Here is a 54215-nt window from a genome sequence, read left to right on the forward strand (position 1 = left end):
CCAACCGCCCCACGGTCCCGGTCGACGTCGTACGGGGTGGGGCGCGGGCGGTGGTCGAGGGGGCGGCACAGCTGGTGCTCGCGCCGCTCTTCGCATTGGGCTGATCGAGGGTTTGTTGACGGCCAGTCGGGGTCAATCGGCCGCCCCGGCGGTGTGTCGGCGTGCGCACGCGGAATGTGGCGGAGTGCTCGGGGATACGCCGCTGCCAGCAGAGGTCACCCATGCGCCTGCCCACCGCCCTGTCCTTCCGCGCCGCCTTGTCCCTCCGTATCGCCCTCCCCGCGGCCGCGCTCGCGCTCGCCCCGGCCCTGTACGGGGTCGGAGCGCCCGCGCACGCCGCCGCGCCCGCGCCCGAACCCGCCCCGACCTGCGGCGACGAGACCGCCGACGACTTTCCGATAGAGACCCGGCTGCGCGGTGGGCCGGACCACTTCGCGCGGGGTGCCGGGTGGCAGCAGTGGCACCTCGAACTGCGCAACACCACGGACACCGGATGCCGGGCGATCCACCCCGTCACGGTCCTGGTCGACCAGGGGCATGCGCTGCGGCCGCGTCAGATCCAGCTGGAGTTCCTGGACCCGTACGCGGACGGGGGCACCTGGCGGGACGTTTCGTTCCAGACGACCGATGAGGACGAGAACATCGGGGTGTTCGAGAAGGACTTCAAGGGGTTCACGGTCGCGGCGGGGAAGACCGTCGACGTAGACATACGTTCCCGCTTCACCTCCGACGCCCCCCTGGGCCCGGTCACCGCCAACGCCATCGCCGTACAGCGGCGTGCGGACGACGGGGGCTGGGTCGGGCAGTCGAACGACTACGCGTTCCGGATCGACGCGGGGGTGGGGGCGGGCGCGGACGACGCTACGTCGGGGGCGGACAGCGCGCCCGTACCGCCCGTACCGCCCGTACCGCAGACGAAGCCGAGCGCCGAGCCGGAACCCGAGCCGAGCGCCGAGTCCGCCGAGCCGAGCGTCGCGCCGAGCCCGACCCGCCGCCTGGAGCGGAGCCCGGTCGCGCCGCCGCCGAGCGCCGACAGCGAGACGGAGCAGGACACCGAGGACCTGGCGGATTCCGGTACCGATGAGGATCTGGACGTCGAGACGGATCTTGGCACCGGCACCGGCACGGATGAGACGGCGGACACGGAGACGGACCCCGGCGTCGAGCCTGAGTCCTCCGACACCGACGTAGACGCCGAGACCGGCACCGAGACCGGCACTGAGACGGGCACAGAAACCGAAACCGACCCGGGAACCGACCTCGGCACCGAGACCGAAACCGACCCCGGCACCGAAACGGGTAGCGAAACCGGCACCGACCCCGGCTACGACACCGGAACCGAACCCGGCACCGAAACCCCGCCCGCGACCGACCCCGGATCCGACACGACCGCCCCCGACGAGGACGACGCCGCCGACAAGGGCGACGACGCCCGGCATGACGACGACGAGGACGAGGACGACGCCCGCCGCCCCGGGCACTGGAAGCCCGAGCTGGCCGCGACCGGGCAGAACGTCCGGCTCGCAGGGCTGGGCGTCGTCAGTGTCGGGCTCGTCGCAGGGGGCGTCGCCCTCGTCGTGAAGTCCCGGCGCGCTAGGCGCTGAGGACGCTACCGCTACCGCTCACCGCCCCGGGGCCCCTCGCCCCGGCGGCGGAGTTCGTCGTCGACCTTGTCCGAGCCCCGCTTGATCTGGTCCGAGTGCTTGCCGCCGGTCTTCTTGTCTGCGGCGTCCGCCCCCTTGCGTGCGGCCTGGCGGCTCTTGTCCGGGTTCTTGGCGATCGCGTCCTTCAGCTTGTCCATGATGCCCATGGCGGTCTCCTAACCGTCGGCTCGCGTTCCCCCTCCCCTCAGGATCGGACACCTGTGCGGGTCTGTCGCGCCGAGCCTCCGGAGCCCCCGGTTAGGCTGTTGACGTCGCCCAGACGGTCGAACGGACAAAGGGTCAAACGGTCAAGCCGAGCGGAGAGCAACCAGTGGCAGAGCGCAAGCCGATCGAGTCATGGCTCACCGACATGGACGGGGTGCTGATGCACGAGGGCATACCGGTGCCCGGGGCCGACGCCTTCATCAAGCGGCTGCGCGAGTCCGGCAGGCCGTTCCTCGTGCTCACGAACAATTCCATCTACACCCCGCGTGATCTGCACGCCCGGCTGTCCCGTATCGGCCTCGACGTCCCCGTGGAGAACATCTGGACGTCTGCGCTGGCCACCGCCCAGTTCCTGGACGAGCAGCGCCCCGGCGGCACCGCGTACGTCATCGGGGAGGCGGGGCTGACGACCGCCCTGCACGACATCGGCTACGTACTGACCGATGTCGAGCCGGACTACGTCGTGCTCGGCGAGACGCGTACGTACAGCTTCGAGGCGCTGACCAAGGCCATCCGCCTGATCAACGACGGGGCCCGGTTCATCGCGACCAACCCGGACGAGACCGGCCCCTCGGCCGAGGGCGCGCTGCCCGCCACGGGCTCGGTCGCGGCGCTGATCACCAAGGCGACGGGCCAGGAGCCGTACTTCGTCGGCAAGCCGAACCCGCTGATGATGCGGGCCGGGCTGAACGCGATCGGGGCGCACTCCGAGAGCAGCGCGATGATCGGCGACCGGATGGACACGGACGTACGGGCCGGTCTGGAGGCGGGCATGGAGACGTTCCTCGTGCTCACCGGGGTGACCCAGGCCGACCAGGTCGACCGCTTCCCGTACCGGCCGTCCACCGTGGTCGACTCGATCGCGGACCTCGTGGACCGCGTCGTCTGAGCAGTCGTCCGAGCAGTCGTCCGAGCAGTCGTCCGAGCAGTCGTCTGACGCACCCAGATGGAGCAGGGCCGGGTCCGCAGCGGATGCGGGGCCCGGCCCGGCGCGTGAGCCTCAAGGTGGGAGGTTCACGATGCGCATCGGCACCCTCACACTCTGTACGGCGACTCTCTGCCTCATCGCCTCGGGCCCCGCACTCGCCGACCACCGCCACGACGGCACCGCCACGATCCGGGTCAGCCCGCTCGCCATCGCGCCCGGCACCGAGGTGGAGGTGCGGGCGTTCGGCTGCCAGGGCCGGGTGGCGACGGCCACCTCGCCGGTCTTCGTCAACGACGCGGAGCTGACCCCCGACGGCGACGGGCTGTTCAGCGAGGCGACGATCCGCTCGACGGCGACCAAGGGCGCGCACCGGGTCGCCGTGGACTGCGGCGGCGCGGATCCGGGCACCGGCACCGGGAAGGTGTCCGTGGCCGTGGAGCGCCCGCCCTCGCCTGTCGCGCCCGTGCACGCGGGCGGCGGCGGTGCCCCACGACCCACCGATACCGGCGGCCGGGTGCGGGGCGGCCTCGGCGGCGCGGAGACGTACGGCCTGGTCCTGTCCGGCGGTACGGCGGTGGCCGTCGCCGGGCTCGCGGTACGGCGGCGACGGCAGCGGCAGCGGGTGGGCGGCGATGTCTGAGTCACGCTTTCCCGGAACCGGCGCCGGAGCCGGACGGCTGGCCATGGGCCTGGCCTGGGTGGCGCTGCTGCTCGGGCTGTGGATGTGGGGCCGGGACATCACCGACGGTACGGGCGCTCCGGCGCCCATGACGGGCGACGCGGCCGCGGTCGGCCGCCCCCCGGCCCATCCGCTGCCCGCCGCGCACGCCCCGCTTCCGGCCGCCCGGCCGGAACGCGTCGACATCGCGGCGGCCGGGGTGCACGCCCCGGTCATCGGCGCGGGCCTGGACCGCAAGGGCGCGGTGAAGCCGCCGTCCTTCCGCCGCGCGGACTCCGTCGCCTGGTACCGGGGCGGCCCCGAACCGGGCAGCCCGGGGGCGGCGCTGCTGGTCGGCCACGTCGACACCCGCTCCAAGCCCGCCGTCTTCTACCGGCTGCGCGACCTCAGGCGCGGCGAGCCGGTCCGGGTCGCGCGGTCGGACGGCTCGACGGCGGAGTTCACGGTGGAGGACGTGGCGATGGTGACCGCCAAGCGCTTCGACGCCCGCCGCGTATACGGCCCCCGAACCGGCGGCCGGGCGGAGCTGCGCCTGATCACCTGCGGCGGCCGCTTCGACCGCGAGACCCGGACGTACTCGGCGAACGTGGTGGTGTCCGCGTACCTGACGAAGACGAGCACGAGCACCCGCGATACGGCCTCGACGCCCCCGACGCCCCGCACCACCCCCGGGAACGCGGGCTGACGCCCGCCCGTTCTCAGGTCATGGTGACCACCGTGCTGCTGGTTGTGGGGGGAGCCGCCGCGCTCGGGGTCGCCGCGTTCGTCGCGGACCGCGTCCTGTTATGGATGGAGCGCCGGGGCTGGATCTACTGGCGCAAGCGCAAGACCCTGTCGTCGATCGGCGTCGACTTCCTCCAGGAGGGTGACCCTGCGGCGCGGGCCCTGCGGCGCGGCATGGAACAGGAGCGGGTGCGCAAGAACGTGAGACCGGCGGAAGGGCCGCCCGTCCAGGTGGATCTGGACGCGGGGGTGGTGCGTTTCCGGCGTACTGGACGCGATGGGCCCGACGAGCGGGAGCCGTAGGGTCCGGGGAGGCGTGGCTGTATGGGTGGGTTCCTGCCGTATCTGGTCTTCGTCGGCGCACTGGTCGCCGTCATGGGCTGCTTCGCCTGGCTGGCCGTTCTGGCCCGGCGGCGGGGTGTCGCGGGGTCGGCTATCCGGGCGGCGGTGGCGGCGCATGACCAGGCGTGGCAGGTGTCGGGGTATCAGTCCCACCTGGAGGTCAGGGCGCAAGCGGAACGCAAGGCACCGATCGAGTCCCCCGACCGTCCCTGGCATCCGGCCAGCCGTGGCCTCGGCGCGCCCCGCTCGGCGGCGCGCGGTCCGCGCCGCGGCCGCCTCCGCCGGGGCCTGCGGCGCCGCTTCCGCCGGTAGAACGCCGTGCGAATCGCGCCGGACGGGCGAAAACCCGCCTCCCCTTGAGGATGCGGGCCCGGGTGGCAGGGGCCCTGTGCAAGGATGGATTCGACCGGCTTGTCCCACCCGGGGGCTCACTTTCCTCCCCCGGAGCGTGCACCCAAGGGGGAGTGGATGTACGGCAGTTACACCGGCCGTCGGCACACTGTTGCCCACCACCACAACCGTAAGCGGAATCTCCGGCGCAACGGCGTGGCGGCCGCCGGAGCGCTGCTGTCGCTCGCGACGCTCACCGGCTGCTTCGGCGCCTCCGAGAGCCCCAAGAAGAACGCCGCCCCGCCGGACCGCCAGAAGCAGCGCCCCAAGGCCACCGTGCCCTACTGGGTCAACCCCGACGGCAGCGCCGCCAAGCAGGTCGCCGCGTACCGCAAGGCCAAGAAGGACGACGACGCCCGGCTGATACAGAAGATCGCCGAGCAGCCGGTCGCGGAGTGGCTGGGGGTGGACAACCCGGAGGGGCAGGCGCGCGGCTTCACCCAGGCCGCCGCGCATGAGGACCGCGACGCGTTATTGGTCTTCTACAACATCCCGCACCGCGACTGCGGCCAGTACTCCAAGGGCGGCGCGGCGGACGGCGCCGCCTACCGGGCGTGGCTCGACAAGGCCGTCCGGGGCATCGGCAACCGCCCCGCCACGGTGATCCTGGAGCCCGACGCGCTGCCCCACGTGGCGGACGGCTGCACGCCGAAGAAGTTCCACGAGGAGCGGTACGACCTGCTCACCGGCGCCGTCGACAAGCTCAAGGGCCTGCCCCGCACCAAGGTCTACCTGGACGCCGGAAACCCGCACTGGATCAGGGACCCGCGCGCGATGGCCGGGCCGCTCAAGCGTGCCGGGATCGCCAAGGCGGACGGCTTCGCGCTCAACATCTCCAACTTCCAGAGCACCGCCGAGAACAAGGCCTACGGCCGGAAGCTGTCCGCGATGGTCGGCGGCAAGCCGTTCGTGATCGACACCGGCCGCAACGGGAACGGCCCGGCCCCGGGCAAGGACGACCCGGAGGCCTGGTGCAACCCGAAGGGCCGGGCGCTCGGCGACCCGCCGACCACCGAGACCGGCGACCAGAAGGTCGACGCCTACCTGTGGATCAAGCGCCCGGGCGAGTCGGACGGCCCCTGCAAGGGCGGCCCCCAGGCGGGCCAGTGGTGGCCGCGCTACGCACTGGACCTCGCCCGGAACGCCACCTAGTTATCACTCAGCGCGCGGCGGCCTTCGTGGCCGCTGCGGGCACCTTCACCCACACCGACTTCGACGGCGTCCCCTCCTCATCGACCGCGTTCAGCATGTAGTAGCCCGGCGGCACCAGCGACGGGTCCTTCGGCAGGGTCACCGAAACGCCGTCCTTCGTCTGCTTGAAGTCGAGTGCGATCGACCGCTGCTCGACGTTGGTCACATGGGTGAAGGAGCTGGGCCGCATCAGCCGCATCTTTTTGATCGCCGAGGCGTGCGCGGTCTTGTACGCGGTCGTCCCGCCCAGCTTGACCGTCCTCGGCCCGCCCTCGGCGTCGAGCTTGGGCCGCGAGTCCCGGTACAGATACGGCGGCCGGTAGAGGTCGATCTGCTGCTGGAACTCGCCCGGCTTGGTGTTCGCCTCGTCCTGGAACAGCGAGTCGGAACCGAAGGTCATGACGCGCCCATCCGGCAGCAGCAGCGCGCCCGAGTGGTAGTTGCGGCCGACCAGCGGGTCGGCGACCCCGCGCGTGCGGTTGGTCTTCGGGTCGTACAGCTCGGCCTTCAGGATGTTGGTGTCGCTGCGGCCCCGGTAGTCGCCGGAGCCGTTGGTGGTCAGGATCTGGTCGTCCGGCAGGATGACGCTGCTCGGATAGCGCACCTTCTCGTACAGATCCGGTCCGTCCTTGAACCGCGGCTGATCGTCCTTCAGGTCGACGATCCGGGTCCCGGCCGTGGACTCGGTGGACTCGCCGACCCCGCCGCCGCCGAGCACCATGAACCGCTGGTCCTGCGCCGGGGGCAGCATGACCGACATGGACGTCTCCAGCAGCTTCGGGTCGCTGATACCCGGCACCACCTGGAACTTATTGCTCTTCAGATCCCAGATCCCGGGGGTGCGGCCCTTGTCGGCCGGTCCGTATCCGGCATTCGAGCCGGTGTAGAAGACGCGGCCCTTTTCGGTGAGGAAGAGCGCCGGGTAGGTGGGGAAGAAGCGCTGCTTCGGCAGGTACTTCCACTTCTTCGTCTTCGGGTTGTAGATCTCGTTCTTGCCCGGCACGACCTGGCCGATTTCATCGAGCCCGGACACCGACAGCACCCGGCCGTCCTGCAAGGTCGTCAGGGTCGGGTACCAGCGGGCCTCGTTCATCGGGTCGACCGGGATGTACCGCTCCGACTCCGGGTCGAATTCGTAGGCCTGCTTGATGCCCTGGAAGTCCTTCTTGTCGAATGACAGCTTCTGTGCGATGCCGTAGTAGTTCTGCTTGTCCTTGCCCTTCAGCCCGGCGATCCGGTAATTGTCCTCGGTTCCGGTCTGGTGCTTCTTGCCCTTCTGCCGCGCCTCGACATAGACCCGCGCCGTGCTGGCGGTGACGGTGACCTTTCCGGTCTTGGCGTTCGTCTTCTTCTTCGCGCGCGGGACGAGCACCGGGTCCTTGGACTCGAAGGTCTTGCCGTTCTTCTTGCCCGTGAAGCGGGTCCCGGACGGGAAGGTCTTCGGCTTGTCCGGGTCCTCGTTGTGGACGAACATCAGCCCGCCCGCCTTCTCGACGTCGCCCTTGAGCTTCTCGTACCGCTGGGTACCGCCCGCCACCAGCAGCTTGCCGTCCGGCAGCTGGGTGTGCCCGGAGCAGAAGAGGTCCTTGGGCGTGGGGATGTTCCGGTACGTGTTCTTCTCCGGGTCCCACAGGACCGTACGGAAGGACTTGGCGTCGAAGTTCTTGGCGTTGTTCCCGGAACCGGCGACCAGCAGCACCTTGCCGGTGTGCAGCAGCGCGGCGTGGATCGTATTGATCCGATATTCCTCCGGGACGTTCACCACGCCCCAATGGCCGTTCTCGGCCTTGTACTCCGGTTGGTTGATCTTGTAATCGTGATACTGCTCGGAGCTGAATCGGTAGAGCGCCGGGCCGTTCATCCCGGCCAGCACGGTCACGGCCGCCGCACCGATTCCGAAGCGGCGGGTGCGGCGACTCGGTCGGTACTTCACGTCTTATCGTCCCCCAAGAGCGGGCTGCGTTGTCCGTTTCTCCTGGCGGACGGTCCACCGCCAGGCGATGATCGGAGCGGCTGTGATAGCCAGGGCGAGTGATGCCCAAACGGTCATCGCTGGATGACTGTGGCCGAAGTAGAAGGAAGAGGCGAGCGACCCGCCGAAGACCACCAGGAAGAAAAGGTGGATCCGGAACGTCCCGAAGAGGGTGTCGGGGCTCGACGAGTCGCCCTTCGGAGTGACGACGAACCGGCTCTTACGGCGCAGTACGGCATCCATCAGGGAGCGCGCGTAAATCGGCGCGGACATCGCGGACATCACCATTCCGGCGACACCGCCCGACCCCTCCGGCTCATGCGGCGAGACGTTGTGCCGCCGGTTCCAGATGTACAGGCCGATCTGGAGCGCGGACGCGTTGCCGTAGAGCATCATCCAGATGGCGGGATCGATCTGGATGCCGGACGCCCCGAAACCGAGGAACAGCGCGCAGCTGATCCCGGCGAGGATCCAGTTCAGCGCCGACATCGGATAGAAGATCACCATCAGGGTGTAGTTGAAGAGCTTGCCCGCAGGCAGCGAGAACGGCGCCTTCCAGAACTGCCCGAGGATCGTCTCGTACGTGCCGCGCGACCAGCGCAGCTGCTGGGTGAAGAAGTCCGTCCAGGCGTTCGGCCCCTCGCCCACCGCGAGCACGTCCGGCGTATAGACCGAGCCCCACTTCCGCCCGGTGGCCGGGTTGCGGTGGCGGTGCAGCTCGAAGCCGGTCGCCATGTCCTCGGTGATCGAGTCGTACAGCCCGCCGATGCTCTTGATCGCGCTGATCCGCACCGCGTTGTTCGTGCCGACGAACATCGGCGCGCGGTACGCGTTCCCTGCCCGCTGGATCAGCGCGTGGAACAGGAACTGCTGGCTCTCGGCGGCCTTCGTCACCGCCGCGTCGTAATTCCCGTACACCTGCGGGCCGACGACGAACGCGATGTCCGGGTCGCGGAAGTAACCGAGCATCCGCTCCAGGTAGTTCGGCAGCGGCACGTGATCGGTGTCGACCGACGCGAAGAAGTCGTACGCGTCGCCGTGGGCGTCCAGCCAGGCGTTGTAGTTGCCGTGCTTGGTCTTCGCCCGGTACGGCCCCTTGGCCTGGTTCCACTTCTCGACGCCCTTGCGGCTGAAGTGGCGCACGCCCAGGCGCGCGCACACTTCCTTCACTTCAAGGTCGTCCCCCTCGTCCAGCAGCCAGACGTCCAGCTCCCCCCGGTGCCGTACCCTGACCGCCGCCTGCAGCGTCTTCGTCACCATCTCGATCGGCTCCTTGCCGGGCACGAACGTGGTGATGAAGGCGACCTTCGTCCCCTTCTGGGGCACGACCGGAACCGGATCCCGGGCCACGAGCGTCGCGTGCGCGTTGGACGCGACGTTCATCGTGCGGAACAGCTCGATCAGCCCGATCGAGACCAGCATGATGGTGTCCAGGACCGCCATGACCGGGCTCTGGCCGTCGCGCTCCGTCCAGTGCGCGGGCTGGATGAGCCATAACAGCAGCCCCAGCGACACCAGCGGCGCCGCGCCCAGCAGCAGCGCGGCGCGGATGCGGTGCGGCTCGTCCGCCAGCAGGCTGCGGTAGCGCACGCGGTAGGCGGTGGACGGGTCGGGCTGGGTCAGCGGTCCCGCGAGTCTGCTGTAGTGCTCGTAGTCGTACTTCGGCAGCGGTCGCCGCCGATGAGGCCGTTGCTGACGCGGGATACGTAAGCGAGTCGTGGTGGACGAGTCGTACGAATCCTGGTCATGCGGATGCTGCCGGGCGCCTGTCGGCGTCGACGTCATGAGTCATTCCCCCCGCACGCGGGCTGGCTGCGTGTCGTCACGTTCTCCTGGCCAACACGGCCCCCCACGGCCGTACGGGCACGATAGTGGAGCGACCGGACCCGTCGAATGGAATCGAATATGGAATGGCCGCGTTCTGCTTGTGTACGAAGTGTGCCGGACCCCTCCCGTCCGGTTTCCCCCCGGGGCATCCCAACACCCCGTGTCACAGGCCGTGTTGGTGTGCGATGCACCCAGATCAGGGTCTCGAACACGTCTGTGTGATCGCAACGCGAAACGCGCCCTTATTCGGACAAAGGTGCGCAAGGAGGGGGTGTCGCGGCCGGTCGCGAAAACGGCTTATTCGTGATGCGGCGAACGCAGTCTGTTGCGGATGTTGCAGAAGTGGTCGCGAATCGCCTCTTCGGCGCGTAGGGCGTCCCCGGACCGCACCGCTTCGAGGATCCGCCGGTGCTGGGCGAGGGTGACGTGGGGGTCGGTCGGCACGTCGACCAGATCGGTGCGTACGCGGTGGAACGCGTCCCAGAACGCCTCCAGCACCTCGCTGAGCAGCGTGTTGTCCAGGCTCCTGTACAGCGCGGCGTGAAACGCCCGATCCGTCTCGCTCCGTACGGCCCCCTCGGCGGCCTCGGCTTCCATCCGCCGCACGATGGCGTCGAGCGTGGTGAGGTCTTTCGCCGGTATCCGCCCGGCGAGCCGTGCGATCAGCCCGGTTTCGACGGCCTCGCGCAGCTCCAGCAGCTGCAGCAGGCTGTCCTCGCCGCGATAGTGACCGGCGACGGTCCGGAAGATCAGCCCCTCGATCATGGGCGCCATCGACATGGGGCCGACGTAGGTCCCGAAGCCGTGCCGGATCTCGACGATCCCCATGGCTTGGAGTGCCTTCTGTGCTTCGCGTACGGAGTTGCGGCTGACGCCGAGCAGCTCCATCAGCTCCGTCTCGGTGGGCAGGGGCGCGCCGGAGGGGAGTCGCCGGTCGATGATGAGCCGTTTGATGCGCTCCTGGATGTCGCCAGCCATCCCACCACGCGCCTGCGCCGCCGCCACCGCCACCTCCGATTCCGGTCAGCTTAGCGGCAGCGGCGCGGGGTGTTCCTCAGAGCTGCGCGGTGAATGTGGCCCAGGCGGTACGGGGGATGGCCAGCTGGCCGAGGCCGGTGTCCTTGGAGTCGCGGACGTGCACGGCGTCGGGGCGGACCGCCACCTCGACGCAGTCGCCGCCGCCTCCGCCGCTGTAGCTGCTCTTGTGCCAGTCGAGTTCGGCGGTGAAGGTCGACCATGCTCGGCGTGAGACGGTGAGCGAACCGCGACGGGTGTCCTTGGAGTCGCGGACGTGCACGGCGTCCGGGCGTACGGCCACCTCGACACAGTTGCCGCCGCCTCCGCCGCTGTAGCTGCTCTTGAACCAGTCGAGTTCGGTGGTGCTGCTCATAGCGCTCCTCGCATCTGCTCCAACAGGCTCGTGCTGGCCTGAGGGCTCAGAGCCTGTGAGCGCAGTTTGCCATAGCGCTGGAACATCGCACTTACGGCTTTTGGGTCCGTGATCAGCACGCTAGTGTCGTGCGCTTCGATGTAGCCGACCCATCGGTGGTCCGGCGTCTCGGCGAGACACATTGGCCCTTCGAAGCCGAAGTGATCCTCCTGCCGCAGCGGCATGATCTGGATCTCGACGTTGCGGCGCTGCTGCTGCTCAAGCAGGTGGTCGAGAACCGCCTTTGTGACCTCGGGTCCGCCGAACCCCCTCTCCAGTAGCGCCTGTTCGATGATGAAGCAGAACGAGGTCTTCGGGAGGTCGTCGAAGAGCCGTTGGCGCGCCAAGCGGCCCATTACTCGACGCTCGGCCTCCTCCGGAGGTGTGTGCGGGATGTAGTGGTCGGCGATCGCGCGCATGTACGCCTCGGGCTGGAGCAGTCCAGGGACGACCGTGCACTCGTAGGTGAGGAGCGTCAGCGCCTCCTCCTCGATTCCCGCCCAGTGCTGGAACCAGGCTGCCAGGCCCACCTTCTTCGTCAGGCTGCGGTACGCCGCGCCCAGAATCCGCGCGGCCAAGGCGCCCAGAACCTCCTCCGTGCGAGGGACGAGTGCCTTCGGCGGGAAGCGCCTGCCCTGCTCCATCTTGGCGATGTACGTCGCTGAGTAGCGAACCTTCGGAGCGAACTGCTCCTGTGTGAGACCCCCTTCCTCCCGTAGCGCCTTCAACACGGCGCCGAACGTCTTGAGGCTGTCCGACACTTCGGGTTCGCGGTTGTCTGCTGCCATACGTACATCGTCACGCCCGGTGACTGCCACAGTCCAGCGAGTCAACTGGTACAGACGAAACTGGGTGGGTGTCATACCTGGCTGAAGCCCCGCCCACACCGCAACGCTTCCGCCCATGACCGCACCACAGGGCCAAGTCCCCGTCACCGTACGTACGTTCGCACAGCGATTCTCCGCCACCCGACGCGGGGCCCGGCTCGCCCGTCTGCTGACCGTCAACCAGCTCACCTCCTGGGGGCTCGGCCCCAGTGACTCCGCCGTGCTCGTCGTCGCCGAGCTGGCCGCGAACGCCGTCCTCCACGGTCGCGTCCCCGGCCGGGACTTCGGCCTCCTCCTGCGGTACGACCATGAGACCGGCCGTCTGGAGATCGAGGTGTCGGACACCCACGACCGCCAGCCCACCCCCAAGACCGCCACCTCCGTGGACGAACAGGGCCGTGGCCTGCTCCTGGTCGAGACCCTGGCCGACCTCTGGGGCGTGAAGGAGCGCCAAGGCCCCGGCAAGACCGTCTGGGCGCACGTCTCCCTACGGAACCCCGTGGGGTAAACCCCCGCGCACACAGGCCCGTTGGCACGATGTCGGTATGGGACGGGGCAGGCGAAGCTCATCCGTATGACGAGCATCAAGCGAAACGCAGCCCTGTTCGCCGCTTCCGCCGCCGTCCTGAGCCTCGCCGTACCCGTCACTACAGCGTCCGCCGAGTCCCCGCGCCTCGACTGGACGACGTGCCAGGGAACCGGCCTCGACCCACGGCAGCGGTGCGCGACCATCGAGGTGCCGATGGACTACGCCGCCCCGCACGGCAAGAAGATCACCGTCGCGTTCTCCCGTATCCCAGCCGAGAAACCGGAGGCGCGCCGTGGCGCCCTGTTCATGATCCCCGGCGGACCCGGCGGCGGCAGCCTCGACGAGCCCTCGGGCAAGGGGCAGAAGCTGCCGCAGAACGTACGGGACACGTACGACCTGATCGGTTTCGATCCCCGGGGGCTCGGCCGCTCCACCCCGGTCAGCTGCGACGTGGAACGGGGTGACCTCGCTCGGACGAAGTTCTTCCCCTGGCCCGCCGCCGACGGGTCCGTCACGGAGAGCATGGCCACCGCGCGGCGGATGTCGCAGGCCTGCGCGCGCGACGGCGGCCCGTTGCTGCGGCACATCAGCTCCGCCAACGAGGCCCGCGACCTGGACCGTATCCGGGCGGCGCTCGGGGAGCGGAAGATTTCCGCCTGGGGGGTCTCGTACGGGTCGTACGTCGGCGCCGTCTACAACCAGCTGTTCCCGCACCGCACCGACCGCTTCGTACTGGACAGCAACCTCGCCCCCGACCATGTGCGCGTGGCGCGGGCCTGGTTCGCCGGGTTCGAGGAGGGCGCCGAGGACAACTTCGCCGAGTTCGCCGCGTGGGCGTCCCGGCCGGGCAACCCCGACCGGCTGGCCCGGACCCCGGCCGGGGTGCGCCGCCTCGTCCTGCGCCTCGCCGCACGCCTCGACCGCGAGCCCTTGCCGTGGCCCGGCGCCAACCCCGAGGAGCTGAACGGGAACGTGTTCCGGCAGTTGGTGCTGGACAGCTTCTACGACCCGGACTACCGCGCCCTGGCCCGGCTGATCCTGTCCGTACAGAAGGGCGACGTGCCGCCCGCGCCGGAGGAGCCGCCCGCCGCCGACCAGCAGAACGCCACCGCGGTCGGCGTCGCCACGTTCTGCAACGACGCCGCCTGGCCGAGGTCGGCGGCCGCGTACGAGAAGGGGGTCGCCGAGAGCCGCGCCACGTACCCGCTGACCGCGGGGATGCCGAGGGGTGCGGCGGTGTGCGCGGCGTGGCCATACGCGCCGGGGGAGCCCGCCGTACGGATCAACGACCGTGGCCCGTCCACGGTCCTCATGGTCCAGAACCGGCGTGACGCGGCCACCCCTCTCGGGGGCGCCCTCGAACTCCGTACGGCCCTTGGTCGGCGAGCCGTCATGGTGACCGTGAACTCCACCGGCCACGAGGCCTACCTCGCCAACGGCAACGCCTGCGGCGACCGGACCGTCTCCCGCTTCCTCGCGACGGGCGAGCGCCCGCCACGGGATGTCGTCTGCGACTAGCGCATCAGCGCTCAGGCTCCACGGGCAGCCACAGCTCGGCGTCGGCCTCGGTCTTCTCCGGCGACAGGCGGGTGCGCAGGATCTCGGGGCCGGTGCGGGTGCGGTACGGGTTCGACGGGAACCACTCGGTGAACACGTCCCGCCACAGCTCCTGGATGGCCTGGGGCACCGGTCCGGAGGTGGTGAAGACCGCCCAGGTGCCGGATGGGACGGCCAGCGTGGTCGTGCCCTCCGGACGTTCCGGACCCTCCGGGGCGGGCGCGGAGGTGATCACGCCGTGGTGGTAGTCGAGTTCGGTGCCTTCGGCGCGGCTGGGGTCCAGGCCGTCGCAGACCGCGACGATGCCGTGCGGCTCCTGATCCTGATCCGACAGCTTCTCCAGGCGCTCCAGGGTCCGCGGATCGATCCCACGGACAAAGTCCATGATCGCCTGGTTCGGCCCCGCATGCACCAGCGGTACCCGGGTCTTGAGCCCGACCACGGTGAAGTCCGCCCTGTCCACGACGCGGTATCGCATCCTGCTGCTCCCCTCGATGGTGAGGCGGAAGGCCATCCGGGACTGGGAGGTGAGTACGGCGCCGGTACGCCTGGCCTCGCTGGGCCCGATGCCGTGCATGGCGCGGAACGCCCGCGCGAACGCCTCGCCGGAGCCGTAGCCGTAACGTACCGCGATCTCCAGCAGCGACTCACGTCCCGCGAGCACTTCGGCGCCCGCGAGGGTGAGCCTGCGGCGCCGGACGTACTCCGACAGCGGCATTCCCGCGAGCGCGGAGAACATCCGGCGCAGGTGGTGCTCCGAGGTGGCCGCGATGCGGGCCAGTTCCGCCACGTCGAGGTCCTGGTCGAGTCGGCCCTCGATGTGCTCCATGGCCTGGTTCAGCCGCTCCAGCATGCCCCGCTTCCCTTCTCTTTCTCTTCCCCCAGACCCCGGCGGATCGCGATCTCCACGGGTGAGTACGCGCCGTCGGCCCGTTCGAGTTCGTACGGTGCGGCGGGCATCAGCGGCGGCTGCGCCATGAAGCGCGGCCGCGTCCCATGGTGCGGTTGAGCCGCGTGCACGAGGAAGGGGTGGCACAGGAAGACGTCGCCCGGGGACCCGGTGGCGAGGGCGAGTGGCCGGTGGTCGGACGCCGCCACCAGATCGGGGGCGAGGGTCAGCCCGCTCGCCCCGTCCTCCCCGTACTTCTCCAGCACCTTCGGCACGTCGAGGTGCGAGCCGATCCTGATGCGGGTCGGGGCGTCCTCCTCACCGACCTCGCTGAACAGGAACAGCATCAGCAGCGCCCGGCCCTGGGAGCGCAGATTCGTGAAGTACCAGCTCTCGCCTTCCGGCAGATAGCTCCCCTCGATGTGCCAGCCCGCGTCGTCGGGCTCCTCCTCGTGCGGGAAGCGCAGCGGGAACGTGCCCAGCGAGTAGCGCGGCTCCCAGCGTCCCGCGCCGACGAGCAGGTCGTACGCGCGGTGCAGCGACGGGGAGTTGGGTGCGGCGGCGAACGGCCCCTGCGCCATGCCGCCCACCCAGTGCACGGGCCGCGTCCACGTCGACGGGTCGTCCGGGGCGCAGCCCGTCTCCCGCCACAGCAGCCGCGCGCAGTCCGCGGCCACGCGCGGCGCGACGGCGCCCTCCAGCTTCACGAAGCCGTCGCGGAGGAAGCGGGATACCAAGGTCGTGTCATCCATGCCCCCACCGTGCGGCGACACCGGCCCCGATCACCCGACATTCTCCGCACCGCTTTTGTCGGGTGGCTGGTTTTTACGCGGGTGGCCAGTTCCGCAGGGCCATGTCGGCCACCCGCTGGAGGTCCTCGCGACAGGTGCCGCTGGCGGCCTGGACGGCGATGCCGTTGGCCACGGTCATGAGGTAGCGCGCGAGCAGTGCGGGGTCGGTGTCGGGCGGCAGGTCGCCCTCGTCGACGGCTCGCTGGAACCGGTCGCGGAAGTGGTCGGTGCCCTCGTTGCGCCAGGCGGTGAGGGCGTCGCGGGCGTTGCTTCCGGATTCGCCCGCGGCGAGGGAGCCTTGGATGCCGAAGCACCCGGCGGGGCAGTCGGGGCGGGTGGTGGCCCGGACCGAGCCGTTCAGAAAGGCGGTGGCCACCTGCCGGGCGGTCGGCTCGCCCAGGGACCGGGTCGTGTGCGAGGCGGGGCCTTCCTCGTAGCGCTCCAGGGCCTTGCGGAACAGGTCCTCCTTGTTACCGAAGGCCGCGTACATGCTGGTGCGGGTGATGCCCATGGCGCTGGTGAGGTCGGTGAGGCTGGCGCCGTCGTAGCCCCGCTCCCAGAAGACCCGCATGGCCGCTTCGAGGGCCGCGTCGGCGTCGAAGCCTCTGGGGCGGCCGATCGGTGCCTTCCGCTGGATCTCCATGCGGTCAACCCTACTCTTCTGTACCGCTCGGTGCAGAAGGTGTTAGGGTCTCAATCTGTATCGCTCGGTACCGAACTTTGTGGAGGTCATTCTCATGGGACAGCTCGAAGGCAAGACCGCCGTCGTCACCGGCGGCGGCACCGGGATCGGCCTGGCCAGCGCCGTACGGCTGGCTGCCGAGGGCGCGCACGTGTTCATCACCGGACGGCGCAAGACCGAGCTGGACGCGGCCGTCGAGACGATCGGCGCGGCGGCGGCCACCGCGGTGGCGGGCGACATCTCGAACCTCGCCGACCTGGACCGGCTCTACGACGCGGTCCGCGCCCGGGGCCGGGGCCTGGACATCGTCTTCGCGAACGCGGCGAGCTTTGAGTTCGCGACCCTGGAGCAGGTCACCGAGGAACACTTCGACCAGACCTTCGGCGTCAACGTGCGGGGCACGCTGTTCACGGTGCAGAAGGCGCTGCCGCTGCTCAACGAGGGCGCCTCGGTGATCCTTAACGCTTCCACCACCGCCGACAACGGTACGCATGCGTTCGGCACGTACGCGGCGTCCAAGGCCGCCGTCCGGTCCTACGCGCGGACCTGGGCCAACGAACTCAAGGACCGCGGCATCCGGGTCAACGCCATCTCACCCGGCCCGATCGACACCCCCGGAATCACGACCGTCTTCGGCGAGGAGAACGCGGCCGAGGCCAGGGCGAACCTTGCCGCGAGCATAGCGATAGGCCGGATGGGGCGCCCGGAGGAAGTCGCCTCGGTCGTGGCGTTCCTCGCCTCCGACCAGAGCACCTTCATGCTCGGAGCCAACGTGTACGTCGACGGCGGCGAGAACCAGATCTGACGCGCCTAGCCTGTGTCACCCGGTTCCGCCAACCGGCCTTCGATGCCGCTCCGTACGGTCGTCGCCCGGGGGTCGGCGTAGTCGGCGAGGAGGCTCAGCGCCTCCGCCCAGTGCCGACGCGCCGCCTCCGGGTCGTCGTCCCGCAGCGCGCGGGCGAGCTCGTCCAGCGCGAGGGCGGCGTGCCACGGCTCGCCGAGCGCGCGGTGCGCCTCCGCCGCCATCCGGTGAAACGGCGCAGCGTCCGCGCGCCGCCCCATCGCCTGGTACGTCTCACCCACCCCGTGCCACCCCATCGCCTGCCGCGACGTGTCCCCCAGCCTGCCGTGCAGCCCCGTCGACCGCTGCCCCGCTTCCAGCGCGCCCCCGAACCTTCCCAGTCCGCGCAGCGCGTCGGCCTGGGCGAGCAGCCAATACGCTTCGAGGGTGGTGTTGCGCAGTTCGAGCGCGATGTCGACGGCCTCGTCCGCCGCGCGTAGGGCCTCCTGCGGTTCGCCCCGGTCGAGGTGGACGGCGCTGAGGATGCGGAGCGCGTTGCCGATGCTGCGCTTGTTGCCCGCCTCGCGGTGGAAATCGAGCGCCCGCCGCGCGTCGTGCTCCGCTTCATCGAGGCGCCCGGCCTGGAGGCGGGACGTGGCCAGGTTCGAGCGGGCCACGATATCCATGCGGCTGTCGCTCAGCTCACGGCTGACGGCCATTGCCTGGAGAAGGTGTCCGTCGGCCGTGTCGAGACGCCGGGCGCGGAGGTCGAGCAGCCCGAGCGCGTTGAGCGCTGCCGCCTCTCCTCGCCGGTCGCTCAGTTCCCGCCGCAGGGCCAGGGCGGCGTCCAGGAACTCCCGGCTCGCCGTGGGCCGGTTCGCCATCCGGCTGCCCAGCCCGAGCGCTTCCAGCAGCCGCGCCTCCATCGCGCGGTCACCTGAGCGGCGTGCCGCGCGGAGCCCTTGCTCCATGACGGGGAGGAGGTCGGGAATCGCGGCGGACGGCGCCCGCGCTGACCAGACCAGGTCGGCCAGGTAGGTGACGTGGACGTCCAGCTTCTCCCGCTCGGCGACGCGCACCGCCGCCACGAGGTTGGCCTGCTCCCGCTCCGCCCACTCCACTGCTTGGTCGTAGTCGGCGAACTCCGTTGTGACATCTGGCTGTTCGAGTCCCAGCGGCTTGTGGTGGGGCCACAGTAACTTCAGGGCCGCATCGGCCGTGTGCGCGTACCAGTCGAGGAGGCGGCGGAGGGCGGCCAGCCGGTCGGGCGCTGGCTCCTCGTGCTTGGCCTGGTCGGCGGCGTACACGCGGAGCAGGTCGTGGAACTCGTAGCGGTCGGGCGCGGTCTGCTCCAGCAGGTGGGCGCCGACGAGGACGTCGAGTAGCTGGCGCGTACGCCGGGCCGGGAGCGTCGCCAGGGCCGTGGCCGCCGCCAGCCCGAAGTCCGGGCCGGGATGCAGCCCGAGCAGCCGGAACAGGCGTGCCGCGTCGGGGGAGAGGGCCCGGTAGGACCAGGCGAAGACGGTCCGGACCGCGTCCGCGTCCGCCTCCGCCTCGTCGCCCGTGCTCAGTGCGTCCCACAGCGCGGACTCGTCCCGGAGGTCCGCGATCAGTTCGTCGATGCCCATGTGCGGGTGATTGGCCGCCCGCTCGGCGGCGATGCGCAGTGCGAGGGGAAGGCGGGCGCAGAGCTGGGCGAGTTCGGCGAGCTTCCGGATGTCGTCCGCCGGGCGGTATCCCGTGGTCACCGCGCGCAGCAGCGCGACCGCCTCCGCCTCCGGCAGCGTGCCGAGGGTGATGCGCTCGGCCCCGTCGCGTATGGAAAGCCCGGAGAGACGGCCACGGCTGGTCACCACGACCAGACAGCGGGAGTTGCCCGGGAGCAGCGGCCGGACCTGCGCGACGGTGGCCGCGTTGTCGAGCACCACGAGCATGCGGCGGCCGTCCATCATCGAACGGTAGAGCGCCGCCGCCGCATCCGTCTCGGCCGGGATCGCGGCGGTGGGTGTGCCGAGGGCGGTCAGGAAGCGGTGCAGCGCTTCGTGCGGGGCGACCGGCTCGCCGGGATCGTAGCCGCGCAGGTTGACGTACAGCTGCCCGTCGGGGAACCGGCCCTTGGCGTGGTGCGCCCAGCGCAGCGCGAGGGATGTCTTGCCCGCCCCGGCGGTACCGGCGATGACGCAGACGGAGACGAGGAGCGGGGCGTTGGTCTCGTCGCCCGGGAGGATCGCGTCAAGGCGTTCGAGCGCGTCGGTGCGGTCGACGAAGTTCCGTATGTCCCCGGGGAGCTGACGGGGCGCGACGGGTTCTGCCGATGGGGCGGGGGCATGGAAGTGGATGCCGCCGCTGACGTCGCGGGCCTGTACGACGTCGTGTGCTGTGCCGGACAGCTCCGAGTGCGTGCCGGGATTCTCTTCCCGGTCAGCTCCGCCGTCGATGGCCTACTCCCGGCTTAGTGTTGGGCGAAGGTCCGCGTGGCGCTCTACGTACGCGCCGACGTCCTCGCCCCCGGCGTACAGGCCGGAGATGAACGACGCCCATGGGCCGACCAGTTCCGGATCGCCATGCCGTACGGCGCCGTTCGGCACCCCCTCGTCGGTGTAGACCACCTCGTACAGCACCTGCGCCCCCAGCACGACGACCTCCGGCAGGATCGCCCGCTGCTCGAACTCCCGCACGCGGTCGGCCTGCACGACACGGACCGGCTTGCCGCACTCGGCCTGGACGCGCAGGGAGAGCAGTTCCCAGCGCACGTACGGGGTGAAGGGCTGCTCCACGATCCGGACCCGGTGGAAGGCGCTACCGCGCTCGCGATCCTTCTGAGCGGTCTCCAGGAATCGGGGACGCTTCTTCTCGAACTGCCGCATCACCTCGTCCCAGTCCCCGCGCCGCAGGGCCTCCCGCCCGGGGTTGTTCTGCTCCTCGAAGTGCTGCCGACGCTCAAGCTTCCATGAGTCCTGGCCGAGCGAACGGGCCCTGACCTCCGCGAAGTCGCGGTGGTATGCGTCCAGATCGAGCCGCACGCCCCGCGTGCGGTCGAGTGCTGGTGCGGGGCTAGGCATCCGGAATGTTCTGCTTAGCGGCGGACAGCATGACGCCGGGGATCACCACGAGGCGCTCGTCCTGGCCAATCCTGACATCGTGCGGCAGCCGGTCGGCGTAGGCGGCCGTCAGGTCCCGTCCGATGATGGCGACGTCGCCATTGTCCAGCTGCCAGATGTCAGGGCAGTCTTCGTCGTCGTCCGACGTGTTCAGCTCCTGCGCGGTCTTGCCCAACCGCCGAACGAATAACGCGGACGGGTCGGCTTCCCAGGCGCGGTTCATCACTGCCTCCGCTGGAGGTGGTCACAGGGCGCGGTCGTCGTCACTCAGTGTATCCGTGTCGGTGCGATGGAGGGGGCGCCTTGGCATTCCGAGTCAGCGCGCTCGCTCGTGGGTCAGGCCCTGGGGGCCGATGACGGAGAGGAGTTCCAGTTGGGAGGCGCCTTCGGTGCCGGGTGGGGCGGTGAACCACAGCAGGCGTTGGCAGCCGTCCTCGCTGAACAGGGTGTGGCAGTCCAGTTCGATGATCCCCAGGGCGGGGTGGACGATGCGCTTGTGGTCGGTCCGCCGGAGGGCGACGTCGTGGGTGGCCCAGAGGGTGGCGAACTCCTCGCTGCGGCACCGTAGTTCGTCCACCAGCCGCTCCACCGTGCTGTCACCGCCGCGCCGGGCGGCGACGGCTTGGAGGTCGGCGACGAAGGCGCGGGAGTGGTGGGGGTGGTCCTCGGGCGGGTAGATCGCGCGGGCGGCGGGGTCGGTGAACCAGCGGTGGACGAAGCTCGCGGCGGGGCCGCGTACGGCCGGGGGCGGGCCGAGGAGCGCGGCGGCCAGTGGGTTCTGGACGAGGGTTTCGTGCAGGTCGGTGATGACGCGCGCGGGCGTGGTGGTGAGCCGGTCCAGGAGGCCGAGCAGGGCGGGCTGGACGTGCGCGGTCGGTCCGTGGGCCGAGGGGGGAACGCGGCGGTCGGCGAGGTGGAACAGGTGGTCGCGCGCGTCGCCGTTCAACCGCAGCGCCCGGGCGAGGGCGGCCAGTACCTGGGTCGAGGGCTGGGCACCGCGGCCGCGTTCCAGCTCCGTGTAGTAGTCCGCGGAGAGCCCGGCCAGTTGGGCGACCTCCTCGCGCCGCAGACCGGGCACCCGGCGCCGCGGACCGGCGATCAGCCCGACGTCGGCGGGGCGTATCCGGTCGCGCCGGGACTTCAGGAATGCGGCGAGCTGCGCGTGGTTCACGCCGCTCATCGTCGCGCGCGGCGGTGCGCGGAGCCAGGGGACGGCAACCCCAGGGTGGGGACAGCCCTGGCTGGCGCGGGGGCGGCGGGCCAGGGTGGTCACGTAAGCCGGGCGCTCACCGCGTACAGAAAACCGCGTACAGAAAACCGCGTACAGAAAACCGCGTACAGAAAGAGAAACGCCATGCCTTTCGCGAACTTCAAGGTCCCCGCCGGAACCCTCGACGAGCAGCAGAAGGAGAAGATCATCACCCGCACGACCGAGCTGTACGCCGAGATCTACGGCGAACGGGCCCGGGCCACCACCCTGGTCCTGGTCGAGGAGGTCGCCGACGGCGGCTGGGGCATCGGCGGCGACGTGCTGACCCTGGCCCAGCTTCAGCAGACCCCGGAGGGCTGATCAGCGGCGGGCCATCGCGGCCTCCATCGCCCGCTTGGCGACCGGCGTCGCCGCCCCGCCGGAACTGGACTCCCCTTCCACCACCACGGCGATGGCCACCCGCTGACCGCCCGGGCCGCGCTGGGCGTAGGCGGTGCACCAGTCGATCCGGTCGCCGCCGCTCTGCGTATCGGCGGCCGTAGCGCCTACGTCCGCGCCGCTGACGCGGGCGGCCATGCTCGTGCCGTTCATCACCGCGGCGGTCATGGCCTCGCGCAGCGCGGCGGCTGTGCGCGGGCTGACGACCCGTTCCGTATCGGGCTTGTCCTGGCTCTGCTCCATGCCGTCGGCGTCCGTCGCCTTGGATACCAGGTGTGGTGCGACGAGTTCTCCGTCGTTCTCCAGCACGGCGGACACCATCGCCATCTGGAACGGGGTCGCCGTCACCTCGAAGCCGCCGACGCCGGACAACGCGGTTTCCGCCTGGGTGGGTTCGCTCGGGAAGACGCTCGTGCCCACGCGGACGGGCATCTCCCTGCTGTTGTCGTTGAAGCCGAACTTGTCCGCCATCTTCCTCACCTTCGCCCAGCCGAGGTCGACGGCCGCCTTCGCGAAGACGTTGTCGCAGGAGAGGGCGAGGGCGTCGCGCAGGCTGGCGTTCTTGCAGGAGCCGGGAGCGGTCTTGCTGCGCACCGAGGTGGTCGTGCCGGGGAGGGTGTAGGGGTTGGGGCTGACGGTCGCCTCGTGGACCGACCCGTACAGCCCCTCTTCGAGCGCCGCCGCTGCCACCACCAGCTCGAACGTCGCCCCGGGGGGATAGGCCTCCCGGGTCGTGCGGTTGAGCATGGGGTCGTTCTTCCTGTCCCCGGTCAGCTTCTGCCACGCCTTCTGGTCGGCCACGTTCTTTCCGCTGAAGGTGGCGGGGTCGTACGAGGGGGTGCTGACCATGGCCAGGATGTCGCCGTTGGACGGGTCGATCGCCACGGCCGCGCCCTTGGCGCCGCCCAGGGCTTCGTACGCCGCCTTCTGTACCGCCGGATCGATCGTGGTGACGACCATGCCTGCCCCGCTGTCCAGGGTTTCGCTATGGACCGACTCCAGACCGGAAGCGCCGAAGGCCAGGGACCGGTACCCGGTGACCGGGGCGTAGAGCTTGCCGTCGGTGTACGTGCGCTGCGACTTCGTCGAGCCGGTGATGGGTTTTCCGGCTACGTAGATGTCGCCCAGGGTCTTGCCGCCGGGCGGCGGCACGAGGGACTCCGTCGCGCCGCCGCCCTTGGCCGCGGCACCCTTGTCGCCCTTGTCGTCGTCGCCGCCGAGCCGGGCGACGGCGAAGAACGTCCCGCCGATGACCACCAGCGCGGCCGCCGCCGCGCCGATCACCTGCCCACAGGACGGCTTCCGGCCAGGGCGCGCGGGCGGCAGGGGCGGCGGCACCGGTACCGGCATCGGGGGCCCGGCGGCGCGGTTGCGGGCGAGGGCGATCAGCCCTCCCGTGTTGCGGTTGCGCTGCTGCGGCAGGGGCCGCGACTTGGCCGCGAGCGTGCGGTGGAGATGCCGGTAGAGGGTGTTCATGTCGATCAGGTCGGGCGCCCCCGGAATGCCCCCGCCCAGCGCGGTGATCAACTCGCCCGTGAACGCGGTGTACGTCTCCCCCGGCGGGGACAGCGCCGCACGGGTCTCGGCGGAGGCGGTGAGCAGGCAGGTCCCCTCCACCGCCGCCCGGTCCGCGATCTCATCGCTCGCGCTCATCCGGCCGATCAGCGCCCGCCCGCTGTAGCAGCAGTCCAGGACCACCACGGTGCGCCGCGCACCGGCCGCCGGATCGAGCACCGCGCGGCGCAGATACTCGTAGCGCAGCGCGGTGTACTCGCGGTCGTGGACCGAGTCGGGCAGCGCGAGATACAGCTCGTCGGTGTGCGGGTCGATCAGGCCGTGGCCGCCGTAGTAGACGAACAGCGTGTCCGTGGCCCGCGCGGCGGCCTCCTTCACGGTGTCCAGCACCTGCTGGGCGCTGCCCGGCTGAGCGAGCACGGTGCACCGTTCCGGCGGGACACCCCACACCGCCGGATCGGTCAACACCCCGCGCAGCCCCTCCAGGTTGCGGGCGACGGCGGGCAGGCCGGGCAGCGTGCGGTAGTCGTACGCGCCCACCAGCACCGCTTCGGAACGGGTCGGGTCAGGAAGTGTGGCCACCGGTTACTCCGACTCCTCGCGCTCCGCGTCTACCGCGTCCACCGCGCCCAAGCTGCGGAGGATCCGCCGCAACTCCGGATCGCCGCTCAACCACGGGTACAGCGACATCGCACCGCCGCCGCCCCGCACCCCGTCGTCACACGTCAGATAGATCTCCACCGGCATGGCTCCCCCTCGCCCGCCTCAACTCCCCAGCGCACACCCATGGTAGAGCGGATGTGATCAGCCCGCCCGGTCTACGTCCTCCAACTGCCGCTCGACGCCACCGCGCACCGACCGCCCGTGGGTCGTCGTAGTCGGCGAGGAGCCTCAGTGCCTCCGTCCAGTGCCGACGCGCCGCCTCCGGATCGTCGCCGAGCACGGCCGTGGCCAGGCCGTCGAGGGCGATCGCCTCGTACCAGGCGTCCCCCAGGGCGCGGTGGGCGGTCGCCGCCTGGCGGTGGAAGTCGGCGGCCTCGGCGTGACGGCCGAGCCGTCGGTACGCCTCGCCCGCGCCGTGCCAGGCCATCGCCTGCCTGCTGCGGTCGCCGAGGCGCTGGTGGAGGGTGGCGGACCGGTGGTAGGTGGTGAGGGCGTCGGCGCTCTGGTCGTGGGCCTGCTGCGCGTCGCCCAGGGCGAGCAGCCAGTAGCCCTCCAAGCGGAGGTTGCGGAGTTCGACGGCGATGTCGACGGCGGCGTGAGCGCACTCCAAGGCCTCTTCGACGTCGCCCTGTTCACGCCGGACGTCGCTCAGCAGGCGCAGGATGTTGCCCTCGCCTCGGCGGCTGTCCAGGGCGCGGTGTGCGGTCAGGGCCTGCTCCCCGGCGGACGCGGCCTCGCGCAGACGCCCGGCGCGGTGATGGGCCGTAGCCAGGTTGGACGACGCGGTGGCGGCCCAGTACGCGGACGCCTGCTCCTGGAAGGTCGCGATGGCCTGCTCGAAGTGGTGGGCGGCGGCCTCGAATCGCCGCCGGCGGAGGTGGTTCAGGCCGATCAGGTTGAGCGAGTGCGCCTCGTTGACGCGGTCGTCGACCTCGCGCCACATCGCCAGCGCGGCGCGGTGGTGTTCGAGGCTTTCCGCGGAGCGGTTGAGCTGGGCGTATGCCATGCCGAGGCATGTGGACAGCAGGGCCTCGGCGACGCGGTCGCCGCATCGGGACGCCGCCTCCAGACCGAGGTGGCCCACGCTCGGCCAGTCGGCTCCGGGAGCGGAGGGGTACTTCGCCCACCACAGGACGGCGCACAACTGCCAGACGAGCTGGTCATGCCCGGCGGCGGCCGCCGTACGGACGGTCTGAGGAGGTTGGTGTGCTCCCGCTCGGACCAGTCGACGGCGGCGTCGTAGTCGGTGAACGCCAGGGGCCGTACGCCGTCCGAAGGCGGGGCTAGGGCCACGTGGTCCTCGGCGGGCTGGAGCCAGCTCTGTGCGGCGTCCGCGGTGTGCAGATACCACTCCAGTACGCGGCGCAGCGCGGCGTCCCGCTCCGGCGGTGGCTCCTCGTGCTGGGCCTGGTCGACGGCGTAGGCGCGCAGCAGGTCGTGGAACTGGTAGCGATCCGGGCCGGTTTGCTCCAGCAGATGCGCGCTGGTCAGAGAGTCCAGCAGCTGACGGGTCCGGCTGGTGGGCAGGAGGGCGAGCGCGGCGGCCGCGGGCAGGCTGAACTCGGCGCCGGGGTGCAGCCCCAGCAGCCGGAACAGCCGGGCGGCCTGGTCGGGCAGTGCCCGGTAGGACCACGCGAACACGGTGCGCACGGCTTCGGCTTCCTCGTCGTCCCCTGTGCTGAGGGCGTCCCAGAGGGCGCTTTCGTCCCGCAGGTCGGCGATCAGGTCGTCCAGCCGCATGTGCGGGTGGGTGGCGGCGCGTTCGGCGGCGATACGCAGGGCCAGCGGCAGCCGGGCGCACAACCGGGCCAGCTCGCTGAGCTTGTCCGCGTCGTCGTCCGGCCGGTACCCGGCGGTGACCGCGCGGAGCAGGGCGACCGCCTCCGGCTCGGGCAGAACGCCCAGCGTCAGCCGACGCGCCCCGTCACGGACGGCCAGCCCGGCGAGGCGGCTGCGGCTCGTGACGACCGCCAGACTCCCGGCGCTCCCGGGCAGCAGCGGACGCACCTGGCCCACCGTGGCCGCGTTGTCCAGGACGATCAGCACGCGGCGGTCGGCCAGCAGCGAGCGGTAGAGCGCGGCGGCGGCGTCGGGATCCCGCGGCACGGAGGAGGCGGGCACGCCGAGGGCGGTGAGGAAACGGTTCAGGGCTGTGTGCGCGGCGACCGGCTCCCCGGGGTCGTAACCGCGCAGGTTGACGTAGAGCTGCCCGTCCGGGAAGCGGTCCCGCACCTGGTGCGCCCAGCGCAGCGCGAGCGACGTCTTTCCCGCACCGGCGGTCCCGGCTATCACGTACACCGAGACGACCAGCGGATCGCCGTCTTCGCCGACCAGGACGGCGTTCAACTGGTCCAACTCGTCGGTGCGGTTGACGAATCCGGGCACGTTGGCCGGTAGCTGCCGTGGGGTGGGGCTCGCCGCGTCGTCCCTCTCGTGGAAGTGGATACCCCCGCTGATGTCCCTGGCCTGTACGACGTCGTGGGCGGAGCCTGAGAGATCGGAGTGTGTGCTGTTGTCGGCGTGCCCGTCGTCTGCGCTGGACTCGGTGATCCGTCTGGTCCTTCCTCAAGCGGGGAGTTGGGGAGGGGGAAGCGGGGCCACTTCGCGGGCGAAGTACGACGTGACGTCCTCGCCTGCCGCGTAGAGCTTCTCCAGATAGCTTGCCCAGTCGCTGACGGTGTCCTGGCCGGTGTGGCGGACCGCGCCGACGCAGAACCCGGTCTCGTCGTAGAGCACCTGGAAGAGAACGCTGCCGCCGAGCACCACGATTTCCGGCAGCGGCCCTCCGGTTTCGGCGGTGGCCACGTGCGGGGTGTCCAGGACCCGGATCCGCTCCCCGTACTCGGCGCGCTGCCGGTGGGAGTGGAGTTCCCACTGGATGTAGGGGGTCAGCGGTGTTTCGACCATCCGCACCCGGTGAAAGGTGTGCCCGTGCTCTCCGTCCTCCTTGGCGGTGGCGCGCAGGCCGTCACGCCGGACTTCGAGGAGCCTCAGCGCCTCTTTCCACTGCCCCTTGCGCAGTGCGTCCCGGCTGGGGCTGCCCTGCTCCTCGAAGTGCTGGCGGCGCTCCAGCTTCCAGGAGACGGCGTTACGGATCGCGGCCTCACGTTCCCGGAACTCGCTCTTGTAGGCGTCTCGGTCGAGCCGTTCGCCCTGCTCGGGCGGGAGCGTGGGGGCCTGCAGATCAAGCATCGGGGATGTCCGCCTTCGCCGCGCTGAGCATGTTTCCGGGGATGACGACCAGCCGCTCGTCGCGGCCGATGGTCACGCCGTCCGGCAGTTGAGCACCGTAGACGGCTGTGAGGTCCCGTCCGATCACGGCGATGTCGCCGTTGTCGAGCCGCCAGATGTCCGGGCAATCGTCACGGCCATCGGTATGGCCCAGCTCCTTGGCGGACTTTCCGAGCCGCCGCTCGAATAACGCGGACGGGTCGGCTTCCCAGGCGCGAGCCATGTCTGCCTCCGCTTGATGTGGGTCGCAGGTGCGGTCGTTACTCAGTGTATTCGCGTCGGAACGCGAGAGCTATGGGTGCCTTGCCTTTCTGACCAGTCGGGCGACGTGGAGGCAGCTGTCGATGAAGTCCCGGGCGGCGGCAGGTGTGACGATGTCGGCGCCGTGCACGGCGCGGTTGCGGAGGGTGCGCAACTGGTTGAAGACGCTGACCGCGTCGGGCGGCAGGTCGGCATGTGTCATGGTCTGCAAGATCCGCTGACCAGCGGCGTGTCCGGTGACGCGCTCCGGCAGTTGCAGTACGTCCGTCATCGCGTCGAGCAGTGCGTTCCACGCCATGACGACGGCACCAACGGGCGACGCGTCGACCATGGTGCGGGCTTCTGTGAGCTGTTCGCGCCAGGGCGGTGGCTCGGGCGCGTCCGCCTGTGTCGCGTACGGGGGAGAAGCCCACGGGGCTACGGACGGTGGGGGTGCTTGCTGCGTCGGAATCTGCGGACCCTGCGGCTGCGGCTGCGGCTGCGGCTGCGGCTGCGCGGTCGGGGGCGTGGGCGTGGGGGTCTCGCGGGGGGAGGGGCCGAGGCCTTCTTGTACGGCGTCGTACGCGGGCGGCGCCTCCCCGGTCGTGGCGGGGGTCGGTGGCCAGGGGTAGGGAGGCGGGGTGGGGGTCGCCGGCGGCGGGGGCGCGATGGTCGCCGCTTCCGCCTGGTTCAGTACGTCCCGCGCCTGCGTCTCGAACTCGATCGCGCCCGCCGGAGTCTCCAGGCGGGACATCCGCGCGAACGCGTCGCGGATGTGGCTGCGCAGGCCCCAGACCAGGCCCACGGTCACGGCGGGCCAGACGAGCGCCTCGATGTACTTCAGGACGAGTTCGGCGATCTCCACATGTGCATGATCGCCGCACCGGGGCGGATGCATGCCTTCCGTCCCGACTCCGTGACGGAGGTGAGACGTTGCGGCGACCAGCGGAATCCAGGTGCTCTGGGAAGAGCGGAGTGCCATACTCCGCGCCGGACCAGCCACACCAAGAGAAGGGCACGGAAAGTTGGACAAGTTAAGCGAAGGCCCCACCGAGTACAGACGGGCCGTGGGGTCACGACAGCTGCAGATGATGGCTATCGGGGGCACCATCGGTACGGGGCTCTTCCTCGGTGCCGGTACCGCGATTTCGCAGGCCGGGCCCAGCCTGATCATCTGGTACGCGGTGGCCGGAGTCCTGCTCTATCTCGTCATGCGGGCGCTGGGGGAGCTGCTGACGGCGCGGTCGAGCCCGGGCGGGTTCGCCGATCACGCGCGGGAGTACCTGGGGCCGTTCTGGGGGTACGCCACCGCCTGGACGTACTGGATCATGTGGGTCACCACCGGGATGGCGGAGATCACCGCGGCCGGGCAGTACATGACGTACTGGTACCCCGAGTTCGCGCAGTGGAAGACCGCCCTGATCTCGCTGGCGGTGCTGGCCTGCGTGAACCTCATCTCCGTCAAGATCTTCGCGGAGCTGGAGTTCTGGTTCGCCATCATCAAGGTCGCCGCCATCGTCGCCATGATCATGATCGGCCTCGGCGTGCTCCTCATCGGCTTCAGCGACGCCGGTCCCACGGCCTCGGTCACCCATCTGTGGGCGGACGGCGGCATCGTGCCGCGCGGCATCGGGGATTCGCTGCTGACGCTGCAGATCGTGCTCTTCGCGTACCTCGGCGTGGAGCTGGTGGGCGTCACGGCCGCCGAGACCAAGGACCCGGACAAGAACATCCCGCGCGCCATCAACAGCCTGCCGCTCCGCTTCGGCCTGTTCTACCTCGGCTCGCTGCTGGTGATCCTCTCCGTCGTCAGCTGGCAGGAGTTCCAGCCCGGGACGAGCCCCTTCGTCGCCGCCTTCGACAAGATCGGGATTCCCGGGGCGGCCAGCATCGTCAACTTCGTCGTCCTCACCTCCGCGCTGTCCTCCTGCAACGCGGGAGGCCTGTACGCGACGGCCCGCATGCTGCGCACCGCGAGCCTGAACCGGCACGGTCCGCAGGCGCTCGCGCGGCTCAACAAGCGGGGCGTGCCGGTCGCGGCGGTGCTGGCCTCCGCCGTGGTCATGGCGACCGGGGTGTGGGTCAACGCCGTAGACCCGGAGCATGCCTTCGTCTACATCACGGCGGTGTCCACCGGCGGGGCCATCATGGTGTGGAGCGTCATCCTGGTGACGCACATGTTCTACCGCCGGGCGGTACGGAACGAGACGACCCCGCGGTCGTCGTACCGGATGCCCGGGGCGCCGTACACGAACTGGCTGGTCCTGGCGTTCTTCGCCTTCATCGTCGTACTGATCGCCTGGAACTCCGACACCCGCGTGGCGCTCTACGTCATCGCGGTGTGGTTCGTCCTCCTGGCGGTGGGATACCCCGTGGTGCGCTCCCGCTGGGGAGGCGGGCGTACGGAGGCTGTTGAAGATGCCGAGGACGCCAAACCCTCGGTGTCCGTGCAGGACTGACTCCGCGTAGCCGCCGCGCCGCGCGAGCGATCGGATCGGCTGACCGCTCGCGCGGCTCGTAGGCCCGTAGGCCCGTAGGCCCGTAGGCCCGTAAGTCCGTAGGCCCCGATTCCATACCACTACTTTGCGATTGGCTATGCCGCCCGCGCCCCGCCTGTCAGAAGATTGGTGACCGCACTGCCAGCAGTGCCTGGACAGTGGCCATCCAACCTGGCCGCTGTTCATGCCACCTTCGAAGCCCCGTGCAGGCCGACGGCGAGGAGACAGCAGCCCAGATGACCGGACAGCGCGTAGTGGTGGGGGTCAGTGGCTCGCTGGCGAGCTTGGCGGCCCTGCGTGCGGCTGTGGCCGAGGCGCGCGACAGCGGACGGGAACTCACCGCCGTGATCGCCTGGGAGACCCCGGAAGGGCGCGCGCTCTCCGCTCGCAACTGCAACCAGGAGTGGATTGGGCGCTGGCGGGAGGAAGCTCGGGGGCGCCTGGATCAGGCCTTCGACGAAGCGCTGGGCGGCACCCCGGCCGATGTACCGGTGCGCAAGCTGGCGGTGCGCGGCAAACCCGGCAGGGTGCTGAGCGCCGTGGCCGCCAAAGAGGGGCATGTGCTGGTGGTGGGGGCGCGCGCGGAGGCGCGATGGGCACCGGTACGCCGCTACGTACGAGGGCACGTCCAGTGCCCGGTGCTGGCGGTGCCCGGCCTGGTGTCTCCGAAGCGGGCGGTACGGGAACTGCGCCGGGTGGCGGCCGAGGACTTCATCCGGATATGACGGTGCTTGCCGACCGTGCGGCTTCCCCGACCACCCTCGCAACCCCCTAGGCGGTCCGGCTGCCCTCGGGCGGCAGCTCGCATACCTCGTCGTCCAGCCATCCGGCCTTGGCCGCGTTCACCCCGGCCTGGAAGCGGCTGCTGGCCTGGAGGCTCGCGGTGATCTCGGCGACCTTGCGGCGCACGGTCCGCTCGTGCACACCGAGCCGCCGCGATATGGCCTGGTCGGTCATGCCACCGGCGAGCATGCGCAGCAGGGTGGCCTGCTGGACGTTGTCGGGCTGCGAGGTCTGGCGAATGCTGGTGGGGGCGTGCACGACGAAGGGTTTTCGTTCCTGATCCGCGGCGCCCTTCTCTCCGGCTCCTTTGCATATTTCCGTCATGAACGGAGACGACTGGTACCAGTAGTGGTCGAATACGGACCGCAGGACCTCATTGACCAGCGGGCTCTGCATCACGATCATGCGCCGGTGGTGGGCGCCGTCGGCGAGCGGATGAGGCGGAGCGCCGAACAGCGCGGTGGAACGGTCGATGAGGGCGAAGCTCAGGGGCAGCGTGGGGTACGTGCGGAACTCCGCCCCCTTGCCCAGCAGCTCGCGAACGATATTCACCGGCTGCGGAACGCCCGCCGTGGACGACCTGACGACGCAGCGCAGCATGATGCCGCGGTCCAGAGTGGACGCGCACACCGGTTTCAGCGAGTTGGCCAGTAACTTTCCGGATCCCAGCAGCGTCACCTCGCTGGCGGCGCCATGGATCTCCCTTTCGAGCGTGGCCGCGATGTCGGCCGGGTCCTCGACCACCGTGACGCGGCTGCGGTCCATGTGGCTCATGTAGGAGGTCTTGAACACGGTGAGCGTGTCAAAGGCGCTGTCCCAGGCGGCGGTCATGTCGGCGCAGAAGTCGGCCACCCGGGTTTTCGCCTCGCCCAGCAAATCCCCCAGCGCATTCTGTGGCGGCAGTGCTATCCAGCCACTTGGCGTGCTGCCGCTTTCGGCGAAGAGACCTAGTCGATTGAGCAATCGGATGCTGTCCTCAAGCGCCGGTTCCGGCCAGCCGAGTCGTCGCATCGCGCCATGTGGCGTCCAGCCGATGTCCTCGAGCGCCAGTTCGTAGAGTGCCTGGGCCTGCTCTCGATGCGTTCCCTGTGCGGTAGTCCCGAGTGTTGACGCAGCGTAATTCTCGCGCATGTCAAGCCCCACCTTCGTCCGAGAAGCAGTAATCGAGCAGACGGATTCTGTCGATGTCCGTCCCACACCACCGGAATCGGGTGACGCACCGACCCCGTTCGTTTCCCGACGCACCCAAGCTAGATATGTGCATGTCACCAAAGCAACGCGACCATAGCGGGACAAACGCCCCTAGGGCACCATGTCCGGCACATGCGGTTTGGGGGATCGTTTCCTGCTTGTGTCCGGCGTCGACCGTGGTCGTTGAGGCTCTTCAGGCCAACGCCCGGGGCGACATCCGGCGACTTCCGCTTCCGGGCATGCCCTGATCAGGCCGATGGGCCACGGACCCTGAGCCGTGGTCGTGCGCCATGCTGATGAGATCACGATGCTCACATATCCGAGTTCGCGATCGATACGCGATCCATTGGCGATCCATTCGGCGGTCAACAGGGACGGACATGAAGAAGCGTATTGTCATCATCGGGAATGGCATGGCCGGTACGCGGACGGTGGCGGAACTGGTCCACCGGGACCCGGAATCGCGCATCACTGTCCTTGCTGCGGAAGAGCACGCCGCCTACAACCGCACCATGCTGACCGAAGTTCTGTCGGGGATGGTGAACGAGGGCGAGATTCCTCTCTCGGAGGACCAGGGAACGGCCACCGTGGAAACGGGTGTACGGGCCGTGGCGATCAACCGGAAGCGCCGAACGGTCGCGGATAGCAACGGTATTGAGCATCCGTACGACGCGCTCGTCCTGGCGACTGGGGGAACCCCGCGTATACCGGCCGGGATCGCGGGCCTATTCGGTGACGCCGGGGAACTAATGGAAGGCGCCGCTTGCTTTCACACCCTCGACGACTGCCGCCGCATCCTGCGCGCCGCCGAACCGGGCTCCCGCGCCGTGGTCGTGGGCGGTGGCGTGCTGGGCCTGGAAACGGCCCGCGCCCTCGTCAGCCGGGGGGCCGATGTGGAGGTGATGCACGCCGACAAGGTCGTGATGAACCGCCAGCTCGACCAGACGGCATCGGATCTCGTCGTAGGGAAACTGACATCCCTCGGCGTGACCGTCCATCTCGGCTCCACGATCACCCAGGTCGCGGGCGACCGGCGGGTGCGGCGGGTGCGGATGGAGGACGGCGCGTGGGTTCCCTGTGACCTCCTCGTCCTCTCCTGCGGTTTCGAGGCGAATACGGCGCTGGCCGTGGCGGCGGAACTCCCCGTCGGCAGAGGCGTACTCGTGAACGAGGACATGCGCACCGCCGATCCCGCCATTTACGCCATCGGCGACTGCGCGGAATTACGGGGCGTCGTCAGCGGACTGGTCGGCGAGGCCTGGCAGCACGCCCGAATCGCCGCGGAGTCCATCACCGGAGTGCGTGACGAGAACGCCCCCGCGACGATTCCCCCGGCCGTCACGCGTTTGAAGGCGCCGGGCATCGAACTGACCGTGATGGGGGAGTCCAACGCTCCGGACGGCCCGAATGTGCACGCCGTCGAAGAGGTTGATCGCGGTGCCTACCGGCGGATCGTCCTGCGTGAGGGGCGTATCAGCGGTGCCCTGGTGCTCGGCGGCGAGGAGTCGGATGCCGCGCCGTTCATCGAGCACTATCACGCCGGTACCCGGCTGACGCAGGCCAAGGTCATGCGTTTGTTGCGGCGGGAGGACATAGGGGAGGAGGAATCCGCCCAGAAGGCGGCCGATATCGCCGTCTGTTACTGCAACAACGTCCCGCAGAAAAGGATTCTGGAGGCTTGGGCCCAGGGGGCGGGCAGCATCGCGGCGATCGCCCGCAGCACCAAGGCGACCACGGGGTGCGGCATTTGCCGCAGCAAGGTCGAGGCGTTGCTGGCCTCGGCCGGGTCGGCGGCCGAGTAACCACTGTCACGGGGCGGCGGGAGGCCCGCTTCGCTACCCTCAGGGCGTACCGGAGGAGAACTCTCCGCCGGGGTCGCACACGAAGGGTGTCACGATGGGGAGCGAGAAAATGGGGCGCATCATTTCAATTCCGCCCGGTGGTCGTCGGCATGACGGAAGGGAAGCCGACGCGGTGTCCCGGCCGTTGGCGACGCTCGGTCAGTCGGCCAAATTAGCCGATGTCTGCTACGACATCCGCGGCCCCCTCGCGACGGAGGCGAAGCGCCTCGAACGCGAGGGGCACCGGATTCTCAAGCTGAACACCGGAAACCCCGCTGCCTTCGGCTTCGAAGCCCCCGCCGACATCGTGCTGGACATGCAGCGCGCCCTCGCCGAATCACACGGCTACGGCGACTCGCAAGGGCTGGTCGCCGCGCGCAGAGCCGTCGTCCAGTACTACGAGACCCAGGGCGTCGAGGGCATCGATATCGACGATGTCTACCTCGGCAACGGTGCCTCCGAACTCATCCAGATGGCGATGCAGGGCCTCCTGGACGACGGGGACGAAGTCCTCATCCCGTCGCCCGACTACCCCCTGTGGACGGCGTCCGTGAGCCTCGCGGGCGGAAAGCCGGTCCATTACATCTGCGATGAGAAAGCGGACTGGTATCCCGACCTCAACGACATCGAGGCGAAGATAACCGACCGGACCAAGGCCATCGTCCTGATCAATCCGAACAATCCCACGGGTGCGGTCTACGACGAGGCCCTGTTGCGCGGCATCGCCGAGATCGCGGGACGCCACCAGCTTCTCCTGTGCGCCGACGAGATATACGACAAGATTCTCTACGATGGCGTCGAGCACATTCCGCTGGCCTCGATAGCCCCGGACCTTCTCTGTCTGACGTTCAATGGATTGTCCAAGTCCTATCGGGTATGCGGCTACCGCTCGGGATGGCTGGCCGTCAGCGGCCCCAAGGCGCACGCCAGGGAATACCTGGAAGGGCTGAACATCCTGGCCAACATGCGCCTGTGCCCCAATGTCCCCTCCCAGCACGCGGTCGCCACCGCCCTGGGCGGCCGCCAGTCCATCAACGACCTCGTGCTCCCCGGCGGCCGACTGCACGCCCAGCGCGAGACGGCCTGGCGCATGCTCAACGACATCCCCGGCGTGAGCTGCACCAAGCCCAAGGGCGCCCTCTACGCCTTTCCCAAATTGGACCCGTCGGTCTATCCGGTGGACGACGACGAACAGCTCGTCCTGGATCTGCTGCGGCAGGAGAAAATTCTCCTGGTCCACGGCAGGGGATTCAATTTGCCCACCCCCGACCACTTCCGGCTCGTCACCCTCCCCGACACCGAGCAGCTGGCGGACGCCATCACCCGTATCGGCTCATTCCTCGCGGACTACCGGAAGTCCTGAGCAGCAGCTCCCATCGGCACCAAGCCACGACCTGAAGATTGGCTAGGGATCAGGACACGGGAACGCTCTAACGTGATGGGCCGGGCCCGATAGGCCCGGCCCATCCCCCTTACCCCAGAAGAGGCAGAAAGAGCATGAAATCCCCGAAGACAACGTCGCCAACCATGAACGGCATGGGGCTCTTACTGGCCGTGCTGGGCGTGGTGACCTTCTCCCTCACCTTTCCTGCCACGCAAAAGGCGCTGCCGTCCTTCAATGCCTGGACGATCGGCATCGGCCGTGCCGTCATCGCCGCCATCCCGGCGGCCATTTGGCTGATGGTCAAGCGCGTCCCCCGGCCGAGCCGGGAACACATGATCCCCCTTCTGCTCGTCGGCGTGGGCATCGTCGCCGGATATCCCATCTTCACCGCGCTCGCCCTGGAGCACGTCAGCTCCGGGCACGCCGCTGTCGTCACCGGGCTGCTGCCGCTGGCCACCGCCGTCTTCGGCCGTCTGCGCGGGGAGCGGCCGAGCGCGCTGTTCTGGTGGGCCGCCGCCGCGGGCGCCGCCGTGATCGTGGCGTACAGCCTGCAGCACGGACTCGACGGACTCGCCCTCGCCGACCTGCTGCTCCTGGGCTCCCTCATCACCGGCGGCCTGGGCTACGCCGAGGGCGGCCGACTCTCCAAGATGATGCCGGGCTGGCAGGTCATCTCCTGGGGCCTGGTCCTCTCCCTGCCGCTCACCGTGCCGATCACGGCGGTGTCGCTCGCGGTGTCCCCGCCCCATGACATCGCGGTCGAGCCCCTCATCGGCCTCGCCTATGTCTCGATCTTCTCGATGTTCCTCGGGTTCTGCGCCTGGTACCCCGGTCTGGCCCGGGTCGGCGTCACCCGTGGCAGCCAGATCCAGCTGCTGCAGCCCCTGCTGACCGTTGGGTGGGCGGCGCTGCTGCTGGACGAGTCGATCAGCGCCTGGACGCTGGCCGCCGCGGTCCTGGTCCTCGCGTGCGTCGGCCTGGCCCAGTGGGCACGGCTGTCCCTGACGCCCCCAACCGCCAAGCCGGAGCCGGTCGTGGTGGAGAAACCGGTCACCGTAGAAACGTCATGACCACGGGCGCCCTGACCGCCGCCGATCGGCTCGAACGCAGCGGCCACCGCGTCCTGCGGCTGCACAAGGCGGACCCGGTGGCCTTCGGGTTCCAGCCACCGGGCAGCCTCGTCCTGGATGTGCACCGCGCGCTGGCGGACTCCCCCGGATACGGGCACCCCCAGGGCCTGGCCACCGCCCGCCGGGCCATCGCCCAGACTTACGTGAGCGCGGGGGTGCCCCGCGTCGACATCGACGACGTCCACGTCGGAAACGGCGCCTCGGAACTCATCCTCATGGCCACCCAGGCCGTACTGGAGGACGGCGACGAGGTCCTGGTCCCGCTGCCCGGCCACCCGCTGTGGACCGGAGCCGTCACCATGGCCGGGGCCACGCCCGTGCCCTACCGGTGCGACGAGCAAGCGGGCTGGCAGCCGGACCTGGCCGACCTGGAGCGCCAGATCACGGCGCGCACCAAGGGCCTGCTGGTCATCAACCCCAACAACCCCACCGGCGCCGTCTACGGCCGGGCGGTGCTGCGCGACCTGGCCGAGGTGGCCCGACGGCACGGCCTGATCCTGTTCACGGACGAGGTCCACGACAAGATCCTGTTCGACGGCGCCACGCACACCCCGCTCGCGACGCTCGCCGACGGCCTCGTATGCCTCACCTTCAACAGCCTCTCCAAGGCCTACCGGGTCGGCGGCTACCGGGCGGGCTGGCTCCTGGTCACCGGTCCGCCGCGCCGTACGAAGCCGTTCGCCGAGGCCCTGGGCGCCCTCGCCACCCTGCGCGGCTGCCCCAACGTACCGGCGCAGCACGCCATCGCCCCCGCGCTCGGCGGGCGCGACGCCACCGCGATGACCCTGCCGGGCGGCCGCCTGGCGGAGCAGCGCGAATTCGCCTGGCGGGTGCTCAACGACGTGGGAATGCGCTGCGTCAAACCGCGCGGCGGGCTGTACGTGTTCGCAGGCCACCGCAAGGCGATGTCCCGTATCACGGACGACCGCCGTCTGATGCTCGACCTCCTGCACCAGGAAAACATCCTCGTGGCCCCGGGCAGTGATTTCGGCTGGCCCACCCCGAACCGTCTGCGGTTCGTGACGCTGGCCGATTCCGACACGCTCACCGACGCCATCGTCCGCACCAGCCGATTTCTCGAAGAGTACCGGCAGTAGGGAGAATTCATGACTGGCATATACGCCCATATCGATGCCGCCCTGCCGCGCCTGGAGGAGCTGTACCAGGACCTCCACGCCCACCCCGAACTCGCCTTCCAGGAACAGCGCACGGCATCCGTGGTGGCCGACCGGCTCACGGGGTCCGGATGGGACGTCACCACGGGCATCGGCCGGACGGGGGTGGTCGCGGTCCTGCACAACGGCCCGGGGCCGGTGGTCATGCTGCGCGCCGACATGGACGGGCTGCCGGTACGCGAACAGACCGGACTGCCGTACGCGTCCACGGTCACCGCAGCGGGCGAGGACGGCACCCAGGTGCCCGTCATGCACGCCTGCGGGCACGACATCCATGTGACCTGCCTGCTCGGCGCCTGCGAGCTGTTCGCCGCGCACCGCGACGCGTGGCGCGGCACCGTCCTCGCCGTCTTCCAGCCCGCCGAGGAGAGCGGGCTCGGCGCGCACGCGATGGTGGACGACGGCCTCTTCGACCGCTTCCCCAAGCCGGACATCATCCTCGGCCAGCACGTCGGGCCCGGCCCGGCCGGGATGGTGGCCAAGGTCCCCGGCACCGTGATGGGAGCGGCCGACAGCCTCACCATCCGGCTCTTCGGCCGCGGCGGCCACGGCTCCAAACCGGAATCCGCGGTGGACCCGGTGGTGATGGCGGCCTCCCTGGTCGGCCGACTCCAGACCATCGTGTCCCGCACCGTGCCCGCCCAGGAGTCCGTGGTCGTCACCGTGGGGTATCTACGGGCCGGGCTCACCGCCTCCGTCATCCCGGACGAGGCACGACTCGGCGTCAACATCCGCACGTTCTCCCCGGGCGTGCGCCAGCAAGTCGTCGACACCATCAGCCGTTTCGCGAAAGCGGAGGCGCTGGCGGCCGGTGCCCCCCGGGAACCGGAGATCACCTCGCGCTACCAGCTGCCCGCCACCGTCAACGAACCCGCCGCGACCGAGCGCGTCGCGGCCGCGCACGAGGCCGTCTTCGGCGCCGACGCGGTCATCGCCATGGGCCCCAACACCGCCAGTGAGGACTTCGGGGTGCTCGGCACCGCCGCCGGGGTGCCCTCGGTGTTCTGGTTCTTCGGCGGCAACGACCCCGAGGAGTTCCACACCGCCCTCCTCAACGACCGGCTCGCGGAGGACATCCCGCAGAACCACTCCTCCACCTTCGCCCCGGTCCCCGGCCCGACCATCGCCGCCGGTGTCCGGGCCATGACCGGCGCCGCCCTGGCGTACCTCGCGGCACAGACCGCCGAAGCCCCAGCGGCCCAGGTCGGCTCCCCGGCGTAATACGACACCGTCCCGCGCACCGGGGGTGCGCGGGACGGTGGGCCGTTACGGCGGAGCCTTACGCCTGCGGCACCAGGGCGCCGATGGACGAGAACTTCGAGTGGCCGTCGATCGGCCGCCGCACGAAGGAAGACCCGGTCTCCTCCTCCGTGCCGACGTAGAGCCAGCCGAGGCACTGCTCGTCCGCACCGATGTCCAGCACCTTGCGCACCTCGGCGTACTCGGTGGACGGGCCGGTACGCCAACTGCTGCTCCAGCCCCGGTCGTGCAGCAGCAGCACCAGCGTCTGGATCGCACAGGCGGTGGCCGCCAGCTGCTCCCAGCGCGGAATCCTCGGGCGGTCCTCCGGCCGGAAGACGATCGTGACGAGGAGCGGAGCCCGCAGCGCCTTGTCGACCGTACGCTCGCGCGGCGTCCCGCCCTCCGCGGCGTCGGCCATCGCCTCGCCGAGGGCGCGCCGGGCCTCGCCGCGAAGATTGATGAGCCGCCAGGGTGAGAGCCGTCCGTGGTCCGGCGCCGTCCCGGCCAGCGATACCAGCTCGGCCAGTTCCGCGTCCGTCGGCGCCGGCCCCAGCAATCGGGCGCCGCTGCGCCGGGTGATCACGGCTTGCGCGACATTCATCGTCCACCTCGTATTCTCACCGGCGGATTCACCGCCTACACGAAAGCAACCGCCCCGGGAGAGACGGTTGAACGCTTCCATGCTCGATGTAAAACCCTTCCGCTGGCGAGATGGGACGCCTGTCTCAAAGCGGCCATGACCGGTTCCGCCGCCGCGCGCGAGATGGCGCAACGAGAATTACGCGAAGAAACGCTGCGCTGCTTCAATACCCGCTATCAAAGCGGTCACATCCTCCGGGGTGTTATACACATAGAAGCTGGCACGGGTGCTGGCGGGAATGGAGTAACGGTCACAGATGGGCCGGGCGCAATGATGGCCGGTGCGCACGGCGACACCCTGGTCGTCCAGGACCTGTCCCACGTCGTGCGGATGGATCCCGTCCACCGTGAAGGACACCGTGGCTCCACGGTCCTCGGTGGTGACCGGGCCCACCACCGAGATGCCCTTCAGCCCGGCCAGACCCTCCAGGGTCAGCCGCGTCAGCTCCGCCTCGTGCGCCTCCACCGCCGTCATGCCGAGGGCGCTCAGATACGTGATCGCGGCGGCCAGGCCGACCGCCTGAGGGGCCAGCGGAACGCCCGCTTCGAAGCGCTGGGGCGGCGGCAGGAAGGTGGTCCGGTCCATCCGCACCGTTTCGATCATCGAACCGCCGGTGATGAACGGAGGCATCTCCGCCAGCAGCTCCTGGCGGCCCCACAGCGCGCCGATCCCGTTGGGCCCGAGCATCTTGTGGGCGGAGAAGACGAGGAAGTCGGCGCCCAGCTCCGTCACGTCCAGCGCCTGGTGGGCCACCGACTGCGCCGCGTCCACCAGCACCAGGGCCCCGACGGCGTGCGCCCGGCTCGCCAGCGAGGCGATGGGGTTGATCGTGCCGAGGACGTTCGACTGGTGGGTCACCGCCACCAGCTTCGTCCGCTCGCCGAGCGCCCGGTCGAAGCTCGCCTCGTCCAGGCGCCCTTCGGTGGTGATCGTCGCCCAGCGCAGCGTCGCCCCGGTCCGCTCGGCCAGCTGCTGCCAGGGCACCAGATTGGCGTGGTGCTCCATCTCGGTCACGAGGATCTCGTCGCCGGGGCCGAGCGTCAGCGGAGCGCCGCCCGGCCGCGTCGCGGACGCGTTGCTCAGGGCGTAGGCCACCAGGTTGATCGCCTCGGTGGCATTGCGGGTGAAGACGATGTCCGATTCCTGAGCGCCGAGGAACGCGGCGACGGACTGCCGGGCGGACTCGTACGCCTCGGTGGCCTCTTCGGCCAATTGATGCGCGCCCCGGTGTGCGGCGGCGTTGTGCCGCAGATAGAAGTCCCGTTCCGCGTCCAGCACTTGGAGCGGCTTCTGCGAGGTGGCGGCCGAATCGAGATAGATGAGGGGTTTGTCGTCCCTCACCCGTCGGTCGAGGATCGGGAAATCCTTCTTGATGCTCTGTACGTCTAAGCGGGCCGCTGGGGCCGAATGCGCGTTGATCTGACTCTCCTTGTCGATTGTGGCGTCAGGTGTGGTGTCAGGCGACCCAGTGGGGGCTGGCCACAGTGGAACACAGCGGGCCGTCGGCCAGGACGGACGCCAGGCGCCGCACCGCCTCCTCCAGCGTCTCGGGCGGAAGCGTGTAGGGGATGCGCAGACGGTTGTCGTGCGTCCCCGGGTCGGCGCCGAACCGGGCGCCGCCCTCGATACGTACGCCCTTGGCCAGCACCCGGTCCGCCAGCGACGAGGCGATCGGCTCGCCCAGATCCACCCAGAGGGACAGGCCGCCGGGCGGTACCTGCGCACGCCACCCCGGAAGATGGCGGGCCATCGCGGTCAGCAGCGCGGCGCGCTGGAGACGGATCTGCGCGAGCCGGGGCAGCAGGATCTCGTCCGTCCGCACGATCAGCGAGGTGGCGAGCAGCTGGTCCATCACCGAACCGGCCATGTCCATACTGACGCGCAGCTGCGCCAGCTTGGTGATCAGCCGTGGGGTCGCCCGCAGCCAGCCGATGCGCAGGCCACCCCAGTGGCTCTTGCTCATCGACCCCACGGTGATCACGTGCTCGGCCTTGCCGGGCCCGGCGTGGGCGACGAACGGCGGCGGCGCGGGCACGTCGAGGGCGATGTCGGCGAGCGTCTCGTCGATGATGAGCCAGGTCCCCGTACGGCTGGTGGCCCGCAGCACCTCGCCGCGCTGCTCGTCGGGCATGAGGCAGCCGACGGGGTTCTGGAAGTCGGGAATCAGATACGCCAGCCGTGGCAGTGTCTGGCGCAGCGTGGCCTGCAGTATCTCCTCGTCCCAGCCGGACTCGGCGACCGGTACGGGGGTGGTGCGCAGCCGGGCGCGGCGTATGGCGTCCAGTGCGTTCGGGTACGTCGGGTTCTCCACCAGCACCCGGTCCCCACGGGAGGCCAGCAGGCTCAGGGTCAGCACCAGCCCTTGCTGGGCGCCCGAGGTCACCAGGATCTGGTCGGGCAGGGTCGGGACGCCGCGCTGGGTGTACCGGTCGGCGATGGCGGACCGCAGCCCGAGCAGCCCGAAGGGGTGGTAGCCGGGAGTGTGCACATGCTGCGTGAGCAGGGGCCCGCACTGGGCGAGCGCTTCGGTCAGCATGGTCTCGGGGAGCCCGAGGGCGGCTGCCGCCAGGTCGATGTTCTCGTCCTCGGGGGACAGTGGCTGCCGGGCACCGGCCGGCCGCAGACCGTCCGGCAGCATGGTCCAGGTCCCGGAACCCCGGCGGCTGCGGGCGTATCCGCTGCCGCGCAGCAGATCGTAGGCCGCCGTGATGGTCGGGCGGCTGAGGGTGAGGACCCCCGCGAGTTCGCGCTCGGCGGGAAGCCGTACATGAAGGGCCAGACGGCCTTCGAGGATCAGTGACCGGATGGCCTGGGCGAGGTGCCGATAGGCAGGCCGGCTCTTGGACAGATCAGGTAAGAGCGCGGCTAATTGACGGGGGGTGACGGACCTGCCCGCGGAGTCGGCCATGGAAGTGTCAGGCATGCCATCTTCCCTCAGTTGGGCTCGAGTCACGGGCACAGCCTAACCACTCGGCTAGCCGTTCACCCCGGAGCGACGAATGGCCAATAAGGTCGGCTCCTTCCTGCTCGGGAACCGGTGTCCCGAGCAGAAAGGAGCCCATTTAAGACGAATTGCTCTAGGGGGTCAGGTGACCATGGCGGCGAGCGGAGTGGGGAGCAGGGGGTCCAGAATCAACGCCACTCCCAGCGCCAGCATCGCCGCTCCCGTGACCATCGCGACGCGCTGCCCGGCCCGGAGCACGCGTTCGGCGAGGAACAGCAGCGTCAGCGCCCCCATCCAGATCACGTTGTGCAGCCCCACCGCCACCTGGACCAGCATCAGGGCCCAGCAACAGCCCAGGCAGTACAGGCCGTTGAGCGCCCCCGCCTTCAGGGTCCCGAGCCGTCCCGCCGCGAAGTCATGGGTCAGGACGAAGGACAGCGGGCTGCGGCACACCGTCAGGCAGCGGGTCTTGAGGCCGGTGAACTGGAAGGCGCCCGCCACGGTGATCACGGCCCCGGCCCCGGCCACCGCCCAGGTGCTGTCCTCGCCGATCGGCAGGAGCCACCGCTTCAGCGCCACCAGCAGCAGCGGCACCAGACCGGAGACCACCCACACCACCAGATAGCCGGTGATGAAGACGGCGGTGTCCACCGCGCCCCTGCGCCCCTTGGTGCGGGTGACGAACCGGTGCGCCGCGACGAGGGGGACCGCCACCGGCACCATCATGGCGACCACCATCCCGGCCCACATGGCCAGGAACATCAGCGCCTCGGCCAGCGACATGACCGGCGTGGCGGCGTTCCCGTGGTCCATCCCGTGGTGTCCGGCCATCGGCGGCGTCATCCCCGGGGCCGTTCCCGACTCCGTCCCCGGCACCGACGGCATGTGGCCCGCGGAGTACATCCACCACCAGGCGAGCCCCGACACGGCGACCATCCACACACCGGTGGTGAGGGTCAGGCGCCGGATCACCCGCGCCGGGCTCGCCGTCACTCCTCGGACCCCATTTTCATGGGCCCGAAGTCGGCGTGCACCAGCGGCCAGTCCCAGCCGAGGTCGGGATCGGAGAAGCGGCTCTCGGTCTTCGCCAGCAGCCGTTCCCCGCCGAACGACATCAGGGCGTTGTGCACCGCGATCGGTGTCTCGCCGTCCCTGCCCAGAAGCGGCTTGACCGGGATCGTGCTGGCCCGGCCCAGCTGGAAGTACGGCTTCTCACCGGAGTCGTCCAGCTCGATCGGGACCCGGCGGATGCCCTTGAAGTCCTCGACGAGGGTGAAGAGCAGGGCCAGCAGCCCGCCCGCCTTGCCCGTGAGGATCTGTTCCATGGCCGCCGACTGGGCCTCGGGCGTTTCCTCGCCGATGTAGACGGCGACCTTCAGACCGCCGTCCCAGACGTGCTTGACGGTGCGGTACGCGACACCCAGCTTGCAGCCGGTGAGGTCGACGTCGCCGTAGAAACCCTTGTCGACGATGCCGACGCCGATGGCATCGCACGAGCCGTGTGTCGGCGCCTCGGCGAACCAGCAAGGACAGGGGGTGCCGCAGTTGCAGGCCCCGGCCAGCCGCCCTTCGATCGACCATTCCATAACGTGTGTCCACTGCCCTTCCATATCGCCCAGTCCGCCTGGGGCATGCCACGAGGGGCTGGGTGCCGTGGGAATGGCCCACGGCACCCAGCGGGCTGTGCGGTGCGTCTTTGCGGTGCGGTGCGTCTTGGTGCGGTGCGGTGCGGTGCCGTCAGGCGGCGGTCGAACCCGCGAGCGCGGCCTCACTGGCGCGAGTGGCCTCGTAGGCCTCGGTGAAGTACATGGTGAACAGCTTGTAGAGGTGGTCGAAGTGCTTCAGCAGGCGCTCGACGTCCGCGTCCGACTCCACCAGTGACATCAGGGTGTTCCACACGTCGCCGGTGTGGTCCTCGTCGATGTCGTAGTTGACGTGCGTCCGCGCGCCCCGGACCTCGTCCTTGCCGAGCGTGCTCTCCAGGTTGTCCAGCCAGTCCGGCTGGGTCTTCCGGGTGGTGTACTCCAGGAAGTAGCTGCTGGCGATGGCGGCGAGGGGGGTGCCCTCGAACTCCTGGCAGTAGAGGAAGTAGCCGTTCAGCAGCTTCGTCGCCAGGAACGGGTCGGTGGAGTACACCTCGTCGGGCTTGACGCCGAGCCGCTCCAGGTCGGCGAGGAACAGCTTGTCGTGGAGCATCTCGTCGTCGGTGTACTCGGCCCATTCCTTCGCCGCGACCGGGTTGTGCAGCGTGAAGTAGTGGATGGCGTGGGCGTCGATGGTGCGCTTGCGGCGGATGCGCAGGATGGTCTCGATGGTGTGCCGCTTGTAGTACGGCATGTCGACGTCCGAGGCCTTCAGGAAGTGGGTCGCGTACGGGACCTCGTTGTAGAACTTCTTGATGTAGTTGTTGAGCCTTTCGTCGACCTGCTTGCGGAGTTCCGGGCGGATGATCTCGGTGTCGGACATGGCAGTCGAACTCCTTCGCGGAACGGTGTGTGGATTGCTTCTTGCGCGTTACGGGTTACGAGTTACGGGTTAGGGCTACGGGTTCGTCCCGGTGGACGCCGGGACGCGCGGGCTGCCGAGGATTTCCGCCGTCGAGAATTCCGTCTTTCCGGCCGCTGCCGCCTCCAGCAGCGTTCCGAAGCCGTAGCCGGAGAGGCGGTCCACCACGTCTTGCAGATCGGCCACGATGGTGTAGTAGTCGTCGCCCCGCTCGGGCACCGAGTACGGACCGGCGACGACCTTCGCGCCCGATGCCTCGAACCCGGAGACCTTTCCTCCCCGGCAGTACGAGACGACCTTCTGGATGGGCAGATTCACCTTCGCCCACTGGGTCGCCCACCCGAAGAGCAGGCGGGAGTACGGCAGGTCCCGGCCCCGGCTCGGAACCGAGACCAGTCGGCCCAGCTCCCATACCGAGGGGTCGCCCTTGAGGTCCTCCGGGAGCAGACCCAGCTCCTCGATCTCCGTGACGCAGGCCGTGACCGGGACTATCCGCAGTGAGGCGCCAATGCGGTCCCCTTTGTGCAGCGTGAATACCTTGCCGTGCACATCGCGGTCCTTGTCGAGCCACCAGAAATCGCTATCCGGGAAACGAGGCTCGTACCGGACGAGGCGCAAGGCATGGGCCTCTGCGAGGTCCCCGATGTTCTCTGCCAGCGAGAACCTGTAGAGGTCGTCCATTTCTCCCCAATCGAATCTGTCAGAGCCCCTTTTGTTCGATCAGCATGAGTATGCGTCAGCGCAAGCCCGGTCGGCGGGGAAAAGTAATGCCCTGAACGGGACATGTCCTGATGCGAGCACCCGGCACAATGCGTTGACCTGTGGGCCCTGGCGCCGGGGGCGGGTTGGTCAACTCGACGGCGCACCAAGGGAGTTCGTTCCCCCGCACACCACCGTGCGCCGGTGACTCGGCCTTGGTCTCCGCCGGGCGATGCGGGAGATTCAACCGGGCGGTCAATTCAGACGCTCGCGCATCTTTCATCCAGGAGGGGAACATGTCGCCCATTCGCACCTTCGCTGCCGCGGTCATCGTCGCCGGTGTCCTCGCGGGAGCCGGTACGGGCGCCGCGCTGGCCGCGCCCGCGGCCAGTCACTTCGACGACGGCAGCTTCGAGACGCCCCGGGTCGCCGCCAATACGTTCGTGAACCTGGGGACGGGACAGACCATCGGCCCATGGAGGGTCACTGCGGGGAACGTCGACCACATCGGGGCCGGGTTCTGGCAGGCCGCCGAGGGTGACCAGTCCGTCGACCTCAACGGCGCCAACGCGGGCACGGTGAGCCAGAACTTCACCACGGTGCCGGGGAAGCGCTACACGGTGACGTACTCCTTCGCCGGTAACCCCGCCGGGGGCCCGGCCCTGAAGGGCGGAAAGGTCCTGGTCAACGGCCAGAACTTCCAGAACTTCAGCTTCGACATCACCGGCAAGACCATGGCGAACATGGGCTATGTGACCCGCGAGGTGAGCTTCGTGGCCACCGGCTCCACCACGACCCTGGCGTTCGCCAGCACCATCTCCGGCGCCTATGGCCCGGTCATCGACGACGTCACGGTCCGCCACTGCGACCCGTGCCCGTCCTGCGACTGATAGCGAAACGCGAAAGCCCCGGCACGCGCTGCGTGCCGGGGCTTTCTGTCATGCCTTCTGCTCGGGACCCTTCGGCCGTGGGCGCACGACCGCCGTGCCCGCGTCCAGGTCCACGCTGCTGCCGGGCGGGGTGCCGGAGTCCGCGTCGTCGCGCAGGGCGAGCTGCCGGTCCTTCTGCTCCTGGACATGACGCCGTGAGGGATGGAACACCTCGGCCAGTGCTTCAGTGCTCGCGGCACCGCCCCCGCCGAACCTGCGCCGGTGCCAGATCACCCAGGCGAACAGCACGATCCACAGGGCACCGGCGGCGATGCCCGCCGTCATCAGCATGTTCTCGCGCCTCCAGAAACACGACTGGGGTTTTTCGGACGTGCCGAAAAACCCCAGGTCGGTGGCGTAAAGCCAGAGTGCGCCGCCAGGGACTCGAACCCCGGACCCGCTGATTAAGAGTCAGCTGCTCTAACCAACTGAGCTAGCGGCGCCTGCTGACAACGGAATCTTACCGGAGGTCGGAGCGTGGTCCGAACCGTGCCGGACGGCCGGTTGTGATTGGTATGGACATGACCATCAGCCCTGGCTACGCTCCACTTGGTCTAGACCGCATCGCACGGCTCGCAGAAGCACCCCCACGCCTTCAGGAGCGAAGCATGCGCAAGAAGATCCGCGCCGCCGTGGTCGGCATCGGGCTCGCGGCGGTCACCGTCCTCGCGACCGGCGGCAGCGCCACCGGTCACGGCTACACCGACTCACCGATCAGCAGGCAGAAGCTGTGCGCCAACGGGACCGTCACCAACTGTGGCGAGATCCAGTACGAGCCGCAGAGCGTCGAAGGACCCAAGGGCTTCCCGTCGGGCGGGCCCGCGGACGGGACGATCTGCGCGGGCGGCAACAGCCGGTTCGCCCCGCTCGACGATCCGCGCGGCGGCACGTGGCCCGCGACCAAGCTGACCGCCGGGAAGAGCTACACCTTCAACTGGCGGTTCACGGCCTCCCACGCGACCACCGACTTCAAGTACTACATCACCAAGAACGGCTGGAACCCGAGCACCAAGGTCACCCGCTCGAACCTCCAGTCCTTCCTGACCGTGCCGTACAACGGCCAGCGGCCGCCGTCCACGCTCTCCCACTCGGGGACGATCCCCAGCGGGATGACCGGACGGCATGTGATCCTCGCCGTCTGGACCATCGCGGACACCGGGAACGCGTTCTACGCGTGCTCGGACGTCCAGTTCTGAGAACGGCTCTGAGAGCGGTTCCGAGAGCAGGTCCGAGGGCTGAAAGGGCCGCCCGGTCTTCCCGGCCGGGCGGCCCTCGTCGGCTCACATCAGGCGTCGAACGTGCCCGCCTTCGCGCCCCGCAGGAAGGCGGCGAGCGTCGCCGGGGCCGTGGTCAGGACCACGCCCGGGTCGTCGCTCTCCCGGATCAGGAGCCGCCCGCCGCTGGCGGCGATCTCCACGCACTGGCCCTCGCCCACGGAGTACGAGGACTTGCGCCAGCGCGGACGGTGCTGGTTCCCGGTGAACGGTGCAGAGGTACATGAGGTGTTCATGTGTGGGGCCCTCTTTCTCATACGAGATCTGCGATGAGGCCCTTCGTCGCATCCGGAGACAGCGCGCTGTCGGCGATGCGGCCGAAGGCGTCGACGAAAACGTTGACGTCGTCGACCCCTTCGACGTACGTGGGGCCGCGCAGGTTCTCCTGGGAGACCACATCCGGCATCGGACCCGGAAAGCCCACAAGTGTGAACGCGCCCGCGTCCCCCGGGTTGGGCGCCGAGTCGATCGGCATCACCTGGAGCGTCACCGTCGGCCACTCCGCCACGTCCAGCAGACGGCGCAGCTGCTCGGCCATGATGGCCGGGCGGTCGGTGAACCGGCGGCGCAGCGCCGTCTCGTGGATGACGGCCCACAGCCGCAGCGGGGTCTCCGCGCGGGTCAGCACGGCCTGGCGGGCGAGCCGCACCTCGGCGAGGGCGCTGACCTCGGACGCGCTGCGGGCCCTGGCGTTCGCGGCGATCGTCTCGCGCGCGTACTCGGAGGTCTGGAGCAGCCCGGGGATGACCAGCGGGGCGTAGTCGCGGACCGAGTCGGCGTCCGACTCCAGCGATATGTAGTCGGCGTAGGCGGGCGCGACGACCCCGCGGTACGTCTGCCACCAGCCACGCTTGCCCGCGTCCTTGGCGAGCCCCTCCAGCGCGACCTGGATGTCCCGGTCGGTGATCTCGTACGCCCGCAGCAGGATCTCGACCTCGGTGGTGCGGATGGTCGCGTTGGCGTTCTCGATGCGCGAGAGCTTGGGGGCGGTCCAGTGGCGGGCGCCAGGGGAGCCGTTCGCGGTCGCGTTGAGCGCTTCGGCCGCCGCGTCCAGGGTCATCCCCGCTTCGGTGCGCAGCCTCCGCAGAGTCGAACCCAGACGCCTGCGCCGTACGGTGGGCACTGGCTGGTAGGACATGCCGTCAGTCTGGCCTATCGCCGACTCGGGTCACCAGGCGGCATATGCCAGTTGTGAGCTAAAGGGTCGAAACATTGCGAGTGGCACTCCCGATGAGCCAGGATCGCCCTGTGACACGGCGGCAGTGCGCTGCGCATTGGAGGGGCCCCGGAACATATGGCAGACAACATCCCGCAGCGGTACGAGTTCCGCCTCCGCGTCCACCCGCAGAAACTCGCCGATGTGCGCCGCGCCGTCGGTGCCCGGCTGCGGCTGTGGGGCCGCGAGGAGCTGATCACGCCCGCGGCGATGTGCGTCACCGAGCTGCTGTCCAACGTCCACAAGCACGCGGCCTCGCCCGAGTGCGTACTGACGCTGGAGAACCGCCCGTACGGGATATGCGCCGCCGTCTTCGACTCCGAGACCTCGCTGCCGGTGGTCAAGGAGCCGGACTTCCTCTCGGAGTGCGGGCGCGGGATGTTCCTGCTCAGCAAGACCGCCCATGAATGGGGTACGGATCTCCACGGCGACGGCAAGACGGTCTGGTTCACGCTGCGTGCCGAATCGGTGGATCCCTGACCGTACGCGCCGCTAACGTTATGTCCGTTGTGTCACGGGGAGTTGACGGAACGGCAGGGGAGGGGCCCATGGATCCGGTGACGACGGGCGCGCTGGTCGCGGCGGTCAACGCGGCGGTGTCGGGCGCGGGGGGCGAGGCGGGGCGGCGGGCCCTGGAGTCGCTCGGCGCGCTGGCCCGCCGGGTGTGGCGGCGCGGCGATGCCGAACCGGCGGGCGAGCCGGAGCCGGTCGCCATCCCGTGCGACGACGAGGAGCGGCTGCGGCGGCTGGCCGATCTGCTGGTCGAGCGGTCCCGGCAGGACCCGGAGTTCGGGCGCGACCTGGCCGCCTGGCTGCGGGAGTTCGGCGAGTCCGCCCCGGGGGAGAGAAGCGCGGTGCACAACTCCATGTCCGGGGAGGTCCATGGCTCGGTCATCCAGGGGCGTGACGTCCACGGTGGGATAAGCCTGGGCCCGCGGTGACTCATGCCCCGTTCGGGGTGTGGCAGCAACCGGACAGCGCCCGTTCCGCTTCGTGGCGGAGTGTTGTCGTAGAGCGACTGATCGTGTCCGGAAAGCGATCTGGTGAGCTGATGGTTCGTAACTTGTTGACAACACGCACCGCTTGACCGGTGGTCGAGCGCCGTCTCGCACTCTGACGCGCCGGACTTGATCGATTCTTTACCTCACGCCCCGCGTTGACGTCGTCGCTGTGCGCGAATTACTGTCATCAGTGATTTCGCACCATGCTGCCTCCGCGTATTGAGCACGATGGGGCACGGAAATTCCAAGAACCAGGCCGGTATTTGCAAAACTAGGTAACTGTCGCCCTGCAGGGGAAGTCATGGTTGGTCTTGTGACGAGGTCCGAGCCTTCTCCTGAGCATGAGACGGACTCCTCACCGCCCGCCACGACCGGCGACTACGTCGAGCGCGCCCTGCTGGCCGCCCGCGATCTGATCGAATCCACCGTCACCCGGCACCGGCGGGAGCTGGCCCAGGACTCCTGGGCGGGGAAGGCTCTCGGGCAGGTGCCGCTCGCCGAGGTCGTGGACACGCTCGTGGACGGGGCCGAACGGACCGTGAGTGTCGTCCTGTCGGGCGGCGAGGAGCAGTCGGAGGTGGTCTGCGCCGCACTGGCCCGGCCCGCCCGGGGTGGCCGCGGGCGCCGCGCGGTGCGGCTGCTGTGTCTGCCGCGCGCGCTGGAGGCGGCCCGGGTGCGGGCGCTGGCGCGCACCGATCCGCGCTGCGAGGTCCGCGTCTGCGAGGGGGAGTTACCGGAGGCGCTGTTCGTCGACGGCCAGATCGTCTACGTACGGAACGAACCGCCGGACCCGGCGCGGGGCGGTGGGCGGCAGGCGTCGCTGGTCGAGGATCCCGCCGCGGTGCAGGCCCTGGAGCTGATGTTCGCGGGGACCTGGGGGAACGCCGTGGCGCTTGAGGATTACCCGAGGCTCGGCGGGCGGCTGTGCCCCGCCAACGCGCGGCGCATCCTGGAATGCCTGCGCACGGGCCACACCGACGAGGTGGCGGCGCGCGACATGCAGGTGTCCCTGCGGACCTACCGCCGCTATGTCGCGGAGATCATGCGGGAACTGGGGGCCGGGTCCCGCTTCCAGGCGGGGGTGCGGGCGGTGGAGCTGGGGCTGCTGCCGGACCGCTGACCCGCCGCCGTCCACGGCCCACAACCAATGAGCCATGGCACTCCGACCTTGACCACGTCGCGAGGCAGGAAAAACGACATGACGGAACCCGGCGATCCGGGGGACATTCTGGACCGGACGTTACGGGAGGTGCGGGCCCTCATCGAGGCGACCGTTGTCGAACACCGGGCCCGCAGAACGAGAAGGGGGCAGTTCACCCAGGTCGGGATGGCGGACGGGGCGTTCCTGGCCGCCGCGGAACAGGTGATCGCCAACGCCCGGGGGCGGGTGGACGCCGTCTTCCCGGAAGCGCCCGGCCGGATGGCGGCGGCGCACGCGGCGCTCACCGCGCTGCTGCTGAACCTGGACGACGACGCGGTGGGGGTGCGGGTGCTGCGCGGCCGGACGGGATCCGGCGGAGGCCCGGGTGGCGGCGGGTCGGCGGGCCCGGGGCCGCTGCCCGCGCCCATCCCGGGGCCCGCGCCCGTACCCGACGCGCAGGCGGGGGAGGGGACGCGGGAGGAGGCGGCGGACGAGCGGCCCGCGCCCGCCCCTCGCCCCGCGCAGGTCCGGATCGCCCCGGTGCCCCTGCCCACGGCCGTGATCGCCGACGGCCGGACCGCGCTGGTGTGCACGGAGTCGGCGAACGGGCGGCACACCTCGGTCATCGAGGACCAGGTGGTCGTCGGCTCGCTCCACGGCATGTTCCGCTCCATCTGGGCGGGCGCCACCCCCGCCCCGCGCCCGCTCGACTTCGGCAACCGCGCCCGTACGGAGATGGTGCGGCGGGTGCTGGCGCGGCTGCGGGACGGGGTCACCGACGAGGCGGCCGCCCGCGATCTGGCGATTTCCGTGCGTACGTACCGCCGTTATGTCACCGGGATCCTGGAGCTGCTGGACGCCAACTCACGCTTCCAGGCCGGGGCGCGCGCCTCCGAGCTGGGCATTCTCGGGGACCGCTGAGGACGGGGTGGGAAGTCCGGCATCGGAATTGTTTCGTCTTCCCATCGACATTGTGAACCGGTGTGCGCTGGGGATAGGTTGCACGCTGGGCGTGCCGCGATGTGGCAACCGCCAGTAATACAAGGGGATTTGGGGATGGGCGAGGGGTACGGGAGCGGTACGGCGGCCACGGCGGTAGCGCGCGGTGAGCCGGAAGCGGTGACGCCGAGGCGTGCGCCGGATTCCCCCCGGCCGGGGCGGGTGGATAAGACCCGGGAGAGCGGCGGCGAGCGTCGCACGGGAGTCATGTTCCGGGGAGTGTTTCCGCCCCTCGTATTCGGGCTGGCGATGCTTCTCGTCTGGGACATCGTGACCCGTACCGGAGCGGTGGCGGAGTTCTACCTTCCGGGGCCGGTCGACTTGGCCCGGCATTTCGTCGACTTGTTGCTGCACGATTCACTCGTCGACTACACGTGGGAAACCGTGCGGGAAGCGCTGGCCGGAAGCGGTATGGGAATCGGAGTGGCGCTGCCGCTCGGCTATCTCATCGCCCGCAGCGACCTCGCTGCCGCCGCGCTCCAGCCGTATATCGCGGCGTCGCAGGCCGTGCCCGCGGTGGCGCTCGCCCCGCTGCTCGCGCTGTGGCTCGGCTACGGGCTGCTGCCGATCGCGGTGCTGTGCGCGCTGCTCGTCTTCTTCCCCATCCTCGTCAACACCGTGCTGGGGCTGCGCGCCCTGGACCCCGAGGTGCTGGGCGCCGCGCGGGTGGACGGTGTGGGGTGGTGGGGGATGCTCTGGTACATCGAGCTTCCGCTCGCCCTGCCCAGCATCCTCGCCGGGGTGCGCAACGGGCTCACGCTCTCCATCACCGGCGCGGTGGTCGGGGAGTTCGTCATGGGCGGCGAGGGGCTGGGGCAGCTGCTGTCGGTGCAGCGCCAGGCGTCCGACACCATCGGCCTGTTCTCGACACTCGTCATGCTCGCCCTGCTCGCCGCCGTTCTGTACGGCGTGGTCCGGCTGGTCGAGCGGTTCGCTCAGCGTGACTGACTTACCTACTTACTGACTGACGTAATGACTTGTTCCATCCGATTCATGAGTCGATTCGCGAGGAGAAGTACGTGCGTTCTGTGCAGACGTCCATGAGGACCGCCCTCAGACAGCGGGTTCTGGGGGCGGCTCTCGTGTCGGTGGTGGCCGCGGCCACGCTGACCTCATGCGCCGAGGAGCCGAAGGACGCGGAGGGCAAGGGCGGCAAGAGCATCACCGTGGGGTTGACCTACACCCCGAACATCCAGTTCTCGCCGTTCTACGTGGCCGCCGAGAAGGGCTACTACAAGGACGCCGGGCTCAAGGTGACGCTGCGTCATCACGGCGCGGGCGAAGACCTCTTCGGGGCCCTGAAGTCCGGCAAGGAAGAGGTCGTCTACGCGGGCGGCGACGAGATGCTCCAGGCGCGCGCCGCCAGCGATCTGCCGGTCGTGGACATCGCGACGTTCTACCAGAAATACCCCGTGGGCCTGATCGTGCCCAAGGACTCGGACATCAGGAAACCGGCCGATCTCAAGGGCCGTAAGATCGGGACTCCCGGCCCCTTCGGCGAGACCTATTTCGGTCTGCTCGCCCTTCTCAAGGAGGGCGGACTTTCCCCGAAGCAGGCCAAGATCCAGAACATTGGATTCACCCAGCAGGCAGCCCTGACCGGAAACAAGGTCGAGGGTGTCATGGGCTATCTGAACAATGACGCCATTTCCTTCGAGGAGGCCGGTAAGGAAGTCCGGTCGATTACGCTCGACTCCGGGGACAAGGGCGATCCGCTGGTCGGGGTCGGTCTGGGCGTCAAGAAGGACGTGCTGGACAAGCGCGGAGACGACATGAAGAAGTTCGTCGCCGCGTCGCTGCGCGGGCTGCGCTACGCGATG

59 protein-coding genes and 1 tRNA gene (2 of these 60 running past the window's edge) are annotated in these 54215 nt (G+C 69.7%); 28 read left to right on the forward strand and 32 right to left on the reverse strand.

The genetic code is table 11. The features are described from left to right. Positions 1–104, forward strand: the 3' end of a protein-coding gene (locus ACWC5C_RS25740; protein WP_450879095.1) for an ROK family transcriptional regulator. 1006 nt of this gene lie to the left of the window's left edge; 104 of the gene's 1110 nt are visible here — the last part of the coding sequence; its start codon lies beyond the left edge, outside the window; its stop codon occupies positions 102–104. 117 nt (positions 105–221) lie between these two features. Continuing rightward, on the forward strand, positions 222–1604 hold the full coding sequence (locus tag ACWC5C_RS25745; protein WP_450878955.1) for a hypothetical protein: 1383 nt from the start codon (positions 222–224) through the stop codon (positions 1602–1604). Positions 1605–1615: 11 nt separating this feature from the next. Here the strand turns inward: ACWC5C_RS25745 and ACWC5C_RS25750 are convergent, their stop codons facing one another. Then, positions 1616–1810 carry an antitoxin gene (locus tag ACWC5C_RS25750; protein WP_450878957.1) on the reverse strand — a complete coding sequence of 65 codons (195 nt, stop codon included), beginning with the start codon at positions 1808–1810 and terminating at the stop codon, positions 1616–1618. Between the two features lie 164 nt (positions 1811–1974). Between ACWC5C_RS25750 and ACWC5C_RS25755 the strand changes: the two genes are divergently transcribed. The 6 genes from ACWC5C_RS25755 to ACWC5C_RS25780 all read left to right on the forward strand — a co-directional run bounded on the left by ACWC5C_RS25755 (position 1975) and on the right by ACWC5C_RS25780 (position 6082). Further along, complete coding sequence (locus ACWC5C_RS25755; protein ID WP_450878959.1) at positions 1975–2757, forward strand: HAD-IIA family hydrolase; 783 nt, start codon at positions 1975–1977, stop codon at positions 2755–2757. 130 nt (positions 2758–2887) lie between these two features. Further along, complete coding sequence (locus ACWC5C_RS25760) at positions 2888–3436, forward strand: hypothetical protein (protein WP_450878961.1); 549 nt, start codon at positions 2888–2890, stop codon at positions 3434–3436. Continuing rightward, positions 3429–4160 (forward strand): class F sortase, encoded by a 732-nt coding sequence (locus tag ACWC5C_RS25765; protein WP_450878963.1) that lies wholly within the window; start codon positions 3429–3431, stop codon positions 4158–4160. Before ACWC5C_RS25760 ends, ACWC5C_RS25765 begins: the two co-directional genes overlap by 8 nt. A gap of 32 nt (positions 4161–4192) precedes the next feature. Continuing rightward, the gene (locus ACWC5C_RS25770) at positions 4193–4501 is read left to right on the forward strand and encodes a hypothetical protein (protein WP_450878965.1); all 309 of its coding nucleotides are present in this window, start codon (positions 4193–4195) and stop codon (positions 4499–4501) included. A gap of 21 nt (positions 4502–4522) precedes the next feature. Next, positions 4523–4852: a hypothetical protein gene (locus tag ACWC5C_RS25775; RefSeq protein WP_450878967.1), complete on the forward strand. Its 330-nt coding sequence runs from the start codon at positions 4523–4525 to the stop codon at positions 4850–4852. 156 nt (positions 4853–5008) lie between these two features. Further along, positions 5009–6082 carry a glycoside hydrolase family 6 protein gene (locus tag ACWC5C_RS25780; RefSeq protein ID WP_450878969.1) on the forward strand — a complete coding sequence of 358 codons (1074 nt, stop codon included), beginning with the start codon at positions 5009–5011 and terminating at the stop codon, positions 6080–6082. 7 nt (positions 6083–6089) lie between these two features. Here ACWC5C_RS25780 and ACWC5C_RS25785 read toward each other — a convergent pair whose 3' ends face one another. From ACWC5C_RS25785 to ACWC5C_RS25805, 5 genes are all read right to left on the reverse strand, one after another. Next, positions 6090–8054 (reverse strand): galactose oxidase-like domain-containing protein, encoded by a 1965-nt coding sequence (locus tag ACWC5C_RS25785; protein WP_450878971.1) that lies wholly within the window; start codon positions 8052–8054, stop codon positions 6090–6092. A gap of 3 nt (positions 8055–8057) precedes the next feature. Next, positions 8058–9878 (reverse strand): glycosyltransferase family 2 protein, encoded by a 1821-nt coding sequence (locus tag ACWC5C_RS25790; RefSeq protein ID WP_450878973.1) that lies wholly within the window; start codon positions 9876–9878, stop codon positions 8058–8060. Positions 9879–10217: 339 nt separating this feature from the next. Beyond that, positions 10218–10898 carry a FadR/GntR family transcriptional regulator gene (locus tag ACWC5C_RS25795; protein ID WP_450878974.1) on the reverse strand — a complete coding sequence of 227 codons (681 nt, stop codon included), beginning with the start codon at positions 10896–10898 and terminating at the stop codon, positions 10218–10220. Positions 10899–10974: 76 nt separating this feature from the next. Then, complete coding sequence (locus tag ACWC5C_RS25800; protein ID WP_450878976.1) at positions 10975–11310, reverse strand: DUF397 domain-containing protein; 336 nt, start codon at positions 11308–11310, stop codon at positions 10975–10977. Next, on the reverse strand, positions 11307–12137 hold the full coding sequence (locus ACWC5C_RS25805; RefSeq protein ID WP_450878978.1) for a helix-turn-helix domain-containing protein: 831 nt from the start codon (positions 12135–12137) through the stop codon (positions 11307–11309). The genes ACWC5C_RS25800 and ACWC5C_RS25805 overlap by 4 nt, the downstream gene beginning before the upstream one ends. Before the next feature lie 115 nt (positions 12138–12252). On the opposite strand from ACWC5C_RS25805, the gene ACWC5C_RS25810 reads away from it, so the two are divergent. Beyond that, positions 12253–12684 (forward strand): ATP-binding protein, encoded by a 432-nt coding sequence (locus tag ACWC5C_RS25810; RefSeq protein ID WP_450878980.1) that lies wholly within the window; start codon positions 12253–12255, stop codon positions 12682–12684. Between the two features lie 66 nt (positions 12685–12750). Beyond that, on the forward strand, positions 12751–14223 hold the full coding sequence (locus ACWC5C_RS25815; protein ID WP_450878982.1) for an alpha/beta hydrolase: 1473 nt from the start codon (positions 12751–12753) through the stop codon (positions 14221–14223). A 4-nt stretch (positions 14224–14227) separates the two neighbouring features. On the opposite strand, the gene ACWC5C_RS25820 is transcribed toward ACWC5C_RS25815, so the two are convergent. The 3 genes from ACWC5C_RS25820 to ACWC5C_RS25830 all read right to left on the reverse strand — a co-directional run bounded on the left by ACWC5C_RS25820 (position 14228) and on the right by ACWC5C_RS25830 (position 16585). Beyond that, complete coding sequence (locus ACWC5C_RS25820; RefSeq protein ID WP_450878984.1) at positions 14228–15115, reverse strand: AraC family transcriptional regulator; 888 nt, start codon at positions 15113–15115, stop codon at positions 14228–14230. Then, complete coding sequence (locus ACWC5C_RS25825) at positions 15100–15903, reverse strand: phytanoyl-CoA dioxygenase family protein (RefSeq protein ID WP_450878986.1); 804 nt, start codon at positions 15901–15903, stop codon at positions 15100–15102. The genes ACWC5C_RS25820 and ACWC5C_RS25825 overlap by 16 nt, the downstream gene beginning before the upstream one ends. A gap of 73 nt (positions 15904–15976) precedes the next feature. Beyond that, complete coding sequence (locus ACWC5C_RS25830) at positions 15977–16585, reverse strand: TetR/AcrR family transcriptional regulator (protein ID WP_450878988.1); 609 nt, start codon at positions 16583–16585, stop codon at positions 15977–15979. 94 nt (positions 16586–16679) lie between these two features. On the opposite strand from ACWC5C_RS25830, the gene ACWC5C_RS25835 reads away from it, so the two are divergent. Then, on the forward strand, positions 16680–17429 hold the full coding sequence (locus tag ACWC5C_RS25835; protein WP_450878990.1) for an SDR family NAD(P)-dependent oxidoreductase: 750 nt from the start codon (positions 16680–16682) through the stop codon (positions 17427–17429). A gap of 5 nt (positions 17430–17434) precedes the next feature. Here ACWC5C_RS25835 and ACWC5C_RS25840 read toward each other — a convergent pair whose 3' ends face one another. Further along, entirely contained in the window at positions 17435–19543 is a 2109-nt protein-coding gene (locus ACWC5C_RS25840) for an ATP-binding protein (protein WP_450879097.1), read from the reverse strand. Between ACWC5C_RS25840 and ACWC5C_RS25845 the strand changes: the two genes are divergently transcribed. Then, entirely contained in the window at positions 19436–19861 is a 426-nt protein-coding gene (locus tag ACWC5C_RS25845) for a hypothetical protein (RefSeq protein ID WP_450878992.1), read from the forward strand. The two genes, ACWC5C_RS25840 and ACWC5C_RS25845, sit on opposite strands and share 108 nt — an antisense overlap. Here ACWC5C_RS25845 and ACWC5C_RS25850 read toward each other — a convergent pair. The 3 genes from ACWC5C_RS25850 to ACWC5C_RS25860 form a co-directional block, all read right to left on the reverse strand. Beyond that, positions 19847–20467, reverse strand: coding sequence for a DUF6879 family protein (locus tag ACWC5C_RS25850; RefSeq protein ID WP_450878994.1), 621 nt, complete (start codon positions 20465–20467; stop codon positions 19847–19849). The genes ACWC5C_RS25845 and ACWC5C_RS25850 overlap by 15 nt on opposite strands. Continuing rightward, on the reverse strand, positions 20460–20729 hold the full coding sequence (locus ACWC5C_RS25855) for a hypothetical protein (protein WP_450878996.1): 270 nt from the start codon (positions 20727–20729) through the stop codon (positions 20460–20462). The genes ACWC5C_RS25850 and ACWC5C_RS25855 overlap by 8 nt, the downstream gene beginning before the upstream one ends. Before the next feature lie 93 nt (positions 20730–20822). After that, positions 20823–21686, reverse strand: coding sequence for a helix-turn-helix domain-containing protein (locus tag ACWC5C_RS25860; protein WP_450878997.1), 864 nt, complete (start codon positions 21684–21686; stop codon positions 20823–20825). A gap of 174 nt (positions 21687–21860) precedes the next feature. On the opposite strand from ACWC5C_RS25860, the gene ACWC5C_RS25865 reads away from it, so the two are divergent. After that, positions 21861–22076, forward strand: coding sequence for a tautomerase family protein (locus ACWC5C_RS25865; protein ID WP_450878999.1), 216 nt, complete (start codon positions 21861–21863; stop codon positions 22074–22076). Here the strand turns inward: ACWC5C_RS25865 and ACWC5C_RS25870 are convergent, their stop codons facing one another. The 7 genes from ACWC5C_RS25870 to ACWC5C_RS25900 all read right to left on the reverse strand — a co-directional run bounded on the left by ACWC5C_RS25870 (position 22077) and on the right by ACWC5C_RS25900 (position 28668). Beyond that, positions 22077–24251 carry a caspase, EACC1-associated type gene (locus ACWC5C_RS25870; RefSeq protein WP_450879001.1) on the reverse strand — a complete coding sequence of 725 codons (2175 nt, stop codon included), beginning with the start codon at positions 24249–24251 and terminating at the stop codon, positions 22077–22079. 3 nt (positions 24252–24254) lie between these two features. Then, positions 24255–24416, reverse strand: a complete 162-nt coding sequence (locus ACWC5C_RS25875) for a hypothetical protein (protein ID WP_450879003.1) — start codon at positions 24414–24416, stop codon at positions 24255–24257. Then, positions 24388–25338 carry a tetratricopeptide repeat protein gene (locus ACWC5C_RS25880; RefSeq protein ID WP_450879005.1) on the reverse strand — a complete coding sequence of 317 codons (951 nt, stop codon included), beginning with the start codon at positions 25336–25338 and terminating at the stop codon, positions 24388–24390. Before ACWC5C_RS25880 ends, ACWC5C_RS25875 begins: the two co-directional genes overlap by 29 nt. After that, a complete protein-coding gene (locus tag ACWC5C_RS25885) occupies positions 25224–26717 on the reverse strand; it encodes an ATP-binding protein (protein WP_450879007.1) in 1494 nt (497 codons plus the stop codon). The genes ACWC5C_RS25880 and ACWC5C_RS25885 overlap by 115 nt, the downstream gene beginning before the upstream one ends. A 180-nt stretch (positions 26718–26897) precedes the next feature. Further along, the gene (locus tag ACWC5C_RS25890) at positions 26898–27524 is read right to left on the reverse strand and encodes a DUF6879 family protein (RefSeq protein ID WP_450879009.1); all 627 of its coding nucleotides are present in this window, start codon (positions 27522–27524) and stop codon (positions 26898–26900) included. Then, the gene (locus ACWC5C_RS25895; RefSeq protein ID WP_450879011.1) at positions 27517–27786 is read right to left on the reverse strand and encodes a hypothetical protein; all 270 of its coding nucleotides are present in this window, start codon (positions 27784–27786) and stop codon (positions 27517–27519) included. Before ACWC5C_RS25895 ends, ACWC5C_RS25890 begins: the two co-directional genes overlap by 8 nt. Before the next feature lie 69 nt (positions 27787–27855). Then, positions 27856–28668, reverse strand: a complete 813-nt coding sequence (locus ACWC5C_RS25900) for a hypothetical protein (RefSeq protein WP_450879012.1) — start codon at positions 28666–28668, stop codon at positions 27856–27858. A gap of 223 nt (positions 28669–28891) precedes the next feature. Between ACWC5C_RS25900 and ACWC5C_RS25905 the strand changes: the two genes are divergently transcribed. Further along, a complete protein-coding gene (locus ACWC5C_RS25905) occupies positions 28892–30262 on the forward strand; it encodes an amino acid permease (protein WP_450879099.1) in 1371 nt (456 codons plus the stop codon). Positions 30263–30537: 275 nt separating this feature from the next. After that, positions 30538–31026 (forward strand): universal stress protein, encoded by a 489-nt coding sequence (locus ACWC5C_RS25910; protein ID WP_450879014.1) that lies wholly within the window; start codon positions 30538–30540, stop codon positions 31024–31026. Between the two features lie 46 nt (positions 31027–31072). On the opposite strand, the gene ACWC5C_RS25915 is transcribed toward ACWC5C_RS25910, so the two are convergent. Then, positions 31073–32215: a LuxR C-terminal-related transcriptional regulator gene (locus ACWC5C_RS25915; protein WP_450879016.1), complete on the reverse strand. Its 1143-nt coding sequence runs from the start codon at positions 32213–32215 to the stop codon at positions 31073–31075. A gap of 440 nt (positions 32216–32655) precedes the next feature. On the opposite strand from ACWC5C_RS25915, the gene ACWC5C_RS25920 reads away from it, so the two are divergent. The 5 genes from ACWC5C_RS25920 to ACWC5C_RS25940 all read left to right on the forward strand — a co-directional run bounded on the left by ACWC5C_RS25920 (position 32656) and on the right by ACWC5C_RS25940 (position 39026). After that, positions 32656–34077, forward strand: coding sequence for an FAD-dependent oxidoreductase (locus tag ACWC5C_RS25920; protein ID WP_450879101.1), 1422 nt, complete (start codon positions 32656–32658; stop codon positions 34075–34077). Positions 34078–34249: 172 nt separating this feature from the next. Then, positions 34250–35479, forward strand: coding sequence for a pyridoxal phosphate-dependent aminotransferase (locus ACWC5C_RS25925; protein ID WP_450879018.1), 1230 nt, complete (start codon positions 34250–34252; stop codon positions 35477–35479). A 173-nt stretch (positions 35480–35652) separates the two neighbouring features. Beyond that, entirely contained in the window at positions 35653–36570 is a 918-nt protein-coding gene (locus ACWC5C_RS25930) for a DMT family transporter (protein ID WP_450879020.1), read from the forward strand. Next, positions 36567–37727 carry an aminotransferase class I/II-fold pyridoxal phosphate-dependent enzyme gene (locus ACWC5C_RS25935; protein ID WP_450879022.1) on the forward strand — a complete coding sequence of 387 codons (1161 nt, stop codon included), beginning with the start codon at positions 36567–36569 and terminating at the stop codon, positions 37725–37727. The genes ACWC5C_RS25930 and ACWC5C_RS25935 overlap by 4 nt, the downstream gene beginning before the upstream one ends. Before the next feature lie 9 nt (positions 37728–37736). Beyond that, entirely contained in the window at positions 37737–39026 is a 1290-nt protein-coding gene (locus ACWC5C_RS25940; RefSeq protein WP_450879024.1) for an amidohydrolase, read from the forward strand. Positions 39027–39084: 58 nt separating this feature from the next. Here ACWC5C_RS25940 and ACWC5C_RS25945 read toward each other — a convergent pair whose 3' ends face one another. The 7 genes from ACWC5C_RS25945 to ACWC5C_RS25975 form a co-directional block, all read right to left on the reverse strand. Beyond that, complete coding sequence (locus ACWC5C_RS25945) at positions 39085–39648, reverse strand: nitroreductase family protein (protein WP_385437074.1); 564 nt, start codon at positions 39646–39648, stop codon at positions 39085–39087. Between the two features lie 177 nt (positions 39649–39825). After that, complete coding sequence (locus tag ACWC5C_RS25950; RefSeq protein ID WP_450879103.1) at positions 39826–41106, reverse strand: aminotransferase class V-fold PLP-dependent enzyme; 1281 nt, start codon at positions 41104–41106, stop codon at positions 39826–39828. A gap of 37 nt (positions 41107–41143) precedes the next feature. Further along, positions 41144–42610, reverse strand: coding sequence for a MocR-like transcription factor YczR (yczR, locus tag ACWC5C_RS25955; RefSeq protein WP_450879026.1), 1467 nt, complete (start codon positions 42608–42610; stop codon positions 41144–41146). A gap of 162 nt (positions 42611–42772) precedes the next feature. Further along, entirely contained in the window at positions 42773–43624 is an 852-nt protein-coding gene (locus tag ACWC5C_RS25960) for a DUF2182 domain-containing protein (RefSeq protein WP_450879028.1), read from the reverse strand. Continuing rightward, positions 43621–44217 carry a DUF1326 domain-containing protein gene (locus ACWC5C_RS25965; RefSeq protein WP_450879030.1) on the reverse strand — a complete coding sequence of 199 codons (597 nt, stop codon included), beginning with the start codon at positions 44215–44217 and terminating at the stop codon, positions 43621–43623. The genes ACWC5C_RS25960 and ACWC5C_RS25965 overlap by 4 nt, the downstream gene beginning before the upstream one ends. Before the next feature lie 151 nt (positions 44218–44368). Then, positions 44369–45097: a hypothetical protein gene (locus ACWC5C_RS25970; protein WP_385437080.1), complete on the reverse strand. Its 729-nt coding sequence runs from the start codon at positions 45095–45097 to the stop codon at positions 44369–44371. 75 nt (positions 45098–45172) lie between these two features. Next, positions 45173–45817 (reverse strand): hypothetical protein, encoded by a 645-nt coding sequence (locus ACWC5C_RS25975; protein WP_450879032.1) that lies wholly within the window; start codon positions 45815–45817, stop codon positions 45173–45175. A gap of 314 nt (positions 45818–46131) precedes the next feature. Between ACWC5C_RS25975 and ACWC5C_RS25980 the strand changes: the two genes are divergently transcribed. Further along, on the forward strand, positions 46132–46725 hold the full coding sequence (locus ACWC5C_RS25980; RefSeq protein ID WP_450879034.1) for a choice-of-anchor C family protein: 594 nt from the start codon (positions 46132–46134) through the stop codon (positions 46723–46725). A gap of 48 nt (positions 46726–46773) precedes the next feature. Here ACWC5C_RS25980 and ACWC5C_RS25985 read toward each other — a convergent pair whose 3' ends face one another. Together ACWC5C_RS25985 and ACWC5C_RS25990 are read right to left on the reverse strand one after the other, a co-directional pair. Then, a complete protein-coding gene (locus ACWC5C_RS25985) occupies positions 46774–47055 on the reverse strand; it encodes a DUF6191 domain-containing protein (RefSeq protein WP_450879036.1) in 282 nt (93 codons plus the stop codon). A 78-nt stretch (positions 47056–47133) separates the two neighbouring features. Continuing rightward, a tRNA-Lys gene (locus ACWC5C_RS25990) sits at positions 47134–47207 on the reverse strand. Positions 47208–47372: 165 nt separating this feature from the next. Here ACWC5C_RS25990 and ACWC5C_RS25995 point away from each other — a divergent pair. Next, positions 47373–47960 carry a lytic polysaccharide monooxygenase auxiliary activity family 9 protein gene (locus ACWC5C_RS25995; RefSeq protein ID WP_385437083.1) on the forward strand — a complete coding sequence of 196 codons (588 nt, stop codon included), beginning with the start codon at positions 47373–47375 and terminating at the stop codon, positions 47958–47960. Positions 47961–48049: 89 nt separating this feature from the next. On the opposite strand, the gene ACWC5C_RS26000 is transcribed toward ACWC5C_RS25995, so the two are convergent. After that, positions 48050–48274, reverse strand: coding sequence for a DUF397 domain-containing protein (locus ACWC5C_RS26000; RefSeq protein WP_450879038.1), 225 nt, complete (start codon positions 48272–48274; stop codon positions 48050–48052). A 17-nt stretch (positions 48275–48291) separates the two neighbouring features. Continuing rightward, positions 48292–49176 (reverse strand): DUF5753 domain-containing protein, encoded by an 885-nt coding sequence (locus tag ACWC5C_RS26005; RefSeq protein ID WP_450879040.1) that lies wholly within the window; start codon positions 49174–49176, stop codon positions 48292–48294. 156 nt (positions 49177–49332) lie between these two features. Here ACWC5C_RS26005 and ACWC5C_RS26010 point away from each other — a divergent pair, with 156 nt between their 5' ends. The 6 genes from ACWC5C_RS26010 to ACWC5C_RS26035 all read left to right on the forward strand — a co-directional run. Next, positions 49333–49734: an ATP-binding protein gene (locus ACWC5C_RS26010; RefSeq protein ID WP_450879042.1), complete on the forward strand. Its 402-nt coding sequence runs from the start codon at positions 49333–49335 to the stop codon at positions 49732–49734. A gap of 68 nt (positions 49735–49802) precedes the next feature. After that, positions 49803–50195: a hypothetical protein gene (locus tag ACWC5C_RS26015; RefSeq protein ID WP_450879044.1), complete on the forward strand. Its 393-nt coding sequence runs from the start codon at positions 49803–49805 to the stop codon at positions 50193–50195. Positions 50196–50568: 373 nt separating this feature from the next. Further along, a complete protein-coding gene (locus ACWC5C_RS26020) occupies positions 50569–51375 on the forward strand; it encodes a response regulator transcription factor (RefSeq protein ID WP_450879046.1) in 807 nt (268 codons plus the stop codon). 78 nt (positions 51376–51453) lie between these two features. Continuing rightward, the gene (locus ACWC5C_RS26025; protein WP_450879048.1) at positions 51454–52317 is read left to right on the forward strand and encodes a helix-turn-helix transcriptional regulator; all 864 of its coding nucleotides are present in this window, start codon (positions 51454–51456) and stop codon (positions 52315–52317) included. A gap of 462 nt (positions 52318–52779) precedes the next feature. Next, positions 52780–53343: an ABC transporter permease gene (locus tag ACWC5C_RS26030; RefSeq protein ID WP_385437142.1), complete on the forward strand. Its 564-nt coding sequence runs from the start codon at positions 52780–52782 to the stop codon at positions 53341–53343. Between the two features lie 71 nt (positions 53344–53414). After that, positions 53415–54215, forward strand: partial view of an ABC transporter substrate-binding protein gene (locus tag ACWC5C_RS26035; RefSeq protein ID WP_450879050.1) — the 5' portion only. Its footprint extends 252 nt past the window's final position; only the first 801 of its 1053 coding nucleotides appear in the window; its start codon is at positions 53415–53417; the stop codon falls past the right edge of the window.

It is taken from the genome of Streptomyces sp. NPDC001700 (assembly GCF_053596435.1).

Bases quoted from the DNA above. Each gene is read 5' to 3' on its own strand.
- ACWC5C_RS25745 (WP_450878955.1), top strand. From the start codon at position 222: ATGCGCCTGCCCACCGCCCTGTCCTTCCGCGCCGCCTTGTCCCTCCGT.
- ACWC5C_RS25750 (WP_450878957.1), bottom strand. From the start codon at position 1,810: ATGGGCATCATGGACAAGCTGAAGGACGCGATCGCCAAGAACCCGGAC.
- ACWC5C_RS25760 (WP_450878961.1), top strand. From the start codon at position 2,888: ATGCGCATCGGCACCCTCACACTCTGTACGGCGACTCTCTGCCTCATC.
- ACWC5C_RS25765 (WP_450878963.1), top strand. From the start codon at position 3,429: ATGTCTGAGTCACGCTTTCCCGGAACCGGCGCCGGAGCCGGACGGCTG.
- ACWC5C_RS25775 (WP_450878967.1), top strand. From the start codon at position 4,523: ATGGGTGGGTTCCTGCCGTATCTGGTCTTCGTCGGCGCACTGGTCGCC.
- ACWC5C_RS25780 (WP_450878969.1), top strand. From the start codon at position 5,009: ATGTACGGCAGTTACACCGGCCGTCGGCACACTGTTGCCCACCACCAC.
- ACWC5C_RS25790 (WP_450878973.1), bottom strand. From the start codon at position 9,878: ATGACGTCGACGCCGACAGGCGCCCGGCAGCATCCGCATGACCAGGAT.
- ACWC5C_RS25795 (WP_450878974.1), bottom strand. From the start codon at position 10,898: ATGGCTGGCGACATCCAGGAGCGCATCAAACGGCTCATCATCGACCGG.
- ACWC5C_RS25800 (WP_450878976.1), bottom strand. From the start codon at position 11,310: ATGAGCAGCACCACCGAACTCGACTGGTTCAAGAGCAGCTACAGCGGC.
- ACWC5C_RS25805 (WP_450878978.1), bottom strand. From the start codon at position 12,137: ATGGCAGCAGACAACCGCGAACCCGAAGTGTCGGACAGCCTCAAGACG.
- ACWC5C_RS25810 (WP_450878980.1), top strand. From the start codon at position 12,253: ATGACCGCACCACAGGGCCAAGTCCCCGTCACCGTACGTACGTTCGCA.
- ACWC5C_RS25815 (WP_450878982.1), top strand. From the start codon at position 12,751: ATGACGAGCATCAAGCGAAACGCAGCCCTGTTCGCCGCTTCCGCCGCC.
- ACWC5C_RS25820 (WP_450878984.1), bottom strand. From the start codon at position 15,115: ATGCTGGAGCGGCTGAACCAGGCCATGGAGCACATCGAGGGCCGACTC.
- ACWC5C_RS25825 (WP_450878986.1), bottom strand. From the start codon at position 15,903: ATGGATGACACGACCTTGGTATCCCGCTTCCTCCGCGACGGCTTCGTG.
- ACWC5C_RS25830 (WP_450878988.1), bottom strand. From the start codon at position 16,585: ATGGAGATCCAGCGGAAGGCACCGATCGGCCGCCCCAGAGGCTTCGAC.
- ACWC5C_RS25835 (WP_450878990.1), top strand. From the start codon at position 16,680: ATGGGACAGCTCGAAGGCAAGACCGCCGTCGTCACCGGCGGCGGCACC.
- ACWC5C_RS25850 (WP_450878994.1), bottom strand. From the start codon at position 20,467: ATGCCTAGCCCCGCACCAGCACTCGACCGCACGCGGGGCGTGCGGCTC.
- ACWC5C_RS25855 (WP_450878996.1), bottom strand. From the start codon at position 20,729: ATGAACCGCGCCTGGGAAGCCGACCCGTCCGCGTTATTCGTTCGGCGG.
- ACWC5C_RS25860 (WP_450878997.1), bottom strand. From the start codon at position 21,686: ATGAGCGGCGTGAACCACGCGCAGCTCGCCGCATTCCTGAAGTCCCGG.
- ACWC5C_RS25865 (WP_450878999.1), top strand. From the start codon at position 21,861: ATGCCTTTCGCGAACTTCAAGGTCCCCGCCGGAACCCTCGACGAGCAG.
- ACWC5C_RS25875 (WP_450879003.1), bottom strand. From the start codon at position 24,416: ATGCCGGTGGAGATCTATCTGACGTGTGACGACGGGGTGCGGGGCGGC.
- ACWC5C_RS25880 (WP_450879005.1), bottom strand. From the start codon at position 25,338: ATGGCATACGCCCAGCTCAACCGCTCCGCGGAAAGCCTCGAACACCAC.
- ACWC5C_RS25890 (WP_450879009.1), bottom strand. From the start codon at position 27,524: ATGCTTGATCTGCAGGCCCCCACGCTCCCGCCCGAGCAGGGCGAACGG.
- ACWC5C_RS25895 (WP_450879011.1), bottom strand. From the start codon at position 27,786: ATGGCTCGCGCCTGGGAAGCCGACCCGTCCGCGTTATTCGAGCGGCGG.
- ACWC5C_RS25905 (WP_450879099.1), top strand. From the start codon at position 28,892: ATGATGGCTATCGGGGGCACCATCGGTACGGGGCTCTTCCTCGGTGCC.
- ACWC5C_RS25910 (WP_450879014.1), top strand. From the start codon at position 30,538: ATGACCGGACAGCGCGTAGTGGTGGGGGTCAGTGGCTCGCTGGCGAGC.
- ACWC5C_RS25915 (WP_450879016.1), bottom strand. From the start codon at position 32,215: ATGCGCGAGAATTACGCTGCGTCAACACTCGGGACTACCGCACAGGGA.
- ACWC5C_RS25920 (WP_450879101.1), top strand. From the start codon at position 32,656: ATGAAGAAGCGTATTGTCATCATCGGGAATGGCATGGCCGGTACGCGG.
- ACWC5C_RS25930 (WP_450879020.1), top strand. From the start codon at position 35,653: ATGGGGCTCTTACTGGCCGTGCTGGGCGTGGTGACCTTCTCCCTCACC.
- ACWC5C_RS25935 (WP_450879022.1), top strand. From the start codon at position 36,567: ATGACCACGGGCGCCCTGACCGCCGCCGATCGGCTCGAACGCAGCGGC.
- ACWC5C_RS25940 (WP_450879024.1), top strand. From the start codon at position 37,737: ATGACTGGCATATACGCCCATATCGATGCCGCCCTGCCGCGCCTGGAG.
- ACWC5C_RS25945 (WP_385437074.1), bottom strand. From the start codon at position 39,648: ATGAATGTCGCGCAAGCCGTGATCACCCGGCGCAGCGGCGCCCGATTG.
- yczR (WP_450879026.1), bottom strand. From the start codon at position 42,610: ATGCCTGACACTTCCATGGCCGACTCCGCGGGCAGGTCCGTCACCCCC.
- ACWC5C_RS25965 (WP_450879030.1), bottom strand. From the start codon at position 44,217: ATGGAATGGTCGATCGAAGGGCGGCTGGCCGGGGCCTGCAACTGCGGC.
- ACWC5C_RS25970 (WP_385437080.1), bottom strand. From the start codon at position 45,097: ATGTCCGACACCGAGATCATCCGCCCGGAACTCCGCAAGCAGGTCGAC.
- ACWC5C_RS25975 (WP_450879032.1), bottom strand. From the start codon at position 45,817: ATGGACGACCTCTACAGGTTCTCGCTGGCAGAGAACATCGGGGACCTC.
- ACWC5C_RS25980 (WP_450879034.1), top strand. From the start codon at position 46,132: ATGTCGCCCATTCGCACCTTCGCTGCCGCGGTCATCGTCGCCGGTGTC.
- ACWC5C_RS25985 (WP_450879036.1), bottom strand. From the start codon at position 47,055: ATGCTGATGACGGCGGGCATCGCCGCCGGTGCCCTGTGGATCGTGCTG.
- ACWC5C_RS25995 (WP_385437083.1), top strand. From the start codon at position 47,373: ATGCGCAAGAAGATCCGCGCCGCCGTGGTCGGCATCGGGCTCGCGGCG.
- ACWC5C_RS26000 (WP_450879038.1), bottom strand. From the start codon at position 48,274: ATGAACACCTCATGTACCTCTGCACCGTTCACCGGGAACCAGCACCGT.
- ACWC5C_RS26005 (WP_450879040.1), bottom strand. From the start codon at position 49,176: ATGTCCTACCAGCCAGTGCCCACCGTACGGCGCAGGCGTCTGGGTTCG.
- ACWC5C_RS26010 (WP_450879042.1), top strand. From the start codon at position 49,333: ATGGCAGACAACATCCCGCAGCGGTACGAGTTCCGCCTCCGCGTCCAC.
- ACWC5C_RS26015 (WP_450879044.1), top strand. From the start codon at position 49,803: ATGGATCCGGTGACGACGGGCGCGCTGGTCGCGGCGGTCAACGCGGCG.
- ACWC5C_RS26025 (WP_450879048.1), top strand. From the start codon at position 51,454: ATGACGGAACCCGGCGATCCGGGGGACATTCTGGACCGGACGTTACGG.